Consider the following 55,791-nt stretch of genomic DNA (forward strand, 5'->3'; position numbering starts at 1 on the left):
GGCCAGGGAGATGGGCACCACCGAGGACGGCACCAACAGCATCAACGACATCACCCCGGTGCTGAACAAGGAGACCGGTAAGGACGTCTACCGGTCGGTGGAGATCAAGGATCGTAAGGCCGACGACAAGCAGACCGACAAGCTGCGCGCGGACGTCGTGGAGACCGTCGACGGCGGTCGGGCCGTGGTGGCGAACATCGCCGGCACCGCGGTCGACACCGACGGCAACACCCACTCCTTCGAGGGCGGGCACTACATCTCGGTCGTGGGCTACCGCGACGGTGGCAAGACCGTCACCATCGCCGACAGCGCCGACCCGAACATGGCCTCCTACCGGATGAGCGTGGACAACCTCGCCGACTGGATCGCCACCCGCGGCTACACCGCCAGCTGACCGCCACCGAACCGACAAGGGCCCGACCCTCACGAGGGGTCGGGCCCTTGTCACATGTCCGCAGGCGGTCAGCCCTCGGCCAGCACGCCGAGGATCGCGTCGCCGTACTTGGCCAGCTTGTTCTCGCCGACGCCACCGACCTTCGACAACTCACCCAGGGAGCCGGGCGCGTCGGTGGCGATCTGCCGCAGGGTCGCGTCGTGGAAGATGACGTACGCGGGGACGCCCTGCTCCTTCGCGGTCGCCGCGCGCCAGGCGCGCAGCCGTTCGAACAGCGGCGCGGCCGACGGCGGCAGTTCGACGGCCGCGGTGGCGGAGGTCTTGGCTCGGGCGGCGCGCCCGGCGGACTTCCGTTCCGGCTCCCGGCGCATCATCACCGTGCGGCGGCGGCCCAGCACCTCGGCGCTGGCCTCGGTGAGGGTCAGGGTGCCGTAGTCGCCCTCGACCGCCAGCAGCCCCTCGGCCAGCAGCTGCCGGACCACGCCGCGCCACTCCGCCTCGCTCAGCTCACCGCCGATGCCGAAGACCGTCAGCTGGTCGTGGGTGTGCTGGGTGATCTTCTCGGTCTGTCGGCCGAGCAGGATGTCGACGCAGTGGCCGGCGCCGAACCGCTGGTTGCGCTCCCGGTCCAGCCGGAAGACGGTGGAGAGCAGCTTCTGCGCCGGCACGGTGCCGTCCCACGACTCCGGCGGCTCCAGGCAGGTGTCGCAGTTGCCGCACGGGCCGGCGGCCGGCTCGCCGAAGTATTCGAGCAGCTGAGCACGGCGGCAGCGCACCGTCTCGCAGAGCGCCAGCATCGCGTCGAGGTGCGCGGCGAGCGAGCGGCGCCGGGCCAGGTCGCCGTCCGACGTCTCGATCATCTTGCGTTGCTGCACCACGTCCTGGAGCCCGTACGCCAGCCAGGCCGTGGACGGCAGCCCGTCCCGCCCGGCGCGGCCTGTCTCCTGGTAGTAGCCCTCCACCGACTTGGGCAGGTCGAGGTGGGCGACGAAGCGTACGTCCGGCTTGTCGATGCCCATGCCGAAGGCGATCGTGGCCACCATGACCAGACCGTCCTCGCGCAGGAACCGCTGCTGGTTGGTGGCGCGGGTGACCGCGTCCAGGCCGGCGTGGTAGGGCAGGGCGGGGATGCCGTTGGCGACCAGGAAGTCGGCGGTCTTGTCCACCGAGGCGCGGGAGAGGCAGTAGACGATCCCGGCGTCGCCGGGGTGCTCGTCGCGGAGCAGGGCCAGCAGCTGCTTGCGCGGCTCCCGCTTGGGCACGATGCGGTACTGGATGTTGGGCCGGTCGAAGCTGGCCACGAAGTGCCGCGCCTCGGTGAGCTTCAGCCGGGTGGCGATCTCGGCGCGGGTCGCGGTGGTGGCCGTGGCGGTCAGCGCGATCCGCGGGACCGCCGGCCACCGCTCGTGCAGCATCGACAGGGCCAGGTAGTCGGGGCGGAAGTCGTGCCCCCACTGGGCCACGCAGTGCGCCTCGTCGATGGCGAACAGCGCGATGCTGCCCCGGTCGAGCAGCTGCTGCACCGGGCGGGTGCCGAGCGCCTCCGGGGCGAGATAGAGCAGGTCGAGCTCGCCGTCGACGAACGCCCGCTCGACCTGCCGCCGGGCGTCGAGGTCGAGCGTCGAGTTGAGGAAGCCGGCGCGGACGCCGACGGCGGTGAGCGCGTCCACCTGGTCCTGCATCAGCGCGATCAGCGGCGAGACCACCACCGCGACGCCGGGGCGGACCAGCGCCGGGATCTGGTAACACAGCGACTTGCCCCCGCCGGTGGGCATCAGCACCAGGGCGTCCCCGCCGGCCACGACGTGGTCGATGACCTCGCGCTGGAAACCGCGGAACGCGTCGTAGCCGAAGACCCGGCGCAGCACCCCGGAGGCGTCCTCGGTCCGCTGCTCGGTGGTGGGGGAGACCATCCGGGCAGTCTACGGAGCGCCCCCGACAGCGTCCGGCCCCGGCGGGTCCGCCGCGCCGGGACCGGACGCCGGTCGGCCGGCCCGGCCGTCGAGGGGTGGCTCCTGTCGGGTGCGCGACCCCACGGGTGGATCGGGCGCCGGGCAGGAACACCGGGGCCGGTCGGCACGTTGAGCGCAGCGGACGGACCCGCCACCGCGCCGGGGGCGACGACCGACGGGGCGCAGCGGGATAGAGTCGCTGACTGACCATGCCCGGTCGCAGAACGCACCGGAGCACCACGGCTTGGGGGTAACGGGTTGAGCGAGGCGGGAACTGCCCAGGAGCGGACACCGGGCGACCTGCCGGGCGTGCACGGAGCTGTCGTGGAGAGCCCGGCGCCGGCCGGCGAGCCGGCCGAGGAGGAGACCACCCTGGTGGTGGTCACCGGCCTCTCCGGCGGTGGGCGCAGCACGGTGGCCCGGGCGCTGGAGAACGTCGGCTACTACGTGGTCGACAACCTCCCGCAGGCGCTGATGCTGGACATGGCCGAGCTGGCCGTGAAGGCCGGCGGCGCCGCCCGGCGTACGGCGATGGTGCTGGACGTGCGGTCCCGCGCCTTCTCCACCGACCTGGCCGGCGCGATCCGGGAGCTGAAGGACCGACGCTTCCACCCCCGGGTGGTCTTCGTCGACGCCGACGACGAGGTGCTGATCCGGCGGTTCGAGAGCGTCCGCCGCTCGCACCCGTTGCAGGGTGACGGTCGGCTGGCCGACGGCATCGCCGTGGAGCGGGAGCTGCTGGAGGAGGCCCGCGACCAGGCCGACGTGATCATCGACACCAGTCAGCTCAACGTCAACCAGCTGCGCCGCCGGGTGGAGGAGCTGTTCGCCGGCGAGGACGCCCGCCGGCTGCGGGTCACCGTGCTCTCCTTCGGCTTCAAGTACGGCCTGCCGCCGGACGCCGACTTCGTGCTGGACGCCCGGTTCCTGCCCAACCCGTACTGGGTGCCGGAGCTGCGCGAGCACACCGGCCGGGAGGAGGCGGTCAGCGCGTACGTGCTGGGTCAGGAGGGGGCCGACGAGTTCGTCGCCGCCTACGCCGACCTGGTCAACGCGACCACCGCCGGCTTCGAGCGGGAGGGCAAGCGCTACCTGACCGTGGCGGTGGGCTGCACCGGCGGCAAGCACCGCAGCGTCGCCATCACCGAGGAGCTGGCCGGCCGGCTGCGGCAGTCCGGCATCGCCGCGAACGCGCAGCACCGGGACCTGGGGCGGGAGTGACGGTGAAGGTGGTCGCCTTCGGCGGCGGGCACGGCCTGTCCGCCTGCCTGCGGGCGCTGCGCCACTGCGTACCGGAGATCGACCTGGACATCACCGCGGTGGTCACCGTGGGCGACGACGGCGGGTCCAGCGGTCGGCTTCGCGCCGAGCGCGGCGGCCTGCCCCCGGGTGACCTGCGACAGGCGCTGGTCGCGCTGGCCGGGGAGCACCCGGCGACCCGGCGCAGCGCGGGACTCTTCCAGCACCGGTTCGCCCCGGCCGGCCCGGCCGGTGACGGCCTCGCCGGGCACGCCGTGGGCAACCTGGTGCTCTGCGGCCTGATGGAGCAGCTGGGCGACCCGGTGGCCGCGTTGCGGCACGCCGGCACGATGCTCGGCGCGGTCGGCCGGGTGCTGCCCATGTCGCCGCAGCCGGTGGGGATCGAGGCGCTGGTACGGGGGGTCGACCCGGCCCGTCCCGACGAGATCCGGACGCTGCGCGGCCAGCACCAGGTGGCGGTGACCACCGGCCGGGTCGAGTCGCTGCGGCTCACCCCGCACGCGCCACCGGCCTGTGCGGAGGCGGTGGCGGCCACCACCGAGGCCGACTGGTTGATCTTCGGGCCGGGCAGCTGGTACACCAGCGTGCTGCCGCACCTGCTGGTCCCCGGCCTGGCCGAGGCGATCGTGGCCAGTCCGGCCCGCCGGCTGGTCACCCTGAACCTGGCGGCGGAGAAGGAGACCCTGGGGCTCTCCGTGGCCGACCACCTGGCCGCGCTGCACTGGTATCTTCCCGAGCTCAAGGTGGACCTGGTCCTCGCCGACGGCAAGGCGGTGGGTGACCCGGAACCGGTCGAGCGTGCGGCAGAATCGCTGGGTGCCCGACTGGTCCTCGCCCCGGTCGCCGTCACCGACGGCACGCCCCGACACGATCCGGCCGCGCTCGGCGCCGCGCTGGTGCCTGTCCTGGGCGCCGATCGTTAAGCACGTACGTAATCACCGGCGACACGCCGGTACCGGTCCGTGAGGGGGCGCAGAATGGCGATGACAGCTGCGGTCAAGGACGAGCTGAGTCGGGTCGACGTGCCCAAGCCGTGCTGCCGACGTGCGGAGATGGCCGCGTTGCTGCGCTTCGCGGGCGGCCTGCACATCGTATCCGGGCGGGTGGTCGTCGAGGCGGAACTCGACACCGGCGCGGTGGCCCGGCGGCTGCGCCGGGAGATCGCCGAGGTGTACGGCTACCCGAGCGAGATCCACGTGCTGGCCTCCGGTGGCCTGCGCAAGGGCAGTCACTTCATCGTCCGGGTGGTGAAGGACGGCGAGGCGCTGGCCCGGCAGACCGGCCTGCTGGACGTCCGGGGCCGGCCGGTGCGCGGGCTGCCGCCGCACGTGGTGGCCGCGAACGTCTGCTGCGCCGTGTCGGCGTGGCGGGGCGCGTTCATGGCGCACGGCTCGCTGACCGAGCCGGGCCGATCCAGCGCCCTGGAGATCACCTGCCCGGGCCCGGAGTCCGCGCTGGCCCTGGTCGGCGCGGCCCGCCGGATCGGCATCAGCGCCAAGAACCGCGAGGTCCGCGGCGTGGACCGGGTGGTGGTCAAGGACGGCGACGCGATCGCCGCGCTGCTCACCCGGATCGGCGCGCACTCCAGCGTGCTGGCCTGGGAGGAGCGCCGGGTACGCCGGGAGGTGCGCGCCACCGCCAACCGGCTGGCCAACTTCGACGACGCGAACCTGCGCCGCTCGGCCCGGGCGGCGGTGGCCGCGGCGGCCCGGGTGACCCGCGCGCTGGAGATCCTCGCCGACGACGCCCCCAACCACCTCACCTCGGCCGGCCGGCTGCGGCTGGAGCACCGGCAGGCCTCCCTGGAGGAGTTGGGCGCGCTGGCCGACCCGCCGCTGACCAAGGACGCCATCGCCGGCCGGATAAGGCGACTGCTGGCCCTGGCCGACAAGCGGGCTCGTGACCTGGGCATCCCCGATACGGAAGCGGCAGTCACGCCGGACATGCTCGTGGTCTGATAGGACGGTGGCGGCCGGACGACGAGAGGCGAGCGCGGCGCGGGATCGTCGCCGGGCGTGCCGGCGTGTCCCACGGGGCGTACCGGATCTTGCCCCGGCGCAGCGCGGCCCCGTGCGCTCGGATAAGGTCACGACGTACGGCAAGGGGGCCGGCACAGGTCTCCTCGCCGTGACTCACCGCCTCAGGCGGTCAGGTCTCCGGACCGCGGCGGGGTGGCCGAGATGAACCGTCAACGGCCGGCTCCAACGGTCGGCGCACACATCTCCGCCGGCCGGTGTCCGACGCCGGCGGACCAGAACGCGAGGAGATGGGACCTGTGACCATCCGGGTTGGCATCAACGGCTTCGGCCGGATCGGCCGTAACTTCTTCCGGGCAGTGCTTGCGTCCGGCGCCGACATCGAGGTCGTGGCGGTCAACGACCTGACCGACAACGCGACGCTCGCCCACCTGCTCAAGTACGACAGCATCCTGGGTCGCCTCCCGCACGAGGTCAAGGCCAGCGCCGACGAGATCACCGTGGGTGGCAAGACCATCAAGGTGTTCGAGGAGAAGGACCCCAGCAAGCTGGCGTGGGGCGAGGTCGGCGTCGACGTCGTCATCGAGTCCACCGGCTTCTTCACCGACGGCACCAAGGCGAAGGCGCACATCGACGGCGGGGCCAAGAAGGTCATCATCTCCGCGCCGGCGAAGAACGAGGACGTCACCGTGGTCATGGGCGTCAACCACGACCAGTACGACCCGGCCAAGCACACCATCATCTCGAACGCCTCCTGCACCACCAACTGCCTCGCCCCGATGGCCAAGGTGCTGCACGACACCTTCGGGATCACCAAGGGTCTGATGACCACGATCCACGCGTACACCCAGGACCAGAACCTCCAGGACGCGCCGCACAAGGACCTGCGTCGGGCCCGCGCCGCCGCGCTGAACATCGTCCCCACCTCGACCGGCGCCGCGAAGGCCATCGGCCTGGTGCTGCCCGAGCTGAAGGGCAAGCTGGACGGCTACGCGCTGCGGGTGCCGATCCCGACCGGCTCGGCCACCGACCTGACCGTCGAGGTCGGCCGGGAGACCACCGTGGAGGAGGTCAACGCCGCGCTGAAGGCCGCCGCCGAGGGCCCGCTCAAGGGCTACCTCAGCTACAACGAGGACCCGATCGTGTCGGCGGACATCGTCACCGACCCGTCGTCCTGCATCTTCGACGCGCCGCTGACCAAGGTGATCGGCAACCAGGTCAAGGTCGTCGGCTGGTACGACAACGAGTGGGGCTACTCCAACCGCCTCGTGGACCTGGTGAAGCTGGTGGGTCAGTCGCTGTGACGATCCGCAACCTCGACGACCTGCTCGCCGAGGGGGTGTCGGGTCGGCGCGTGCTGGTACGCGCCGACCTGAACGTCCCGCTCGACAAGCAGACCGGGGACATCACGGACGACGGCCGGATCCGGGCCGTCCTGCCGACGCTGAGCGCGCTGGTGCAGGCCGGCGCGAAGGTTGTCGTCTGCTCGCACCTGGGCCGCCCGAAGGGCGCCCCGGACCCGCAGTTCAGCCTCCGTCCGGTCGCCGGGCGGCTCGGTGAGCTGCTGGGCGCCCCGGTGCACTTCGCCGAGGACACCGTCGGCGACTCCGCCCGCGCATGCGTGGACGGCCTGGCCGACGGTCAGGTCGCGCTGCTGGAGAACCTGCGGTTCAACAAGGGCGAGACCAGCAAGGACGACGCCGAGCGGGGCGCCTTCGCCGACCAGCTCGCCGCGTTCGGCGACGCGTACGTCGACGACGCCTTCGGCGCCGTGCACCGCAAGCACGCCAGCGTCTTCGACGTGCCGGCGCGGCTGCCGCACGTCGCCGGCCGCCTGGTGCTGCGCGAGGTGGAGGTGCTCTCCCGGCTGACCGGCGCGCCGGAGCGGCCGTACGTGGTGGTGCTCGGCGGTTCCAAGGTCTCCGACAAGCTGGCGGTGATCGAGGCGCTGCTGCCGACGGTCGACCGGCTGCTCATCGGCGGCGGGATGTGCTTCACCTTCCTCAAGGCCCAGGGCCACGAGGTGGGCACCTCGCTGCTGGAGGAGGAGATGGTGGAGACCTGCCGCAACCTCCTGGAGCGCTCCGAGGGCAAGATCATGCTCCCGGTCGACGTGGTGGCCGCGGACGCCTTCGCCCCGGACGCCGCGCACGACACGGTGCGCGCCGACGGCATCCCGAGCCACCGGCTCGGGCTGGACATCGGCCCGGAGACGGTGGCCGGCTTCGCCGCCGCCATCTCCCAGGCGAAGACCATCTTCTGGAACGGGCCGATGGGTGTGTTCGAGATGCCGGCCTTCGCCGCCGGCACCCGCGGGGTGGCCGAGGCGATCACCAAGACCGACGCGTTCAGCGTGGTCGGCGGCGGTGACAGCGCGGCTGCGGTACGGGCCCTGGGCCTGGACGAGTCGTCGTTCGGGCACATCTCCACCGGTGGCGGGGCCTCCCTGGAATACCTCGAGGGCAAGACCCTGCCCGGCATCGCGGCGCTGGAGGACTGATGGCGAGCATCACCCGCCGGCCGCTGATGGCCGGCAACTGGAAGATGAACCTGAACCACCTCGAGGCCAACCTGCTGGTGCAGAAGCTGGCCGCGAGCCTGAACGAGAAGCAGCTCACCGACGTCGAGTGCGTGGTGCTGCCGCCCTTCACCGACCTGCGTACCGTGCAGACCGCGGTGGACGGCGACAAGCTGCTGATCGGCTACGGCGCGCAGGACCTGTCGCCGTACCAGTCGGGCGCGTACACCGGCGACATCGCCGGGCCGATGCTGGCCAAGCTGGGCTGCACGTACGTGACCGTCGGGCACTCGGAGCGGCGGCAGTACCACTACGAGGACGACGCGATCGTCAACGCCAAGGTGGCCGCGGCCCTGGCCAACGGGCTCACCCCGATCCTCTGCATCGGTGAGGGGCTGGAGATCCGGGAGCAGCTGCGGCACGTGCCGCACTGCTGCGACCAGCTCGACGGCGCCCTGCGCGGGCTCACCGCCGAGCAGGTCACCAAGGTCGTCGTCGCGTACGAGCCGGTCTGGGCGATCGGCACCGGCAAGACGGCCACCCCGGAGGACGCCCAGGAGGTCTGCGGCGAGGTGCGCAAGCGCCTGGTCGAGACCTTCGACCAGGCGACCGCGGACCAGGTCCGGATCCTCTACGGCGGGTCGGTGAAGTCGTCGAACGTGGCGTCGATCATGGCCCAGCCGGACGTGGACGGGGCCCTGGTAGGCGGCGCCAGCCTGGACGCCGAGGAGTTCGCGAAGATCTGCAGGTTCCCGGAGCACACCGCCCGCTGATCGCTCGCTATCCTTGACTCCGCCCGTCCACCGGTCGAGGCCGCCGTGCCCGATCTGTCCGGGCGAGGATCGTAACGAGAGGACTGACCCCAGCCATGCCGATCTGGTTCGCATACACGTTGATCGTGTTGCTGGTCATCACGAGCGTTCTGCTCACCATGCTGATCCTGCTGCACCGAGGTAAGGGCGGCGGGCTGTCCAGCATGTTCGGCGGTGGGGTCAGCTCCAGCCTGGCCGGCTCGTCGGTGGCCGAGAAGAACCTCGACCGCTACACCGTCCTGGTGGGGCTCGTCTGGTTCGCCTGCATCGTCGGGCTGGGCCTCTGGCTCCGGCTCCAGGTCGGCACCGGCTCCTGAGCGAGGCATTCACGCCGTACAATCTGCGCGCGGTCCGTCACCGACGGACCGCGCGCAGTTCTTTTCTCCGCTGCACCGCGTCGCCCGCCGCCCGCACCGGCGGCGGTCCCCTCCGACGACAGGAGCGAGCAGCCGTGCCGAGTGGCAACGTCATCCGCGGCACCCGGATCGGGTCCGGCCCCGAACGACCCCCCGAGCGGTACGCACCGGCCGCCCGGCAGGCGATCACCTACTGGTGCCGCAACGAGCACCGGTTCGACATCCTGATCGCCGCCGAGGCCGAGCCGCCCGCGCTCTGGGACTGCCCGCGGTGCGGGCTGCCGGGCGGCCGGGACCCGGACGATCCGCCGGGCCGAGCCCGCGTCGAGCCCTTCAAGACCCACCTGGCGTACGTCAAGGAGCGGCGCACCCCGGAGGAGGCGGAGGCGATCCTCGCCGAGGCGCTGGCCGCGCTGCACCGGCGCCGCGGCCGGCCCGCCTCCTAGCTGTCGACAGGGCCCCCTGCCATACCGCAGGCGTTGAGAGGGGACCCCTCCTTACACCCGGAGGCTGCGCAGGCGCGGCGGCACGTCGGCGGCCGCGGCCCGGTCCAGCAGCCAGCAGGTGCGCGCCGTCCCGTGCACCCCGGCAGCGGGCAGTTGCACCGGCCCCGCCCCGGCCAGCGCCATGCCGACCGCCCGCGCCTTGTCGGCGCCCCCGGCGACCAGCCAGACCTCCTCGGCCGTGTTGATCGTGGGCAGGGTGAGGGTGGTCCGCACCGGGGGCGGTTTCGGGCTGCCCCGCACCGCGCTGACCGGCCGGTTGTCGTGGTGCACCGGGTGCTCCGGGAAGACCGAGGCCACGTGACCGTCCTCGCCCACACCGAGCATCAGCACGTCGAAGTGGGGGAGGGTGGCGTGCCCCGGCCGGGCGGCCCGGGCCAGCTCCTGCGCGTACCCGGCGGCGGCGGCCTCCGGGTCGTCGCCGGCCGGCCCGTCCGAGGCGGGCATCGGGTGCACCCGGGCCGGGTCCAGCGGCAGCGCGTCGAGCAGGGCCGCGCGGGCCTGGGTCTCGTTGCGCTCCGGGTCGCCGGCCGGCAGGAACCGCTCGTCGCCCCACCAGACGTCAACCCGCGACCAGTCGACCGCGTCGTGCGCCGGCAACGCCGTCACCGCCCGGTACACCGCCGCGGCGATCCGCCCGCCGGTCAGCACCACCGAGGCCTCCCCCCGGTCGGCCTGCGCGTCGAGCAGCTTCACCACCAGCCGGGCCGCGACCGCCTGCGCCAGCAGGTCGGCGTCGGCGTGTACGGCGACACTCGCCTCACTCATTCGCTGTGCCTTCGTTCTTCCGACCGCATCCGCGGTCACCGTTGCCTGGTCCGGCCGCGGTGCGGCCGGATGTGCCTGTCCTCGTGCGTTGCCGGCCCGAGAGGGGTCGGTACGGGCGGCCTCTGGCAGTGGCCGCCCGTCCGTACCGGCTCAGCCCTGCGCGGTGGCGCCGGCGTGCGCGGTGACGCCCGCCTCGGCCCGCTGGGCGGTCGCCGGGTCCTTCCAGACGTGCACCCGCCCGGCGGGGCGCTGGTCGAGCCCGGAGAGGCCGGCCGCCGCGCCGAGCGCCTCGGCGTACACCTGGTCGGCGTCGAGCCGGCGCAGCTCCTCGGCCAGCTCGTCGCCGAGCGGCCGGCGGACCAGGGGCAGCGTCCGGTCGTCCTGGCCGGTACGCCGGAAGATGGCGATGCTGTCGTCCCGGCTGAGGGTCAGCTCGTCACCGTTGGCGCAGCGCAGCTGCACCTCCCGCATCCGCGGGTACTCGTCGGTGTGCTCCCAGACCGGGTCGATGCCGAGCCGGGCCATCAGCCAGCCGCGCATCAGCGCCGCCGTGGGGTCGGTGCGCGGCGCCACCACGGTCGCCTCGGTGACCCGGGCCTGGGTGGTGTCGAACGCACCCGCCACCAGGGTGCGCCACGGGGTGATCCGGGTCCAGGCCAGGTCGGTGTCGCCGGGGGCGTAGTCGGCGGCCCGCTGCCGCAGCGCGGCCACCGGGTCGGCGGCCTGCGCGGCGTCGGTGATCCGCCGGTCGGCCACCACGCCGAGGAAGTCGGTGGAGATCTCGGCCGGCGGTTCGCCGTGCCACCACGTCACCACCGGCACGTCCGGCACCAGCAGCGGCATCACCACCGACTCGGCGTGCAGGGCGAGCCGCCCGTACATCCGGGTCACCACCGCCTCGCACGGGCCGAGCCGACCACCGACGACGATCTCGGCGTCCAGCCGGTTGCGGTCCCGCTCGACGTCGGAGCGGACCACGACGACGATCCGGCAGGGGTGCGCGGCGGCGGCGATGGTCGCCGCAGCCTCGGCCTCCCGGACCCGCTTCTCGTCAACCACGACGACCAGGGTCAGGGCCATGCCGCTGGCCACCCCGCCGGCGCTGCGCCGCTCGGCGGCGAGCGCCTTGACCACCTCGTTGCCGGTGGTGTCCCACAGCCCGATCACTGGAGCCTCCTGGTTCGTTCGCTCTGCTCGCTCACGCCCGCCGCCACGCCCGGCCCTCGCGGGCCAACATCTCGTCGGCGGCCCGCGGCCCCCACTCACCGGCCCGGTACGGCTCCGGCTTCGTCCCCTCCCAGGCGTGCTCCAGCGGGTCCACGACCTGCCAGCTCTGCTCCACCTCGGCGGCGTCCGGGAAGAGCGTCCGGTCGCCGATCAGCACGTCCAGCACCAGCCTTTCGTACGCCTCGGGGCTGGACTCGGTGAACGCCTCGCCGTACTGGAAGTCCATCGCGATGTCGCGGACCTCCATGGTCGTGCCGGGCACCTTGGAACCGAACTTGAGCACCACGCCCTCGTCCGGCTGGACCCGGATGACCAGCTGGTTGGGGCCGAGCGACTCCATGTCCGCGGCGTTGAACGGCAGGTGCGGCGCCTTCTTGAACATGATGGCCACCTCGGTGACCCGCCGGGGCAGCCGCTTGCCGGCCCGGATGTAGAACGGCACCCCCGCCCACCGGCGGTTCTGGATGCCCAGCTCCACGGCCACGTACGTCTCGGTGGTGGAGGTCTCCGGGACGCCCTCCTCCTCCAGGTAGCCCTTGGCCCGCTCGCCGCCCACCCAGCCGGGCAGGTACTGGCCGCGCACGGTGCCCCGCTCGACGTCCCTGGGCAGGGTGATGGCCTTGAGCACCTTCAGCTTCTCGGCCCGGATCTCGTCGGCGTCGAAGCTGGTCGGCTCCTCCATCGCCACCAGGGCCAGCAGCTGGAGCAGGTGGTTCTGGAGCACGTCACGGGCGGTGCCGACCGAGTCGTAGAACGCGGCCCGGGTGCCGATGCCGACGTCCTCGGCCATGGTGATCTGCACCGAGTCGACGTACTTGGAGTTCCACAGCGGCTCGAACAGGTTGTTGGCGAAGCGCAGGGCCAGGATGTTCTGGACCGTCTCCTTGCCCAGGTAGTGGTCGATCCGGAAGACGTCCTGGCTGGTGAACACGTCGTCGACCAGGTCGTTGAGGGCCTTGGCCGAGGGCAGGTCGTTGCCGAACGGCTTCTCCACCACGACCCGCCGCCAGCCGCCGGACTTGGCGTTGTCGGCCATGCCGGTGCGGGCCAGCTGCTTGAGCACGACCGGGAAGGCCGCCGGGGGGATGGAGAAGTAGAAGGCGGCGTTGCCGTGGATGCCGTGGGTGTCCCGCAGCTCGTCGAGGGTGGCGGCGAGGTGGTCGAAGGCGGCGTCGTCGTCGAACGAGCCGCCGACGAACTTGATGTTGCCGGCCAGCCGGGCCCAGACCTCGTCCCGCCAGGGGGTGCGGGCGTGCTTGCGGGCCGCCTCGCAGGCCAGGGTCTCGAAGTCCCCGTCGCCCCAGTCCCGGCGGGCGAAGCCGAGGACCACGAAACCGGGCGGCAGCAGCCCCCGGTTGGCCAGGTCGTAGACCGCCGGAAGCAGCTTCTTGCGCGCCAGGTCCCCGGTGACCCCGAAGATCACCAGAGCGCAGGGCTCCGGGATCCGGGGCAGCCGCCGGTCCTGCGGGTCGCGTAGCGGGTTCGTCGGGCCACCCTCGGTCGACGTCTGCGCGGCTGGCACGTTCGGCCCACTCCTCGCGCTCACGGTGTCTCCTCGCTCCGCTGGGGGATTATCGTCAATCATCGTCACGTCAGTGTCCGTCCGGCCACATCGAGCAGCTGGGCCAGGCCCGCCGCCCGCTCGGTCAGGTGCAGCCGCAGGACCGGCCGGCCGCGGTCGACCAGGGCCTGCCGGTCGCCCGCGGCCTGGGCCGCCTGGAGTTCTGCGAAGGAGTACGGGCGCCCGGGCACCGGCAGATCATCGGTGACCGCCCCGGTCACCTGGAGATGAACGCCGACGGCCGGACCGCCCTTGTGGTACTGGCCGGTGGAGTGCAGGAACCGCGGCCCCCACCCGAAGGTCACCGGCGCCGCGGTCGCCCCGGCCAACAGCGGACGCAGCCGGGCCGCGTCGGCGTCGGCGAGCCGGTCGAGGTACGCCGTGACGGCGAGGTAACCGTCGCCGGGCACCTGGCCGAACAGCCAGCGCAGCGCGCCGGCCAGGCCGGCGGGGGCGCCCGCCGGGGCGTACACCTCGATGGCACCCTCGGTGGACGACGGCCGCTGCGCCGGCGCCCCCTCGGCCAGGACGCGTTCGGTGTTCCGCTTGGCCCCGGCGACGTCCGGCTGGTCGAACGGGTCGACGCCGAGCGCCACCGCGGCGATCGCGGTCGCGTACTCCCAGGCCAGGAAGTGCGCGCCGAGCGGGCCGTTGACGGCCAGGTCGGGCACGCACCCGCCACCGGGCACGGCGCCGGGCGGCAACGCGCCACCGTAGGTCACGGTCAGCACACCGTCGCCGGACACGCCGGGGGCGCCCGGCGACTCGACCACCACCGGCAGGATGCCCAGGCCGGACTTGCCGGTGGACTCGGCGATCAGCTGCTCGGCCCAGTCGCCCAGCCCGTCGATGCCGGTGCCGTCGGCGACCAGCGCGACCCGGTCCCGGCCGTCGGTCGCGGCGGCGGCCAGCGCGGCCCCCAGCGCGAGCGCCGGGTTGTCCCGGTCGTGGCCCAGCGACCCGGCCAACGCCTCGGCGTCGTCGAGCAGCGCGGTCACCTCGACGCCGGCCAGCGCGGCCGGGACGAGCCCGAACGCGGTCAGCGCGGAGTACCGGCCGCCCACCTCCGGGTCGGCGTGGATCATCACCACGCCCATCTCGGCGGCGGTCTCCTCCAGCGGGGAACCCGGGTCGGTGACCACCACGAAGTGCCGGGCCGCCTCCGCCTCGGTCATCCCGGCGTCCAGGAACGCCTGCCAGTACGCGCGCCGGTGGCTGTCGGTCTCCACCGTCGAGCCGGACTTGCTGGCCACCACCACGACGGTGCGCTCCAGCCGGTCGGCCAGCGCCGCCCGGACCTGGCCCGGGTCGGTGGTGTCCAGCACGGTCAGCGGCCGGCCGGTGGTCCGCGTGATCACCTCGGCGGCGAGCGACGAGCCGCCCATCCCGGCCAGCACCACGTGGTCCAGGTCGGCCAGCTCGGCGGTCAGCTCGGCGAGCTGGGGGAGCAGCTCCCGGCTGCGCAGGTGGGTGTCGAGCCAGCCGAGCCGGCGCTCCGCGCCGGCCCGCGCGGCCGCCCCCCACAGGGTCGGGTCCTTGCCGGCCAGCCGGCCGGGGACACCGGCGGACGCCAGGGCGGCCCGGGTGGAGGTGGCGGCGGCCCGGTCGACCGCGTCCGCCCCGTGCACCGCGAGCCCGGCGGCCGCCTCGACCCCGGCGAGCAGGTCGGTCACGTCGGCCTCCCGACCGGTGGCCGGGCGCGGGGAAGCGCCCCGGGGAACCCCGGGGCGCCACCGTCGCGCATCGTCACGCGTTGCCTCCGGCCTGCTGGGCGGCCTGCGCGTTGCCCTTGGCGGCCTGGTTCGGCGCGCCGGCGCCCTTCGCCGCCTCGGCCAGCGACTTCTTCACGCCCTCGAGCAGCTCCAGCCAGCTGGCCTCGAACTTCTCCACGCCCTCGCGCTCCAGCGTGGCGATCACGTCGGACATGTCGACGCCGACGCCCTCCAGGTCGGTGAAGACCTTGCGGGCGGCGTCGTACGAGCCGGTGATGGTGTCGCCGCGGGTCTCCCCGTGCTCGGCGTAGGCGTGGATCACCGACTCCGGCATGGTGTTGACGGTGCCGGGGGCGATCAGCTCCTCGACGTAGATCACGTCCCGGTAGTCCGGGTTCTTGGTCGAGGTGGACGCCCACAGCGGCCGCTGCGGGTGGGCGCCCGCGTCGGCCAGCTTCTGCCACCGGTCGGAGGAGAAGACCTCGCCGTAGCGCTCGTACGCCAGCTGGGCGTTGGCCACGGCGGCCTTGCCACGCAGCGCCTTCGCCTCGTCGGAGCCGAGCTTCTCCAGCCGCTTGTCGACCTCGGAGTCGACCCGGGAGACGAAGAACGACGCCACCGAGCCGATCTTCGACAGGTCGTGGCCGTTCGCCTTGGCCTGCTCCAGGCCGGCCAGGAACGCCTCCATCACCTGCGAGTAGCGGTCCAGCCCGAAGATCAGGGTCACGTTGACGCTGATCCCCTCGGCCAGCGTCGCGGTGATCGCCGACAGGCCCTCCTCGGTGGCCGGGATCTTGATGAAGAGGTTGGGGCGGTCGACCAGCCACCACAGCGCCTTGGCCTCGGCGACGGTCTTCTCCGTGTCGTGGGCCGACCGCGGGTCCACCTCGATGGAGACCCGGCCGTCGACGCCGTTGCTGCCGTCGTACGACGGGCGCATCACGTCGCACGCCCACCGCACGTCGTACGTGGTGAGCATCCGCACGGCCTCTTCCACCTCGATGCCGCGGGTGGCGAGGTCCTTGAGCTGCCAGTTGTACTCCGTGGCGTCGCTCAGCGCCTTGGCGAAGATGCTCGGGTTGGTGGTCACCCCGGCCACGTGCTTCTCGCGGCGGAGCTGGTCCAGCCCGCCGGAGCTCAGTCGTACCCGGGAAAGATCGTCGAGCCAGACCGCCACTCCCGCGGCGGTGAGCTCACTCAGCCTGTCCGTCATGCCGTCCACGCTCCCCTCAGTTGCCGGTCGTGAAACCGGTGATGTCGCCCACCCGGGTCAGCGCCGCGTGCGCGGCGGCCACGATCCGGTCGGGGGTGAACCCGAACTGCTCGAAGAGCACGGTGTGCGGGGCGCTGGCGCCGTAGTGCTCCAGGCTGACGCTCTCCCCGGAGTCGCCGACGATGCCCCGCCACGACATGGCGATGCCCGCCTCCACGCTCACCCGTGCCTTTACCCCGCGCGGCAGCACCGACTCCCGGTACGCCTCGTCCTGCTCGTAGAACCACTCCTGGCAGGGCATCGAGACGACCCGGGTGGGGGTGCCGTCGGCCTCCAGCCGCTCTCGGGCGGTGAGGCAGAGCTGCACCTCGGAACCGGTGCCGACGATGATCACCTGCGGCTTGCCGTTGGACGCCTCGGCCAGCACGTAGCCGCCCTTGGCGGTGCCCTCGGCGCCGCCGAACTCGTCCCGGTCGATCGTCGGCAGCGGCTGCCGGCTCAGCGCCAGGGCGGTCGGCCGGTCGGTGTGCTCCAGCGCCTGCCGCCACGCCCAGGCGGTCTCGTTGGCGTCGGCCGGGCGGACGACGTCCAGGCCCGGGATGGCCCGCAGCGCGGTCAGGTGCTCCACCGGCTGGTGGGTCGGGCCGTCCTCGCCGAGGCCGATCGAGTCGTGCGTCCAGACGTACGTCACCGGCAGCTTCATCAGCGCGGCGAGCCGCACCGACGGGCGCATGTAGTCGCTGAACACCAGGAACGTGCCGCCGTACACGCGGGTGCCGCCGTGCAGGGCGATGCCGTTCATGATCGCGCCCATGGCGTGCTCGCGGATGCCGAAGTGCAGGGTGCGGCCGTACTCGTTGCCCGGGAAGTCCTTGGTGGCGTGGCCGGCCGGGATGAACGACGGCTCGCCCTTCATGGTGGTGTTGTTGCTCTCGGCCAGGTCGGCCGAGCCGCCCCACAGCTCCGGCAGCACCGGCGCCAGCGCCTCCAGCACCTTGCCGGAGGCGGCCCTGGTGGCCACGCCCTTGGCGTCGGCCGGGAAGGTCGGCAGCGCGTCGGTCCAGCCCTGCGGCAGGGTACGGGTGGCCATCCGGTCGTAGAGCGCCTTGCGCTCGGCGTTCGCGCCGGCCCACGCGTCGAAGGCGGTGGTCCACTCCCGCTGGGCGGCCTCGCCCCGGCCCAACACCTGGCGGGCGTGCTTGAGGACCTCCTCGTCGATCTCGAAGCTCTGCTGCGGGTCGAAGCCGAGGAGCTGCTTGGTGGCGGCCACCTCGTCGGCGCCGAGCGCCGAGCCGTGGATCTTGCCGGTGTTCTTCTTGTTCGGCGCGGGCCAGCCGATGATGGTGCGCAGCGCGATGAAGGAGGGGCGGCCGGTCTCCGCCTTGGCGGCCACCAGCGCCTGGTAGAGCGCCTCGACGTCCTCGTGGTAGTCGCCCTGGTCGGCGTCGCCGGTGCGCCAGTCGACGGTCTGCACGTGCCAGCCGTACGCCTCGTAGCGGGCCGCCACGTCCTCGCTCTTGGCGATCCGGGTGTCGTCCTCGATCGAGATCTCGTTGTCGTCGTAGATCAGGCAGAGGTTGCCCAGCTGCTGGTGCGCGGCCAGCGAGCTGGCCTCGTGGCTGATGCCCTCCTCGATGTCGCCGTCGGAGGCGATGCACCAGATGTCGTGGTCGAAGACCGACGCGCCCGGCTCGGCCTCCGGGTCGAACAGGCCGCGCTCGCGGCGGGCCGCCATCGCCATGCCGACCGCGTTGCCCAGGCCCTGGCCCAGCGGGCCGGTGGTGGTCTCCACGCCCGGGGTGTGCCCGTGCTCGGGGTGACCCGGGGTGAGCGAGCCCCACTGGCGCAGCGACTTCAGGTCGTCCAGGGCCAGCGGGTAGCCGGAGAGGAAGAGCTGGATGTAGAGGGTCAGGCTGGAGTGGCCGGCGGAGAGCACGAACCGGTCCCGGCCGGGCCAGTTCGGGTCGGCCGGGTTGTGCCGCATCACCCGGTTGAACAGCAGGTACGCCGCCGGCGCCAGGCTCATCGCCGTGCCGGGGTGGCCGTTGCCGGATTTCTCCACGGCATCCATGGCCAGCACGCGTACGGTGTCCACGGCTCGGCGGTCGAGGTCGGACCAGTTCAGAGCGGAGTGCTCTCGTCGGTTGGCAGCCACGATGGTTGTGCTCCTCGGCAGATGGGCGGAACCCTCACTGATGACCCTATCGAGCGTCCCTAAACGTGCGCCCGGGGATCGGGCGACGCTCTTCAGCTACGTACCGTGGTGGTCAAGCGTTCAACCGGATTGTGACGGCCCGCACCGTTCTCGGGTCGCCCGGGCAGCCAAAACGACGACGCGTAGTCTGTGTGGCGGTGTGTGGACCCGCGGAGCGGGCCCCGCCGACCCGATCTCCCCTGCCGATGCCGGAAGGTGGCAATCCGTGAGCATGATCACCGAGCGCCCCGTCAGCAGTTCTGCCGGGCAGCCGCCGGTGCGCACGGTGCCCGAGGGGGCCTCGGTCGGCCGGCGGGACGTCCGTTCCGTGCTCGCGGCGTACGTCGCCCTGACCAAGCCCCGGATCGTCGAGCTGCTGCTGGTCACCACGGTGCCGGCGATGATGCTCGCCGACGGGGGACTGCCCTCGCTGTGGCTGATGGCCGTGGTGCTGATCGGCGGCTCGCTCGCCGCCGGCGCCGCCAGCGTCATCAACTGCTACATCGACCGGGACATCGACCAGCTGATGCGGCGTACCAAGCGCCGTCCGCTGCCGGCGCACACCGTGTCGCCGCGCAACGCGCTGGTCTTCGGCCTGGTGCTCGCGGCGGTCTCGGTCGTGCTGATGCTGGTGTTCACCAACCTGCTGGCCACCGCGCTCACCCTCGCCGCGATCGTCTACTACGACGTCGTCTACACGCTCTGGCTCAAGCGGACCACCACGGCGAACACGTTCTGGGGCGGCGCCTGTGGCGCCGCGCCGGTGCTGATCGGCTGGGCCGCGGTGACCGGCTCGCTGGCCCCGCAGGCGTGGGTGCTCTTCGGCGTCGTCTTCTTCTGGCAGATGCCGCACTTCTATCCGCTGGCGATGAAGTACAAGGCCGACTACGCCCGCGCCGGCATCCCGATGCTGCCGGTGGTGGCCTCCGCCCGGCGGGTCAACGCCGAGATCCTGATCTTCGCCTGGCTGACCGTGGCCACCTCGCTGGCGCTCTGGCCGCTCGGGATGAGCGCGATCTACGGCGTGCCGACCCTGGTGGTGGGCGCGATCTTCCTGCTCGAGGCGCACCGGCTCTGCGGCCGGGTCCGGCGGGGCGAGCCGGAGAAGCCGATGCGGCTGTTCCACTGGTCGACGACGTACCTGACCATCCTCTTCGCCGCCGTCGCGCTCGACGCCCTGATCTGACCCGGGCCGGGCACCGCCCCCGCGAGGGCTCGCCCGCCCCGGATCTGCCGCATCCGGGCCCGTCCCGGGCTTTGGTGACGGCCAGTTCCCGTATCCCGTGTTGTCTCGGTCGTTGGTGGCCCCGAGGTGACGCCATCCGGCATCTGTGGCCCCGAGTGCCGCAAGACGGGGCCGACATCTGCCGCATGGCAGGCAACGGCCAGAACTCGCCGCATGGCGGCCCCTTCGCCGGGTGCGGGCGCGCAGGGGTGCGCGGAGCGCCTACAGGCTTGAGAGCGTCAACGACTCATCGGGTTGAGTCGTCCAGGCTCTCAAGTCTGTAACGAACTCAGGCACAGGGCCCCAGGGATGGCCAGGGCGCGCGGCGGCCGCCCGTCCCGGGGATCCGGGGCGGCGAGGCGCGCATGGCGGACCGGGCGCGGGCATCCGGACCGCCGCGCCCGGCGTCAATGTGAATCAGGAATTATTTTTCGCTCACGCTCCGTCGTTATAACCTGGACACAAGGGGGCGAAGCGCGCCGCCGGATTCGTCCGGCTTTATCCGACAAGTCCGGGCCAATCACCTGTGGTCTTCCTTAAACCTGTAGGTAATTGGCATCACAAATAGTTCACGGTTCTCCCACCCGTCACCCCCGCTCTGCTTAGGCTTCCCGTCATGGCAGATGGTTCCGATTCGACGCTGACGGCTGAGCAGACCGCTGAGCAGGCCCCCAACGGTCTGGTCTCGGGCATCAAGTCGTTCGCCGCCGGCCACGGTGGCGCCAAGGCGGTCATCGAGTACGTCGGCAAGCGTGGCGCGCGGATCGTCCTCGTGGGTGAGGACGGCACGTGGGCCGACCAGTTCGCGGACGACACCGTCGTCGCGCGGCAGGCGTGCGCCAAGGCAGGGGTGACCGTCGAGAACGCCTGGGAGCGGGAACTCATGGACCAGATGCGTCCGAGCAACGACCTCTGGCGGTCGATGGCCCGGCGCACGATGGCCCGTTGAACATAAATTGACCGATCACCACCACCAGTCGACCCGGGGGGAACCCCGGGTCGCTCTCGTCACCTGTGCCGACCTGGCCGACCTCGACCCGGACGACCGCCTGGTGCTCGGCCCGCTGGCCGAACGGGGCGTCACCGCGGAGCCGGCCGTCTGGGACGACCCGGGCGTCAACTGGGCCGGCTACGACCTGGTCGTGCTCCGCTCCCCGTGGGACTACGCGCTGCGCCGCGACGAGTTCGTCACCTGGGCGGCCACCGTGCCGGCCCTGGTCAACCCGGCCGACGTGGTCCGCTGGAACACCGACAAGCGCTACCTGGGCGAGCTCTCGGCGGCCGGGGCGCCGGTCGTGCCGACCTCCTGGGTGACGCCGGGGGAGAGCTGGCAGCCCCCCGCCGACCACGGCGAGTACGTGATCAAGCCCGCGGTCAGCGCCGGCAGCCAGGACACCGGCCGGTACGACCTCGCCGATCCGGAGCACCGGGAGCTGGCCAAGGCGCACGTGCGGCGGCTCTCGACCGCCGGCCGGGTCACCATGGTCCAGCCGTACCTCGACGCGGTGGACACCGCCGGGGAGACCGCGCTGCTCTTCCTCGCCGGGCCCGACGGCCTGGCCTTCAGCCACGCCATCCGCAAGGGCCCGATGCTGGACGGCCCGGATCTCGGCGTCCAGGGGCTCTACAAGGCCGAGGAGATCGGCCCCCGGACCGCGACGCCGGAGCAGCTGGCCGTGGCCGAGCGGGTCCTGGCGGCGGTGCCGGGCGGCCGGGAGCGGCTGCTCTACGCCCGGGTGGACCTGATCCCCGGCCCGGGCGGCACGCCCGTCCTGGTGGAGCTGGAGCTGACCGAGCCGAGCCTGTTCATCGGGTACGCCGACGGCGCCCCCGACCGCCTCGCCGGCGCGATCGTCGCCCGACTGCGCTGAGCGTGAGCGGTCCCGCCCCGAGCCGTGCGGTTAAGAAGGGGCCCCTGCCATACCGCAGGCGTTGACAAGGGGGCCCCTCCCTGCACGTCAGGCGGCGGCGGTGACCGGCTCGGCGGCCGGTGCGGGCCGCTCCCCGGCCGGCGCCGGCCGGCGCTCCCGGGTCGCCCACAGCACCGACAGGGTGGCCAGCAGCACCAGGCAGGAGCCCAGCATGTGCGCCCCGACCAGGACCGCGGGCAGGTGGGTGAAGTACTGCACGAAGCCGATCACGCCCTGGCCGAGCTCCACCGCGACCAGCACCAGGGCCGCGCGGGCGGCACCCGCCGCGCCTACCGCGCGGAAGGCGAAGACCAGCGCGACCGAGAGGCCGATCAGCAGGAACACCCCGTCCGCGTGCACCTGGGAGATCGCCTCCGGGTTCAGTCCGTTGCGGGCGGCGCCCTGGTCGCCGGCGTGCGGTCCGCTGCCGGTCACCCAGGTCCCGATCACCAGCACCGCCGCGCTGACCACCGTGGTGAGCACCGCCAGGGCGCGCAGCGGCGCCGGCACCACGACCACCGTCGGCCCGTCCGGCTCGCCGACCCGCTTCCACAGGGCGTACGCGGCGGCGATGACCACCATCGAGGCGAGGAAGTGCAGCCCGACCACCCAGGGGTTGAGGTTGGTCAGCACGGTGATTCCGCCGATCACCGCCTGCGCCGGGATGCCGAGGAAGACCGCCAGCGACAGCCCGAGCAGGCCCCTGCGCCGCTTCGGCTGGGCCAGCACGGCCAGCACGGTGGCCAGGGCGATCAGCCCGACGACGAAGGTGAGCAGCCGGTTGCCGAACTCGATCGCCCCGTTGATCCCCATCTCGGGTGTGGCGACGTACGACGCGTCCGTGCACCGGGGCCAGGTGGGGCAGCCGAGACCGGACCTGGTGAGCCGCACGGCCCCGCCGGTGACCACGATCGCGACGTTGGCGATGATCGAGGCGTAGGCGAGGCGGCGCAGCAGGTCGGTCGACACCGGGAACCGGTCGGGCAGGCGGCGCAGCGCGGCGGGGGCCGGGAACCGGACGGATCGCTTCACGAAGCGAATCCTACGCACCGTAGTTGATCCCGATCGGGTGACTCCGCCGACCCGGTGGTCGGGATCACCGGGACCCCGGTTTGCGGCCCTTCCGCGAATTACGTAACGTTGGCGTTGTGAAAAACGCGGCGGCGCTCTCCGAGCAGCAGCCGGTGGCCGATCCGGTCACCGGTGGCGCCGGCGCGGCTGCCGACCTCTCCACCCGGGACCGGGTGACCCAGCTGCTGCTGGAGCGGGGGGCGACCACCGCCGCCCAGCTCGGCTCGGCGCTGGGGCTCAGCCCGGCGGCGATCCGCCGGCACCTCGACGCGATGCTCGCCGACGGCGACGTGCTGGCCCGGGAGCAGACCGTGCGGGGCAGCCGCGGGCGTGGCCGCCCGGCCAAGGTCTTCCTGCTGACCGACGCCGCCCGGGTCCGTTGCGGCACCCACCACTACGACAACATGGCCACCGCCGCGCTGCGCTGGATCGCCCGCACCGGTGGGCCCGAGGCGGTGGAGAAGTTCGCCGCCGAGCAGGTCGCCGCCCTGGAGACCCGCTGCCGGGTCGCCATGGAGGACGCGGGGGAGTCCCCGATGGCGCGGGCGGAGGCGCTCGCCGGTGCCCTCACCAGTGAGGGCTACGCTGCCAACGCGTCCACGATCGCCTCCGGCGGCCAGCTCTGCCAGCACCACTGCCCGGTGGCGCACGTGGCCGCCGAGTTCCCCCAGCTGTGCGAGGCCGAGACGGCGGTCATCTCCCGTCTGGTCGGCACCCACGTGCAGCGCCTGGCCACCATCGCGCACGGCGACGGGGTGTGCACCACGCACATCCCGGCCCAGCCGCGTGCCCAGTCCGGTAACACCGTCACCACTGTGAGGACAGATAGATGACCGAGCAGATCGTTCAGCCCCTGACCCAGGAGGAGCAGCTCGCCGCCCTCGGTCGCTACGAGTACGGCTGGGCCGACCCCGACGTCGCCGGGGCCGCCGCCCAGCGTGGCATCAACGAGGCGGTGGTGCGGGACATCTCGGCGAAGAAGAACGAGCCGGCCTGGATGCTCGACCTGCGCCTGAAGGGCCTGCGCCTGTTCGGCCGCAAGCCGATGCCGGCCTGGGGCGCCGACCTCACCGGCATCGACTTCGACAACATCAAGTACTTCGTGCGGTCCACGGAGAAGCAGGCCACCAGCTGGGAGGACCTGCCCGAGGACATCAAGAACACCTACGACCGGCTGGGCATCCCGGAGGCGGAGAAGCAGCGGCTGGTCGCCGGTGTCGCGGCGCAGTACGAGTCCGAGGTCGTCTACCACAAGATCCGTGAGGACCTCGAGGAGCAGGGCGTCCTCTTCCTCGACACCGACACGGCGCTGCGTGAGCACGAGGACGTGTTCAAGGAGTACTTCGGCACGGTGATCCCGGTCGGCGACAACAAGTTCGCCGCGCTGAACACCTCCGTGTGGTCCGGCGGCTCGTTCATCTACGTGCCGAAGGGCGTGCACGTGGAGATCCCGCTGCAGGCGTACTTCCGGATCAACACCGAGAACATGGGCCAGTTCGAGCGGACGCTGATCATCGTCGACGAGGGCGCGTACGTGCACTACGTCGAGGGCTGCACCGCGCCGCTCTACTCCTCCGACTCGCTGCACAGCGCGGTGGTGGAGATCGTGGTCAAGAAGAACGCCCGCTGCCGCTACACGACCATCCAGAACTGGTCGAACAACGTCTACAACCTGGTCACCAAGCGCGCCGTCTGCCACGAGGGCGCGACCATGGAGTGGGTCGACGGCAACATCGGTTCCAAGGTCACCATGAAGTACCCGGCGGTCTACATGACCGGCGAGCACGCCAAGGGCGAGGTGCTCTCGGTGGCCATGGCCGGCGAGGGCCAGCACCAGGACGCGGGCGCCAAGATGGTGCACGCCGCGCCGCACACCTCCTCGAGCATCATCTCCAAGTCGATCGCCCGCGGCGGTGGCCGTACCTCGTACCGGGGTCTGGTGCAGGTGCTGGAGGGTTCGCACCACAGCCGCAGCACGGTCAAGTGCGACGCGCTGCTGGTCGACACCATCTCCCGCTCGGACACCTACCCGTACGTCGACATCCGCGAGGACGACGTGTCGATGGGGCACGAGGCGACCGTCTCCAAGATCAGCGATGACCAGCTCTTCTACCTGATGAGCCGGGGCCTGAGCGAGGACGAGGCGATGGCGATGATCGTGCGTGGCTTCATCGAGCCGATCGCCAAGGAGCTCCCGATGGAGTACGCCCTGGAGCTCAACCGCCTGATCGAGCTGCAGATGGAGGGCGCGGTCGGCTGACGCCACCGCTCCCGCGCGGCGGGCCGGGCACTCCGGTCCGCCGCACCAGCCTCAGAACTCGTCCCGGAACAGATAGACCAAGGAAGAGATGACTACCCAGGCTTCCGCGCCGCCCAGCACCAAGTCGCAGGCGCTCCGCTCGTACGACGTCGCCGACTTCCCGGCCCTCACCGGCCTGGAGGAGGAGTGGCGCTTCACCCCGCTCAAGCGCCTGCGCGGCCTGCTGGACGGGGCCGTGACGGACGAGTCGGCGCACTGGCCGGCCCACGAGTACGGGCAGCTCCCCACGGGCGTCACGATCGGCACGCTGGCCAAGGACGACCCCCGCCGGGGCAGCGTGCTGGTCCCGTTCGACCGGATCAGCGCGCGCGCCTACGGCGAGTCCGACCTGGGCCTGCTGGTGGAGGTGGCGCGCGAGGCGGTCGTCGCGGAGCCGGTGACCGTCACCGTGCACGGCGGCCCCTCCGACGTGGTGGCCTTCACGCACACCTTCGTCGACATCGGCGCGCTCTCCGAGTCGGTCCTGGTGCTGCGGCACGTCGGCACCGGCACCCTCGCCGACAACGTCGAGGTGGCGGTGGGCGACGGCGCGAAGCTGACCCTGGTGACCATCGCCGAGTGGGCCGAGGACGCGGTGCAGGCGCAGCACCTCAAGCTCAAGCTGGGCCGCGACGCGAAGGTGGTGCACGTCCAGGTCAGCCTCGGCGGCGACCTGGTCCGGCAGCACACCACGGTGGAGTACACCCAGCGCGGCGGCGAGGCCGAGCTGTACGGCCTCTACTTCGCCGACTCGGGCCAGCACCTGGAGCACCGCCAGCTGGTCGACCACACGGTGCCGGACTGCCGCAGCTACGTCGGCTACCGGGGCGCCCTGCAGGGCGACAGCGCGCACACCGTCTGGGTCGGTGACGTGCTGATCCGGGCCGAGGCGACCGGCACCGACACGTACGAGATCAACCGGAACCTGCTGCTCAGCGACGGCGCCCGGGCGGACTCCGTACCCAATCTGGAGATCGAGACCGGCGAGATCGCCGGCGCCGGCCACGCGAGCGCGACCGGCCGCTTCGACGACGAGCAGCTCTTCTACCTGATGGCCCGGGGCATCCCGGAGGGTGAGGCCCGCCGCCTGGTGGTCCGCGGCTTCTTCGCCGAGCTGATCAACAAGATCCCGGTCGAGGAGCTGCGCGAGCAGCTCGGCGACGCGATCGAGGCGCGGCTGGCGAAGGCCGGCGCCTGATGATCCGGATCTGCTCCACCGAGGACGTGCCGAAGGGCACCGTCATCCGGGCCGAGGTCGACGGCACGCCGCTGGCGCTGGTGCACGGCTCCGACGGCGGGTTCTACGCCGCCTACGACGAGTGCTCGCACGCCGCCGTGGCCCTCTCCGAGGGCGAGGTCGAGGGCTGCACGCTGGAATGCTGGCTGCACGGATCCCGTTTCGACCTGAGGACGGGTGAGCCCACCGGGCTCCCCGCCACCGAACCCGTACCCGTCTATCCCGTCGAAGTCCGCGACGGCGACATCTACGTCAGTCTGACGCCGAGCAATGGAGTGACCCGCTGATGAGCACCCTGGAGATCCGCGACCTGAAGGTGTCGGTCAAGCTGCCCGAGGGTGAGCTCAAGCCGATCCTGGCCGGCGTCGACCTGACCGTCCGGTCGGGGGAGACCCACGCGATCATGGGCCCGAACGGCTCCGGCAAGTCGACCCTGGCGTACTCGATCGCCGGCCACCCGAAGTACGAGATCACCGGCGGCTCGGTGACCCTCGACGGCTCCGACGTGCTGGCCATGTCCGTCGACGAGCGGGCCCGCGCCGGGCTCTTCCTGGCCATGCAGTACCCGGTCGAGGTCCCCGGCGTCTCAGTGGCCAACTTCCTGCGTACCGCGAAGACCGCCATCGACGGGGAGGCGCCGAAGCTGCGCACCTGGGGCGGCGAGCTGCGCGGCGCCATGGAGAAGCTCCAGATGGACCCGGCGTTCGCCCAGCGCAACGTCAACGAGGGCTTCTCCGGCGGCGAGAAGAAGCGGCACGAGATCGTCCAGCTGGAGCTGCTCAAGCCGAAGATCGCGATCCTCGACGAGACCGACTCCGGCCTCGACGTGGACGCGCTGCGCGTGGTCAGCGAGGGCGTGAACCGGGTCCGCGACACCGGTGACACCGGCCTGCTGCTGATCACCCACTACACCCGGATCCTGCGCTACATCAAGCCCGACTTCGTGCACGTCTTCGTGGCCGGCCGGATCGTCGAGCAGGGCGGCCCGGAGCTGGCCGACAAGCTCGAGGCCGAGGGCTACGAGCGGTACGCGGCCGGGGCCGGTTCGGCACGGGCCTGACGCCGATGACCTCCCTGACCATCCCGGCGGGCATGCCGCAGTACGACGACGTGCCCCGCTTCGACGTGGCACGGGTCCGGGCCGACTTCCCGATCCTGGACCGGGAGGTCAACGGGCACCCGCTGGTCTACCTCGACAGCGCGAACACCTCCCACAAGCCGCGGCAGGTGCTCGACGTGCTGCACGAGCACTACGCGCTGCACAACGCCAACGTGTCGCGCTCGGTGCACACGCTTGGCACCGAGGCGACCGAGGCGTTCGAGGGCGCCCGGGCCAAGGTGGCGGCGTTCGTCAACGCGCCGAGCGTGGACGAGGTGGTGTTCACCAAGAACTCCACCGAGGCGATCAACATCGTGGCGTACGCGTTCTCCAACGCCTCGCTGCGCGCGGACGCCCCTGCGCCGGCTGCTCCGTCCCGCGAGACGGACGACCGGTTCCGGCTGGGCCCCGGCGACGAGATCGTGATCTCCGAGATGGAGCACCACTCGAACCTCGTCCCGTGGCAGCTGCTGGCGGAGCGGACCGGCGCGACCCTGCGCTGGTTCCCGCTGACCGAGCAGGGCCGGCTCGACGAGTCGGGGCTGGCGGAGCTGGTCACCGAGCGGACGAAGATCGTCTCGCTGGTGCACGTCTCCAACATCCTCGGCACGGTCAACGCCACCTCGCGGATCACCCAGCGGGTCCGTGAGGTGGGGGCCCTGCTGCTGCTCGACTGCTCGCAGTCGGTGCCGCACATGCCGATCGACGTGGTCGACCTCGACGCCGACTTCATCGTCTTCACCGGGCACAAGATGTGCGGCCCGACCGGCATCGGCGTGCTGTGGGGCCGGGGCGAACTGCTCGCCGCGATGCCCCCGGTGTACGGCGGCGGCTCGATGATCGAGACGGTGACGATGGCGCGGACGACGTTCGCCGCGCCGCCGGCCCGGTTCGAGGCGGGCACCCCGCCGATCGCCGAGGCGGTCGCGCTGGGCGCGGCGGTGGACTACCTCACCGGCGTGGGGATGCGCGCGATCCAGTGGCACGAGAAGGAACTGACGGCGTACGCGCTCGACGCCCTGGCCACCGTGCCGGGGCTGCGGGTCTTCGGCCCGACCGTGCCGGTCGGCCGGGGCGGCACCATCTCGTTCGCGCTCGGCGACATCCACCCGCACGACGTCGGGCAGGTCCTCGACTCGCTCGGCGTGCAGGTGCGGGTCGGTCACCACTGCGCCAAGCCGGTGTGCAGCCGGTTCGGCGTACCGGCCATGACGCGAGCGTCGTTCTACCTGTACACCACCACCGAGGAGATCGACGCCCTGGTGGTGGGTCTGGAGCAGGCGCGGAAGGTGTTCGACTGATGCAGCTCGACCAGCTCTACCAGGAGATCATCCTGGACCACTACAAGCACCCGCACGGCCGTGGCCTGCGTGACGCCGAGGACCCGGCCGACCGGGTCGCCGAGGCGCACCACGTGAACCCGACCTGCGGGGACGAGATCACCGTACGCGTGACCACCGACGGCAAGGTGTTCACCGACATCTCGTACGACGGGATGGGGTGTTCGATCAGCCAGGCCTCGGCGAGCGTGCTGCACGAGCTGCTGCGCGGCCGGGCCGCGGACGACGCGGCGGTGGTGCACGAGGCGTTCGTCGAGTTGATGTCCGGGCGTGGCCAGGTCACGCCGGACGAGGACGTGCTCGGAGACGGGGTGGCGTTCGCGGGTGTCGCGCGCTACCCGGCCCGGGTCAAGTGCGCGCTGCTGTCGTGGATGGCGTTCAAGGACGCCGCGGCACGCGCCGGGGTGGGCGTGAGCCCGGAGGTGAAGGCATGAGCAGCGAAGAGACCGCCACCACGCCGCAGGCCGGCGCCGTGGCGACCGACGGCGCGGCGACGCCGGCCACCGAGGGCACGGCTGCCCCGGGCGGCAGGGCCGCCGTCGCCGACATCGAGGAGGCGATGAAGGACGTCGTCGACCCGGAGCTCGGCATCAACGTGGTCGACCTGGGTCTGGTGTACGGCGTGCACGTCGGCGACGACAACGTCGCCACCCTGGACATGACGCTCACCTCGGCGGCCTGCCCGCTGACCGACGTGATCGAGGACCAGGCCCGGCAGGCGCTGACCACCGGCCCGGGTGGCGGGCTGGTCGACGACATCCGGATCAACTGGGTGTGGCTCCCGCCGTGGGGGCCGGACAAGATCACCGACGAGGGGCGGGACCAGCTCCGTTCCCTCGGCTTCAACGTCTGACCGGACGTACCCGGTCGCCCTCGGGCGCGGCACCCTTTCTCCGGGTGCCGCGCCCGACGCGTCTCCACCCGTCGCCCGGGCCCCCGCCCGGCCCCGCGTGTCCGTGCGCCGCGTCCCGGGTCGTCGGTCTCCAAGACCGCGCTCGATCCAGCAAACAGGGGCCTCGCCACGCGTCGGATGCCACTCCTTCCAGGGTCGAGCGATCTTGCGGCAGCGACAGCGGCAGCGACAGCGGCAGGGCGGCGGCGGGCGGGAAATGGGTCGCGTGGCCCGGGGGAGGGGACGCAGGATGAGCGGGTGATCGAGGCGTACTCCCGGCAGGTCCCTGTCCGCGCGGCCGTTGCCGCGCGCCGACAGCGCACCTCGCCGCGTCGCGCCTCGACCCGCCGACCACCGTGCTGACCGCCTTCGTCGCCGGGCTGGTGGCCGGCTACGGGGTGGCGATCCCGGTGGGGGCGATCGCGGTGCTGATCCTCGGCCTGGCCGCCCGGACCTCCTTGCGGGTCGGCGCCGCCGCCGCCCTGGCCGTGGCCACCGCCGATGGGCTCTACGCCGCCCTCGCGGTGCTCGGTGGCGCGGGGCTGGCCCGCGTGCTGGCGCCGGTGTCCGGGCCGTTGCGCGTGGTGGCGGCGGTGGTGCTGCTCGGCCTCGCCGGCCGGGGCCTGTGGCAGGCGTGGCGGGAGCACCGCCGCCGCGGCGGCGAGCCGACCGGGAGGGCGGCGGGCGTCGGGCTCGGCACGCCCGGTAGGGCCTACCTCGGCCTGCTCGCGTTGACCCTGCTCAACCCGGCCACCGTGGTCTACTTCGCGGCTCTGGTGATCGGTCGCCGGGACGCGGCCGCGCCGGACCCGGCCGCCGGGGCGCTCTTCGTCGTCGGGGCGTTCGTCGCGTCGGCGAGCTGGCAGCTCACGATCGCCGGTGGCGGCACGCTGGTCGGCCGGGTGCTCGCCGGGCCACGTGGCCGGCTGGTCACCGCGGCGGTGTCCAGCGTGCTGATCGCCGCCCTCGCGGTCGTCGTGCTGCTGCCCTGACCGTCGCCGCCGGCCGCCCCCCTGTCGGTGGCCCGAGTGGGGCGGGCCGCCCGCGGTCACACCCGCCGACCGGCGGCGTCCCGGTCGATAGGGTGAGGTCGAACCTGATCGTGGCGACGGTCCGGTCCGTGATGCGGCGTCGAGACGAACGGGGTGGGGCGGTGGGTGCCAGACCGGCGGCCGGCGGGGGCCGGTGGGTGGAGGTCGATCCGGGCCGCGTCGCCCGCTGGGTCGAGGGCTTCGCCGACCGGCACGGCCCGCCCACCACCACCGTCCAGGAGTACGGCCTGCTGCTCGCCGCCCCCGACGGCGCGACCGCCGAGCTGCACACGCCACCCGGTGCCGCGGCCGCCGCCGACGTACCCGGGTTCGTGGCGGCCGCCGGCGCGCCGCGTCGGCTCGGCCTGCTGCTGGCCCGCAAGGGCGCGGTGGCGGTCGGCGTGGCCGAGGGCACCGACCTGGTGGTCTCCAAGGTGGACACCCGGTACGTGCAGGGCCGGACCGCGGCCGGTGGCTGGTCCCAGCAGCGGTTCGCCCGGCGGCGCGACAACCAGGCGAAGGCGGCCCTGGGCGACGCGGCGGAGCTGGCCGTACGCCTGCTGCTGCCGGAGGTCTCCAGCCTGGCCTCCGTGGTCTGTGGCGGTGACCGGCGGGCCGTGGAGACGGTGCTGGCCGACCGGCGGCTGGCCCCGGTCGCCGCGTTGCGTGCCGGTCGCCTCCTCGACGTGCCGGAGCCCCGGCACGCGGTCCTGGTCGCCGCCGTCTCCGCCGCCCGGGCGGTCCACATTCTGGTCCGCTGAACGGCACAGTTCGCCGCAAGCCGGTCAATCCACTCCGTCGATGGTGCATCGAGTCGAGCCGATGCATAAGGTCGATGCCACGAAGTGGTGGGTCTCCGGGCGACCCGCCAGGGCAGCTTCCGTATCCATGTTCCAGGCACCGACATCGTTGGGAGAGACGACCACATGGACGGATATCAGGACGGCCGGCTGCGCGCCCGGTGGCGCCGGGCGACCCGGCTCCTCGCCGCCGCGGCGGGGTTGACCATCGGCAGCGCCGCGCTCACCGCCGCGCTGACGGTCGGCACGGCGGCCGCGAGTGTCGCCCCCGCGCAGGACGCCACCCTGGCCGCCCCGGCGGTCTCCACCGTCACCACGGGAGGAGCGCACACCTGCGCGATCCGTGCCGACGGGGGACTGTGGTGCTGGGGGGCGAACTACAGCGGCCAGCTCGGAGACGGGACCACCACGGGCCGGGGCGCGCCGGCCCGGGTCGGCGCGGCCAGCTGGGCCGCGGTCGACGCGGGCGCCAGCCACACCTGTGCGGTACGGACCGACGGGACGCTGTGGTGCTGGGGCGCCAACAGCCGGGGTCAGCTCGGTGACGGGTCCACCACGCGGCGGCCCGCACCGACGCAGGTCGGCACCGCCACCACCTGGGCCCGGGTCAGCGCCGGCTACGAGCACACCTGCGCGGTACGCACCGACGGCACCCTGTGGTGCTGGGGCTTCAACCGGACCTCCCAGCTGGGTGTCGGTGCCTCGCCCTACGTCGCGACCACCCCGTTGCAGGTCGGCACGGCGACCAACTGGGCGAGCGTCACGACCGGCTTCGCGCACACCTGCGGTCTGCGCAGCGACGGGACGCTCTGGTGCTGGGGTTACAGCTCGGACGGGCAGCTCGGCCTCGGCACCCTGGGCTCCCAGACGACGCCGGCGCAGGTCGGCACCGCCACCACCTGGACCGGCGTGACGGCCGGGTACGTGCACACCTGCGGAGTCCGCTCCGGCACGCTCTGGTGCTGGGGTGAGAACGGATACGGGCAGCTGGGGGTGAGCGGCAGCTACCAGACCGCGCCGGTGCAGGTCGATGCGGCCACCACCTGGAGCGGGGTCGGTGGCAGCGGCGACACGTCGTGCGCGCTCCGCACCGACGGCAGCCTCTGGTGCTGGGGCAAGAACAGCGCGGGGCAGGTGGGCGACGGCACCACCTCCCACCGGAACGCGCCCACCCGGGTCGGCACCGCCACCGACTGGACCGGTGGCCCGGCCGCCGCCGAGCACAGCTGCGCCATCCGTGCCGGCGGCGGCCTGTGGTGCTGGGGTGACAACAGCGGTGGGCAGTTGAGCGACGGCAGCACGGCCCCGCGGTCCACCCCGGCCCAGGTGACCCTGCCGGTCTGACCACCCGTTCACGACGTCGGGCCGTCGGCCTGACCGCTGGCGCACCAGCTGCGGTTCAGGTCGACGGCCCGGTCGTGGGACCGTTCAGGCGGGTCAGCCGTTGCCGAAGGTGTCGCAGGACTTCGGGTCACCGGTGGAGTAGCCCTTGGTGAACCACTGCTTGCGCTGCTCCGAGGTGCCGTGGGTGAACTCGTCGGGGTTCACCGGCCGGCCGGACCGCTTCTGGATCGCGTCGTCGCCGATCTTCTCGGCCGTGTCGATCGCCTGCTGGATGTCCTGCTCGGTGATGCTCTTGAAGATCTTCTGACCGTCGGCGTCGGCGGTGCCGGTGGCGTTCTTGGCCCAGGCGCCGGCGTAGCAGTCGGCCTGGAGCTCAAGCTTGACCGAGAGCGCGTTGGCGTTGTTCGGGTCGCGCTGCTGCTGGCGGCGCATCTGCGCCTCGGTGCCGAGCAGGTCCTGCACGTGGTGGCCGTACTCGTGGGCCAGCACGTACGGCTGGGCGAACTCGCCCTCGGCGCCGAGCTGGTCGGCGAGGAGCTTGTAGAAGCTGAGGTCGATGTAGACCAGGTCGTCGGCGGGGCAGTAGAAGGGCCCGACTCCGGAGTCGGCGTTGCCGCAGCCGGTGTTGACGGCCTGGCTGAAGAAGACCGTCTTGGACGGGGTGTACTGGTCACCGAACGACTCCGGCAGCGCCTTGCGCCAGTACGCCTGGATCGAGTTCACGTAGAGGGTGTTGCGGCAGTCCAGCTCCTGGAGGGCCTGATCGCCGGAGCACTTCTGGTCCAGCGAGGTGTTGTCGCCCTGCTCGGAGCCGCCGCCGCCGGTCGCCGCGTTCAGCCCGAAGCCGCCGCCGACGAGGGCGACCAGCACGGCGATGATGATGCCGACGATGCCTCCCCGGCCGCCGCCGCCCGGGAGGGGGATGCCCATCCCTCCGCCGCCTCCTCCGGACCCCCGCCGGTCGTCCACCTGACTGGTGTCGATCCGTGCGTTCTCGTTCAGCTCCATGTTGACCCCGATCACCGTTTTGTCACTGTCTGGTGGTTGCGGTACCGGACCGGGTCCGGACGGACGTTCCGGTACCCGATGATCTTGATCGGTAATCCGGGCGGGGCACTCGGCATCGCCCGGTACACTTGGCGGGTGCTGCTCTGCGAAGGCTGAACCGCCCCGCGCCGACGGGCTCCGATCCCGCCGGCGCTTTCGCGTGCCCTGAGTCAGCCCTTCCGGACCCCGAGAGCGAGTTCTCCGAGATGATCACTGCCACCGGCCTGGAGCTGCGCGCCGGTTCCCGGATCCTGCTGTCCGACACCACCCTGCGGGTGCAGCCGGGCGACCGGATCGGTCTGGTCGGCCGCAACGGCGCCGGCAAGACCACCACCCTCAAGGTGCTGGCCGGCGAGGGCCAGCCGTACGCCGGGCAGATCGACCGGCGCAGCGCGATCGGCTATCTGCCGCAGGACCCGCGTACCGGCGACCTGGAGGTCACCGGCCGCGACCGGGTGCTCTCGGCCCGGGGCCTGGACGTGCTGATGTCCCAGATGAACGAGCTGGAGCAGAAGCTCGCCGAGGACGCCGACGAGAGGCTGGTCCGCCGCTACGGCGCGCTGGAGGATCAGTTCGCCGCGCTCGGCGGGTACGCGGCCGAGGCCGAGGCCGCCCGAATCTGCTCCAACCTCGGCCTGCCCGACCGGGCCCTCGCACAGACCATCGGCACCCTCTCCGGCGGCCAGCGTCGTCGCATCGAGCTGGCCCGGATCCTGTTCCGCGACGCCGGCGAGAACGGCGGCGGCATCCTGCTGCTCGACGAGCCCACCAACCACCTCGACGCCGACTCGATCACCTGGCTGCGCGGCTTCCTCGCCAACCACAAGGGCGGCCTGATCGTGATCTCCCACGACGGGTCGCTGCTGGAGTCGGTGGTCAACAAGGTCTGGTTCCTGGACGCCACCCGCTCCGTGGTCGACGTCTACAACCTGGGCTGGAAGGCGTACCTGGAGGCGCGGGAGACCGACGAGCGCCGCCGTCGCCGGGAGCGGGCCAACGCCGAGAAGAAGGCCGGCGCGCTGATGGCCCAGGCCGACAAGATGCGGGCCAAGGCCACCAAGACCGTCGCCGCGCAGAACATGGCCCGCCGCGCCGAGAAGCTGATCTCCGGGCTGGAGGAGGTCCGCCACGCCGACAAGGTGGCGAAGGTCCGCTTCCCCACCCCCGCCCCGTGCGGCAAGACCCCGCTGACCGCGAGCGGCCTGTCCAAGTCGTACGGCTCGCTGGAGATCTTCACCGACGTGAACGTGGCGGTGGACCGCGGCTCGCGGGTGGCCATCCTCGGCCTCAACGGCGCCGGCAAGACCACCCTGCTGCGGATGCTCGGCGGCCTGCTCCAGCCGGACACCGGCGAGGTGCACCCGGGCCACGGGCTGCGGCTGGGCTACTACGCCCAGGAGCACGAGACCCTCGACGTGGACCGGACGATCCTGGACCACATGCGCAGCGCCGCGAGCGAGCAGACCGACACCGAGCTGCGCCGGATCCTCGGCGCGTTCCTCTTCTCCGGCGAGGACGTGGACAAGCCGGCCGGGGTGCTCTCCGGCGGCGAGAAGACCCGGCTGGCCCTGGCCACCCTGGTCTGCTCCGGCGCCAACGTGCTGCTGCTCGACGAGCCGACGAACAACCTCGACCCGGTCAGCCGGGAGCAGGTGCTCGACGCCATCGCCCGCTACCCGGGTGCGATCGTGCTGGTCACCCACGACCCGGGCGCCGTGCTGGCGCTCAAGCCGGACCGGGCGATCCTGCTCCCCGACGGCGACGAGGACGCCTGGAGCGACGACCTGCTCGAACTGGTCGAGCTGGCCTGACGCGGCCGAGCTCGCCTGAGGTGGCCGAGCCGGCCCGGCTGGGCTGGATCGACTCAGCCGAGCAGGGCGGCCAGCCGGGGCAGCACGCCGGAGCCGACCACGATGGTCACGCCGATCGCGACGAAGATCGCCGGGACCAGCCAGTGGCCGGCCCGGCCGACCAGGCGTACCACCCGGGGGTGGCCGCCGAGCAACGCGGCGACGGCGCACCAGACGGCGACCAGGGCGACGAAGACCAGCAGGAACACCAGCCCGGTGGCCGGCCGCAGGGAGCGGAACACCGGCACGTAGACGGCGATGTTGTCGGCGCCGTTGGCGATGGTCACCCCGGCCACCCCGAGCAGGCTGCCGACCACCGCCGGCGGGCCGTCGTCGTCGCGGCGGGCGAGCAGCGCGCGTACGCCGAGGGCGATCGGCAGCAGGCCGAGCAGGCCGGTCCACGGGTCCGGGACCACCAGCAGCCCGGCGGCGACCACCACGCCGGTGGCGACCAGCGCGCCGATGCCCAGGTATTGGCCCGCGACGATGTCCCGGGGCCGGGGGCGGCCGGTGCCGCGGGCCGCCACGAAGAGCACGGTCAGCACCACGATGTCGTCCAGGTTCGTCGCGGCGAAGACCAGCGCCGCGCCGCCGGCGCTGCCCAGCAGGTCCGTCACGCCAGGCAGGGTACGGCTGCGGCGGGTGTCCCGCCCGGCGAGGACCGGCCGGTGCGTGAGGCGGTGGCCGGGGGTCGCCGGCATCACTCTATCGGGAACGCGACATCGCGTAGCGTGTCGGTTGGCGAAGAGTTGATATCTGGCGCATGATCGTTCGAGGCGGTCTAATAGGTGGGACCGTATCCGAACCGCACAGTCTGCGACGTGAGGAATCAGCATGGCCTCCACTGGCACAGCCACCAGCACTGAGAAGGGTCGCCGGATCGTCGGAGCCGAGCGTCAGACGCTCGCCAAGGACCTGGTAAAGCGGTACACCGCGGGGGAGAGCATCCGTTCGCTGGCGGCCTCGACCGGCCGTTCCTACGGGTTCATCCACCGGGTGCTCACCGAGTCCGGGGTGCAGCTGCGGCAGCGCGGCGGCGCCCGGCGCCGCAAGAAGGCGTGACCCGCCCGCACGCGTCGTCCATCAGCGCCGCGCCCCCGGCGGTCCGGTGACCGCCGAGACGACCGGGGTGCGCCTCGACTGCGACGGGCCGGTCGCGACGGTCACGTTGTGCCGGCCCGACGTGCTCAATGCCCAGACCCCGGCGATGTGGCGCGCGCTGAGCGACTTCTCCCGGGGCCTGCCGGGCGACGTCCGCGTCGTCGTCGTACGCGGCGAGGGGCGGGCGTTCTCCGCCGGCCTCGACCTGTCCGTGGCCGGCGCCTCCGGCCCCGGCTCCTTCGCCGAGCTCGCCACCCTGCCCGAGCAGGAGTGCGCGGACCGGATCGCCGAGTTCCAGGCCGGCTTCACCTGGCTGCACCGCCCCGACGTGATCTCGGTGGCCGCCGTGCAGGGGCACGCCATCGGCGCCGGCCTCCAGCTGGCCCTCGCCTGCGACCTGCGGGTCCTGGCCGAGGACGCCCGGCTCTCCATGGCGGAGGTGACCCTCGGCCTGGTTCCCGACCTGGCCGGCACGAAGCGCCTGGTGGAGCTGGTCGGCTACGCCCGGGCGCTGGAGATCTGCGCCACCGGCCGGCGGATGGACGCCGCCGAGGCCGACCGGATCGGCCTGGCCAACCTGGTGGTGCCGAACGCCGAGCTGGACGCGGCGGTCCGCGACCTGACCGCGGGCCTGCTGGCCGGCAACCGGGACGCGGTGGTCGAGATCAAGGCCCTGCTCGCCGGCGCCGGTGGGCGCTCGCACGCCGAGCAGCAGCGGGCCGAACGGGAGGCACAGACCCGCCGGCTGCGCGACCTCGCCGGGCGCGGAGAATAGTCGTAAGGACCGTTCGGGAAGATCCGGGTTACTCGCGAGGTTGTCGTAGGGGGTCGGGAGAATCGACCCGGCGGCCCCGCCCGCCCACGACCCGGAGGTGACCAGTGTCCAGCCCGATGCACGGTGGCGGCATGGCCGGCTGGAGCATGCTCCGGTCCATGCGCAGCCAGGACGAGGTGACCGCCCACCAGCTCAAGCGGGGCACCGCCAAGCGGATCGTCGCCTTCGCCCGGCCCTACCGCCGCGACATCGTGGTCTTCCTGGTCACCGTGGTCTTCGCCGCCATCATCGGGGTCGCCACCCCGGTCCTCGCCGGTGACGTGATCAACGCGATCAACCGGGGCGGCAGCGAGGCGGGCGCCGTGGTGGTCCGGCTCGCGCTGATCATCGGCGGGCTGGCGGTGGTCGACGCCCTCTTCTCGCTGGCCCAGCGGTGGTATTCGGCCCGGATCGGCGAGGGGATCATCCTCGACCTGCGCACCCGGGTCTACGACCACGTGCAGCGCATGCCGCTCCAGTTCTTCACCCGGACCCAGACCGGCGCCCTGGTCAGCCGGCTCAACAACGACGTGATGGGCGCCCAGCGGGCCTTCACCTCCACCCTGTCCGGGGTGGTCAGCAACGTCATCCAGCTGGTCCTCACCGCCGGGGTGATGTTCACCCTCTCCTGGCAGATCACCACGCTGTCGCTGGTCATGCTGCCGATCTTCATCATCCCGGCCCGGCGGGTCGGCAAGCGGCTCGCCGAGATCACCCGCGAGTCGTACAACCTCGACGCGAAGATGAACGCCACGATGACCGAGCGGTTCGGCGTGGCCGGGGCGCTGCTGGTCAAGCTCTTCGGCTCGCCCGAGGTCGAGGCGCGGCGCTTCGCCGGCCGGGCCGAGCGGGTGCGCGACATCGGCATCCAGTCCGCGATGTACTCGCGCACGTTCTTCGTGGCCATGCTGCTGGTCGCCTCGCTGGCCCAGGCGCTGACCTACGGCCTCGGCGGCTGGCTCGCCGTCACCGGCGCGGTCAGTGCCGGCACCGTGGTCACCCTGGCGCTGCTGCTCACCCGCCTCTACGGTCCGCTGACCGCGCTCTCCAACGTCCGGGTCGACGTGATGAGCGCGCTGGTCTCCTTCGACCGGGTCTTCGAGGTGCTCGACCTGCGCCCCGGCATCGAGGAGAAGCCGGGCGCGGTCGCCGTCCCGCGCGGCAACGGCCGGGTCGAGTTCCACGACGTCCGGTTCCGCTACCCGAGCGCCGCCGAGGTGTCGCTGGCCTCCCTGGAGGAGGTCGCCACCCTCGACCGCACGGTCAACGAGCCGGTGCTCAAGGGCGTCTCCTTCGGCGTCGAGCCCGGGCAGATGGTCGCCCTGGTCGGCCCCTCCGGCGCCGGCAAGTCCACCCTGTCGATGTTGATCTCCCGGATCTACGACGTCAGCGACGGTCAGGTCCTGGTCGGCGGGGTCGACGTCCGGGACGCCACCCTCGCCTCGCTGCGCGACGAGATCGGCGTGGTCACCCAGGACTCCCACCTGTTCCACGAGACCATCCGGGAGAACCTGCGCTACGCGAAGCCCGACGCCACCGACGACGAGATCTGGGCGGCCCTCGCCGGTGCCCAGGTGGCCGACCTGGTCCGCTCCCTGCCCGACGGGCTGGACACCACCGTCGGCGAGCGGGGCTACCGTTTCTCCGGCGGCGAGAAGCAGCGCATCGCCATCGCCCGGCTGCTGCTCAAGGCCCCGTCGATCGTGATCCTGGACGAGGCCACCGCCCACCTCGACTCGGAGAGCGAGGCGGCCGTCCAGCGGGCCCTGTCGGTGGCGCTGACCGGGCGTACCGCCCTGGTGATCGCGCACCGGCTCTCCACGGTCCGGGACGCCGACCAGATCCTGGTCCTCGACGACGGGCGGATCGTCGAGCGGGGCCGGCACGAGGAACTGGTCGCGGTCGGCGGGCTCTACGCCGAGCTCTACCGCACCCAGTTCGCCGTCGCCGACTCGCCCGCCCCGTACGCCGACGCCCCGGCGCCGGAGTCGGTGATCACCATGCCGCTCGGAACGTACGTCCCGGAGGACGCGATGCCCCCGGCCACCGCCAACTGACGCAGGTCCCCGCCGGTCAGCCGCCGTCCGACCGGATCCGGTCCAGCAGGGCCGGCACCCAGTGCGTGCCGTAGCGCTCGCGCAACGCGGGCAGCCGCCAGTCGTCCCCGGTGACCGTCCCGCGGCACAGCGCCGACCCGCACGCGCAGCTCATCCGGAACTCCGATTCGCCCGTGCTGGTGGCGTAGTCGTTGGTCAGCTCCTCCCCGGCGGCGATGTCCCGCCGGGCGGCCAGCTCGTACGGGCCGACCCACCAGAGGTTCGGGTCGCAGCCGTGGTTGCCGTAGCCGTTGGGCCGGCGCGGCGGCAGCACCAGGTGCAGATCCGGCCAGACGACGATCGTGTCGACGTACGGCCCTCGCGGGTCCGCCGCCGCCGCGAGGATCGCGCGCAGCTCGCCGGTGCCGACCAGCCGTCCACCCAGCCGGGACACCACCGTGCCGGCCGGGACCGGAACGCGGGCGAACAGGCCCCACCCGGCGATCGGTGACGGACCCACGGTCACGTCGGGGGGTGCAGCCAGCAGTCCGGCTCCGACGGCGGCTCGACGGTCGGCACGGCTCAGCGGCCGGTCGCGGCGTGCAGCTCGGCGAACGCCGCCCCCAACGTTGCCGGGGTGAAGTGGGCGTTCAGGCCGCTCGGATTGGGCAGCACCCAGAGCAGGGCCCCGCGCAGCGGCTCCGGTTGCGGACCGAAGCCCGCCTTCGGCCGGGCGAACCCGATTCGGTACGCCGTCACCCCCACCACGGCCACCCAGCGGGGCCGGTACCGACGCACCTTGTCGGTGAGGATCTCGGCCCCCGCGAGCAGCTCCGCCGCGGTCAGCTCGTCGTCCCGGGCGCTGGCCCGGGCGACCATGTTGGTGATGCCGAGCCCGTGGCCGGGCAGCTCGTCCTGCTCGCTGGGGTGCAGCTGGCGGGGTGTGAAACCGCCTCGGTGCAGGGCCGGCCAGAAGCGGTTGCCGGGCCGGGCGAAGTGCCAGCCGGTCGCCGCCGACCAGAGCCCCGGATTGATCCCCACGAAGAGCACGTCCAGCCCGGGCGCGATGATGTCAGGCAGGGTCCGGTCGGCCGCGGCGGCCAGCTCCTCCCGGGTGGGCCGGGGATGACGCCCGAGGACGCTCTCCCCAGCCGGCTCCGGCCCGGGCCCCGCCGGGTCCGGTTCGCGTCCCGGCTGCTCCGGACGGGTGCCCGCGAAGTCCCGGCCACGCCCCGGCGTCCGGCGGGCCGGCCCGCGCCCGGCACGCCCCGACCCGGGACGCTCGCGGCCGCTCACGGGACCATCTTCGTTCGCGGCTGCGGGGCTCGCAGGCCCGGCTCGCTCCTCGCGCTCACGGGACCATCTTCGTTCGCGGCTGCGGGGCTCGCAGGCCCGGCTCGCTCCTCGCGCTCACAGGCTGCGGAGGGCGCCACCGTCGACCGGCAGGGTCAGCCCGGTCAGGTAGCTGGCGGCGGGGGAGAGGACGAAGGCGGCCACCTTGCCGAACTCGGCCGGCTCGCCCACCCGGCCCAGCGGGATCTCGGCCTCCGCCGCGGCGCGGGCCCGTTCCGGGTCCCCGGAGGCGGCGAGGAGTTCCCGGTTGCGGTCGGTCATGATCCGGCCCGGGAGCAGCCCGACCACCCGTACGCCGCGCGGGCCGTACTCGTCGGCGATGTCCTTGGCCACCCCGGCCAGCCCGGGACGCAGGCCGTTGGAGATGCCCAGGCCGGCCATCGGGCTGCGGGCCGAGGTGGAGAGCACCAGCCCGATCGCGCCCCCGTCGGTGAGCGCGGTGGCGACGGTGCGCGCGGCGCGTACGGTGCCGAGGAAGACGGTCTCGAAGGACTCCCGCCACTGCTCGTCGGTGACCTGCGCGGCGGTGCCGCGGGGCGGCCCGCCCACCGAGATCAGCGCGCCGTCGAGGCGGCCGAAGTGCTCCCGGGCCGCGGCGACCAGCCGCTGCGGGGTCTGCGGGTCGGTCAGGTCGCCGGTGAGGCCGATGGCGTGCTCCGGGCCGCCGAGCGCCTCGACCGCCGCGGCGACCCGTTCCGGGGCGCGGGCGGAGAGCACCACCCGGGCGCCGTCGGCCACCAGTTGCTCGGCGGTGGCGAAGCCGAGGCCGCGGGATGCGCCGGTCAGCACGTACACCCGGTCGGCCAGTCCGAGATCCATGGACCGATCCTGCCGTACCCGGCAGGGGGTCGTCACCCTCGGGGTCAGCGCCGGGCCGGGCGGAGCAGGCGTACCCGACCGGCGAGCTGGACCGCGACGGCGCCGCCGGCCCGCCGCACGGCCGGCAGCCGGCGCGGCCTGGGGTGCCGCCGCCCGTCGTAGTGGACCGTCGCCTCGCGCAGCGCCAACTCCTCGGCGGCCACCGGCGGCAGGACGCCCCGGTCGCGCAACGCCCGGGCCAGGTCCCAGCCGTCGCGCAGCCCGCCGCTGCCCGGGCGGCCCGCCGCCCAGTCGGCGAAGACGGCCGGCCAGTCCGGGCCGAGGCCGGCCGCGAGCAGCGGCCAGTGCCGGGCGACCTCGCCGCCGCGCTTGCGCAGCAGCGCCCGGCGGGCCGCGTCCACCGGCCCGGCGGTGAAGCCGGGCGGCAGCGGACCGGCGGCCACCAGCGCCGCGACCAGCGCCGCCTGCCGGGCGGCCAGGTCGGAGCCGGTCACGTGATCACCGGGTGGCCCGAGGCGGCGGCGAGGGCGTCGAGCTCGGCGCGCAGCTCCGCCGCGGGCGGATAGTGGCCGTCCCGCTCCAGCAGCAGCGCCGGTGGCCGGCGCCGCGAACACAGCTCCCGGACCAGGTCGAGCACCTCGGCGGGGACCGGATCGGTGTGCGTGTCGTGGTAGTAGCCGCCCTGCTCGGCGCCGCCGGCCACGTGAACGTACGCGACCCGCTCCAGCGGCAGCCGGTCGAGCAGGGCGAGGGGATCACCGCCCCGGTTGCGGGCGTTGGCGTGGACGTTGGCCACGTCGAGCAGGAGCGACGCGTCGGTGGCGGCCAGGATCTCGGTGAGGAAGTCGGCCTCGTCCAGCTCGTCGTCCGGCCAGTCGAAGAGTGCGGCGATCGGCTCCAGCGCGATCGGCACGGGCAGCTCGGCCCGGGCCCGGCGGACGTTCGCCACCACCGCTGCCACGGCCTCCCGGCTGCGAGGCAGCGGCAGCAGGTGACCGGCCTCCAGCCCCCCGGCCCGGACGAAGGCGATGTGCTCGCTGACCAGCGGCGCGTCGACCAGCGCCGCGACCCGGGCCAGGTGGGCGACGCGGGCCGGGTCGACCGGCTCCGCGCCGCCCAGGGAGAGCCGCACCCCGTGCGGTACGACGGTGACGCCCCGCCCGCGCAGGTCGGCGAGGCCGTCCGGCAGCGGGCCCGTCGCGGCCAGCGCCTCGGCCACCACCTCGACGAAGCGCAGCCCGGGCAGCTCGGCGACGAAACCGGCGATCTCCGGCCGCCAGCCGATGCCCACCCCGACCGGTCCGGTCATCCGCCGCACCCGCCCCCGCCGCAGCCGCCCCCACCGCCGCAGGAGCTGCCGCCGCCGCACGACGAGCCGCCCCCGCAGGAGGAGCCGCCGCCGCAGGAGCTGCCGGACGATCCGGAGGAGTAGCCGTTGCCGGACGCGGCGATCGCCTGACGCTGGATCTCGGCCTGCTCGGCGAAACCGGGGTCCATCGCCCAGAGCGAGGCGGTGCCGAACAACGCCACGCCCATCGCCGCGCCGGCCGCGCCGTAGGTGGCGTACGCCGGGGCGGAGGTGGGGGCGAGGTAGGTGTGCCGGCGGCGCAGCTCGCTCAGCTCCCGCTCGGCCGCCCGGGTACGCCACGGCACCCGGGCGAGCACGACGCAGCACCCGATCAGCGCCAGCACGGCGAGCGTCAGCCAGCCGACCGGACGGTCGTTGGAGAGCCCGGCGAAGATCCGGAACACGCCCACCGCGATCAGCAGCACGATCAGCAGCGGGCCACGCCGTACCGCCTCGCGGGCCTGCGGCGTGAGGGTCAGGCCGCGCTGTTCCAGGCCGGTGCGCAGCTGCTCCAGGGCCCGTCGGACCCACTCGTCGGCGCGTAGTTCCCGGGTGTGCAGGTGGCGGTTCGCGGCGTGGTGCACCGCCTGGTCGAGCGGGGTCAGTCCGGCCGGCGGGTGACCGCCCGCGGTGAGCCGCCGGTCCGGCCGGACGCCCACGGTGCCACCCTGCCGCAGCCCGCTGAGCGCGGTCCAGACCGCCAGTTGCTCGCCGCCGTTGAGGTAGGCCACCTGCTGCGGGTCGAGTCCGACGGTGCCGGGGGCCGCCGCCGGGGTGCCGCGCAGGATCCGGCGCCGGTGCACCAGTACGCCGACGACCAGCGCCACGGCGGCCAGCAGGTAGAGCCGGAGGAAGACGGGGCCGGGGACGCCCCAGGTGTCGCCCGGTGCGGCGAGGATCGGCATGACGGTAGCTCCTGTCGCGCGAGGGGAACGCGACCCCATTGTGGAGTGCCGCCGCCACGCCAGGACCGGCGCGGTGGGCCAGTTACCGAGCCGATACCTGGCCCGGTCAGCGCCGGCGGACGGCCTCCTCGACCAGGTCGAGCACCGGGCCGAGGTCGCCGGCCGGGCGCCCCATGGCCAGGTGCAGCACCAGGCCGTCGTAGGCCAGCTCCAGGAACTGGGCCAGCACGTCGATGGGTACGTCCTCGCGCAGCACCCCGGCCTCCCGCTGGCGGACCAGGCGGTCCCGGGTCGCCTCGGCGATGGCGGCGGAGCGCTCGGCCCAGCGCCTGGCGAAGGCCGGGTCGGTGCGCAGCCGGCGGGACACCTCGAGCTGGCTGCCCAGCCAGCCCGTCGTGTCGGGGGAGACGGCGCGGGCCAGCAGGTCCCGCATGACCTGCACCAGACCGTTGCGGGCCACGGTCTCCACCATGGCCGCCGCGTCGTCCTCGGCGACGGCCAGGAAGAGCGAGTCCTTGTCCCGGAAGTGGTGGAAGATCGCGCCGCGGGAGAGGCCGGTGGCCTCCTCCAGGCGGCGTACGGTGGCCCCCTCGTAGCCGTGCCGGGCGAAACAGGCCCGGGCCGCGCCGAGGATCTCCTGTCGGCGCGCGTCGAGCTGGTCCTGACTTACTCTGGGCACGGGTCGATCGTCGCAGGTGAGCGGACGTCGTGCAAACCGTACGTACGGCTTGGGATGGCCCCGATCGCTCAAGATCATTGTCGGCCGGGTCGGCCGCCTATGATCGCCCGGTGACCTCACCCCGGACCGCGGCCTCCGCCCTGCCGGCCGGCGCACCGCTGCCGACCGTGCCGCTCACCGTCGCCGCCGTGCAGGCCGAACCGGTCCCGGGCGACGTCGCCGGCAACGCCCGCGCCGCCGGCGCGCTCTCGGGCCGGGCCGCCGACGCCGGCGCCCGGGTGGTCGTGCTGCCCGAGCTGTTCCTGCCCGCGTACCACCCACCCACGCTGGCGGCCGATCCGACCGGGACCGACGTGGTGGCCGACGCGGCCGGGCTGGTCGACGATCCGCGGCTCGACCCGCTGCGCGCCGCCGCCCGGGCCGGTGGGCTGACCGTGGTGGTCGGCGCGGCCGTCCGGCTGCCCGACCGGCTTCGGACCATCGCCGCGCTGGTCGTCGACCCGGCCGGCACGGTCCGCGCCGGCTACCACAAGCAGCAGCTCTGGGGCGACGAGCGGGACCTGTTCGAGCCGGGCGACCGGGGCGCCACCCTGGTCGTCGACGGCTGGCACCTCGGCCTGGGCATCTGCTACGACGGCTGCTTCCCCGAGCACGGCCGGGCCGCCGCGGCCGACGGCGCGCACGGCTATCTCTGCCCGTCCGGCTACCTGGCCGGCTCCGCGCACCGCCGCGACCTGTACTACGCCGCCCGCGCCCTGGACAACACCATGTACGTCGTCTTCGCCAACGCCGTGGACGGCGCGGACCCGTGGCGGTTCAACGGCGGAGCCGCCGTCTACGACCCGCAGGGTCGTCCGCTGGCCCGCGGCGCCGACACCGGCACCGACGTGCTCGTCGCCACCTGCGAGCCGGCCGTGCTCGCCGACACCCGGGCCGCGCACACCATGCTCGGCGACCGCCCCGCCGGACCGGGTGCCGGCCGGACCCGACTGGTCGGCTGACCGCGCCGGAGTGGGACGGTCGGCCCTGTCGGCGGTCAACGCGGTCCCGTAGGGTTTCGCGGGTGCCGCTGCTCCTGCTGGACCTGGACAACACCCTGCTCGACCGGGACGGGCCGTTCCGCGTCTGGGCGGACCGTTTCCTGGCCGGGATCGGCGCGCCCCCGGCCGACCTGGACTGGCTGGTCTCGATCGACGCGGACGGCCTGACCGACCGCTGGGACGTGGCCGACGCCATCCGCGACCGGTACGCGCTGCGCATCCCCTCCATCGACCTGGTGGAGGAGCTGCACGACGGCGTGGACGCGCACTGCCGGCTCGACCCGCTGGTCGCCTGCGCGCTGCGGATCGCCCGGGACGCCGGCTGGGTGCCCGTGGTGGTCAGCAACGGGGTGGTACGCCAACAGGACGCGAAGATCAGACGGACCGGCCTGGACCGGTACGTCGCCGACTGGGTGATCTCCGAGGAGGCGGGGGTGAGCAAGCCCAACCCGCGGATCTTCGCGTTGGCCGCCCAGCGGGCCGGGATCCCGCTGCGCGGCGCCTGGGTGGTGGGCGACGGCCCGGAGGCCGACATCGGGGGAGCCACCGCGGTCGGCCTGCCCAGCGTGTGGCTGCACCGGGGCCGGGCCTGGTCCGACGACCGGTTCGCCCCGACCCGTACGGCGGACGGGCTGATCGCCGCCGTCGCGACGGTGCTGGCCGGCTGACGGCCCCGCTGGTCCGGTAATTCGGTTGCCGGCCGTGGTGTGTCGGTCCAGCATGGGTGCCGGCGCGCGACGCGTCGCCGGGCGGCGCCCGGTCGAGGAGTGAGGGAGGTCGGTCATGGCCGTCTTTGCAGGGTCGTTCCACCTGCCTCCACCAGCCTCGATCAAGGGATCAGCGACACCGTGCGCGAACACGACTTCGCGGCGCCCGAGCGCCGTACCCGCGGCAAGAGCCGCTTCGACGACGACGAACCACACTTCCTGAGGCACGGCCGGCCGGAGCCGGTCCGGCCCGCCGCCGAGCTCGAACTCGACGGCGACCACCTCGAACCGGACCCGGAACTGGGCGACCCCTGGTCGTCCTGGGACGCGGCCGTGCACGGCCCGCAGCCGCACCCGGCCTGGCTGGTGACCGAGCTGGCCGCCCGGGACACCGAGCTGGGCATCCTCAAGACCGGCAAGGAGGCGGACGTCCACCTGCTCCGCCGGGCGGTGCCGGAGACCGACCGGTCCTGCCTGCTGGCGGTGAAGCGCTACCGGGACCCCCGGCACCGGCTCTTCCACCGGGACGCGGGCTATCTGGAGGGGCGGCGGGTCCGCCGGTCCCGGGAGAACCGGGCGATGGCCGGACGGACCGACTTCGGCCGGCAGATGATCGCCGGTCAGTGGGCCGCGGCGGAGTTCGCCGCGCTCGGCCGGCTCTGGGAGATCGGCGCCGAGTACGGCAGCATCGCCGTGCCCTACCCGGTGCAGCTGCTCGGCACCGAGTTGATGCTGGAGTTCGTCGGCGATCCCGACCGGGGTGAGGCGGCGCCCCGGCTGGCCCAGCTCCGCCCCGGGCCCGCCGAGCTGCGGGCGCTCTGGGAGCAGCTGGTGGACGCCCTCGTGGTGCTCGCCCGGGCCGGCTACGCCCACGGCGACCTGTCGCCGTACAACCTCCTGGTGCACCGGGAGCGGCTGGTCCTGATCGACCTGCCGCAGGTGGTGGACGTGGTGGCCAATCCGCAGGGGCCGGAGTTCCTGGCCCGGGACGTCCGGGTGGTGGCCGACTGGTTCACCGCGCGGGGCCTGGCCGCGGAGCGGACGGACCACGGTGCCCTCACCGAACTGCTGCTCCGCGAGGCGGGTCTGCGCTGACGCGGATTCCGGTGGTGGCCGGCCGGGCCGTCACCGGGGGGCACCGGTCCCCGGGCGGCTCGTCGCCGCCCGGGGACCGGACGGTCACTGCAGGTAACGCTCGACCTCCGGGATCGGGCGCTCGCCCTGGGCCTCCGGGTCGCCGTGCGCCTGGCGGGCCGCCCGCCGCCGGCGCAGCAGGTCCCAGCACTGGTCCAGTGACTCCTCCAGCTCGCGCAGCCGGTTCTTCGCCTCGTCGTCGGTGCCGGCCTCGTGCTCCTGCGCCGACGAGCGCAGCTTGTGCTCCTCGTCGACCAGCTCGGAGATCCGGTTCAGGATGGTCTTGTCGTCCATGCCCTGAGCCTGGCACAGGCCGTCCCCGCGCGCCCGGATTGGGCCCGTGTCGTGCCGGGTCGTGCGGCGTGGCGGGGACGCGCGGGTGGCGCCGTCCGGTATCTCTCCACGCCTGAGTATTCCGCTGAGCAGAATTTCCTTCGCATCGTCTTCCCCTGTGTCCACTCTGGATGGCATGCTACTGGCCAGTTTGTGACCATGGCGGTTGGCGTGACTACTGTCCGTCACCGCTCACGGAGCGGGCCCGGGCGAGCCCAGCGGGCCGGACAAGGAGTCGACGTGCGGAAGTGCCATGGCTGACCGGGCCGTTCTGGACCCTCCGGCCCCGGCACGGAAGGTGCCGTCGCTGCCCCGGATGCTGCCCGGCCTGCTCCGGGATCCGCTGGCCGAGCTGGTCGCGCTGGGCGACGCCGCGCAGGGCCGGCTGGTCCGGCTCAACCTGGGGCCCGTCCGGCCCTACCTGGTGACCGACCCGGCGCACGCCCAGCACGTGCTGCGCGACAACGCGGCCAACTACAGCCGGGGCGGGCAGGGCATGCTCTGGCGGCCGGTGCGGCGGTTCACCGGCGACGGCATCCTCTCCGACGGGCCCGAGTGGCAGGCCAGCCGCTCCCGGATGCAGCCGTACTTCACCGCCAAGCGGATCGACTCCCTGGTCGAGACGATGAGCCTCGCCGTCAGCGCCGCGATCGACGAGTTCGCCGAGCCCGCCCAGGCCGGCCGCTGGCTGGACGCCGGCGCCGAACTGGGCCGGGTGATCTGCCGGGCGATCAGCAGCGTCTTCTTCGCCGACCGGGTGACCATCGCCGACCAGCTGCGGATCGTGGCCGCCCAGGACGCCATCGTGCACGCGCTGCGGTTCCGGATGCTGCTGCCGTTCCTGCCCGACGCCGTGCCGGTGCCCGGCGACCGCGAGTTCCGCCGGGCCGTCGGCGCCATCGACGACATCATGATGCCGCTGGTCCGGGCCGAACGCGAGCGGCCCCGCGACGACGACGACCTGCTGGCCGCGCTGACCCGGGCCCGCGACGACGCCGGCCGCCCGCTGCCCGACCAGCGGGTACGCGACGACGTGGTGTCGATGTTCGCCACCGCCACCGAGACCACCTACGCGCTGCTCACCTGGCTGCTGCCCGTCCTGGACGCGCACCCGGAGGTCGCCGACCGGCTCTACGCGGAGCTCGACGAGGTGGTCGCCCCGGGCGACGTGGTCAGTCGGGAGCAGCTCGGCCGCCTCACCTACACCCGGGCCGTGCTCGACGAGCTGCTCCGGATGTATCCGCCCGGTTGGCTGCTGCCCCGCACCACGGTCGCCGACGACGAGATCGGCGGCACCCGGGTCCGGGCCGGCAGCACGGTCGTGGTCAGCGCGTACGTCACCCAGCGGCTGGCCCGGCTCTGGCCGCGGCCGAACGAGTTCGACCCGCAACGGTTCCTCGGCGACCAGCCCCGCCGCCACCGCTACGCGTACTACCCCTTCGGTGGCGGGCCGCACCAGTGCATCGGGATGTACCTGTTCAACCTGGAGGCACCGCTGGTGGTGGCCACCCTGCTCAGTCGGTACCGGTTCCGGCTCCGCCAACCCGGCGTCCCACCGGCGCAGTTGACGGTGAACCTGCGCCCCGGTCGACGGGTCGAGATGCTGCTGCGCCCGGTCGCGGCAGCGGGACGCGGGTGACGTCCGGGCTCGTCACGGGGGACGACGCACGGGATCAGCTTTCCGACGCCCAGGAGCAGGGCCGGGTCTGCGGCCTGGCGATGCGCGGGCAGCGGGACCTCCAGGCCTGCGCCGCGGCGTACCCGGGACTCTTCCCGGCGGAGCCGTTCGACCCGATGCTCTTCGCCAACATCTCCCTGGCGATCGCCTTCGGCGCGCCCTGGTGCACGGCCGAGCAGTTGCGGGCCGCCAACCGGACGGTGCTGTGGGGGTTCGCCCTGGACTGGTTGATCGACCACCGGGCCCGGACGCACGCAGAGGTGGACGACCTCGTCAAGCGCTGCCTGCGGGTCGCCGACGGCGTACCGCCGGCCGACGGCGACGAGCTGGGCGGCTACCTCGCCGCCCTCCAGGCGCAGCTCGCCGCCACGCCCGCCTTCGCCGCCCACCGCGCGCTGTGGCGGGACACCCTCGCCGCCACGGTACGGGCGATGGCCCGGGAGTGGGACTGGAAGGACGCCTCCCGCGCGGGCCGGTCGACGCTGCCCGACCTCGAGGAATACCTGGCGAACGCCGACAACCACGCCTGCACCATCGTCAACGTCGCGCACTGGCTGTGGACCGGGGACGAGGTGACGCTGGCGCGGCTGCCCGAGCTGGTCGCGGTGAGCGACGAGGTGCAACGGGCGCTGCGCCTGGTCAACGACCTGGGCACGTACGAGCGGGACCTGCGGTGGGGGGACCTGAACGCGGTGCTGCTGGTCGAGGATCCCGCCGTCGTCCGGCAGCGGCTGGCGGAGCTGGTGGAGGAGGTCCACCGCCGGCTCGTCCCGCTGCGCGCCGACTGCCCCCGGGAGGCCGACTACCTGGCCCGGCAGGTCGGGTTCAGCAGCGGGTTCTACCAGCTGGCCGACTTCTGGGGCATGCCGTGACGGCAGCTCCGCAGGTCGTCCCGGGGGTCGTGCCCGGCGACCCGGGGAGCGCCGTGGCGGCCCGGCACGCCGAGGCCCGGGAGCTGGTCCGGGCCCTGGCGCGGCACCCCGCCGGGTCGGTCCGGCCGTCGGTGTACGAGACGGCCCGGGTGGTCAGCGACGCGCCCTGGCTGCCCGGGCACGCGGAGCGGCTGGGCTACCTGCTGACCACCCAGAGCCCCGACGGCGCGTGGGGCGCCCCCGGCACGTACGCCCTGGTGCCGACCGTGAGCGCGGTGGAGGCGCTGCTGCGCACGGCGGCCGACCGGCCGCGCCACGCGGCGCAGGTGACCCCGGCCGCCGCCCGCGGGCTCGCGGCGCTGCGCGACCGGCTGCTGGTCGCCGACGAACCGGTGCCGGACCTGCCCGGCGCGGACCTGATCGTGCCCGCGTTGCTGGACCGGATCGACGCGCTGCGGGCCGGCGACGCCGCGCCGGCGGGCCCCCTGCCGTTGCCGCGCGGGATGACCCGGCGGCGGACGGTGGCGGTCGACGCCCTGCTGGCCAGCGGCCGGCCCCTGCCGCAGAAGCTGTGGCACGCCTTCGAGGTGCTCGGCGCGCGGGCCGGGCGGGGGCCGGGCGTACGCCTGCTCTCCGGGGCGGTGGGCGCGTCACCCGCCGCCACCGCCGCCTGGCTGGGCGCCCGGGGCGGCCCCGACGCCGAGCCGGCCGCGTTGCGGTATCTGACCCGGGCCGTGGGGGAGCAGGGTGGGCCGGTGCCCTGCACCACGCCGATCGCGGTCTTCGAACGGGCCTGGGTGCTCGCCGGGCTGGCCCGGGTGGGCGCCGTCCGGGCCGTCCCCGCCGACCTGCTCACCGAGCTGGCCGGGGCGCTGGGTCCCACCGGCGCGGCCACCTCACCCGGCCTGCCCACGGACGCCGACACCACCGCCGTCGTCCTGTACGCGCTGGCCCGCCTCGGTCGTCCGGTGGCGCCGGACAGCCTGCTGGCCTACGACACCGGGGCGCACTTCTGCACCTGGCAGGGGGAGGACGGCATCTCGGTCAGCACCAACGCCCACGTGCTGGAGGCGCTGGGCCGGCACGGCCCCACCGGCCGGTACGGCGCGGTGGCCCGGCGGGTGGCCGACTGGCTGGTCGGGGCGCAACGGCCGGACGGCTCGTGGACGGACCGCTGGCACGCCTCGGCCTACTACGCCACCGCCGGCGTCGCGGTGAGCCTGGCCGGTTACGCGCCGGCCACCGCCGCCGGCGCGCTCGACCGGGCGGTGCGCTGGGTGCTCGCCACCCAGCGACCCGACGGATCGTGGGGCCGGTGGGGTGGCACCGCCGAGGAGACCGCGTACGCCCTGCACGTCCTGCTCGCCACCGGTCGCGCCACGCGGCCCGGCGTCGCGGCCGCCGTGCGCCGGGCGGTCACCTTCCTCGACGCCGACCGCGCCGACCTGACGGCGGCCACCGGACTGTGGCACGACAAGGACCTCTACCACCCGGTGCTGATCGTGCGGGCGGCCGTGGTCGCGGCCCGTTGGTTGGCCGCGGCGGCCGGACCGGTCCGGCCTCGCCGCTCGGCGCCGGCGGCCGGCGCCCGGGTGGTGGGACGACCGCCAGGGGCATGATCAGTGCTTCTTGAGTGGACAGTCGTGACACTGCTACCGTGCGCCGGTCGGTCGATGTGCGTGCGGATGCCGCTCACCGGAAAATCAGTGGCTACCCGCCAGGGATGGTTGTGATGGGTTCCCGCAGCTCGAATCTGCGCCGCAAAGTCGTGGCGCTGCTGGCCTCCCTCGTCGCGCTCTGGGCGTTCGCCGCGTGGGTGACCCTGCGGGAGGGCGCGAACCTCCTCTGGGTGCAGATGCTCGACAGTCAGGTGGCGCAGCCCGGCGAGCCGCTGATCGTGGAGTTGCAGGCCGAGCGCCGGGCGTCGACGGCCTTCCTCGGCGGTTCCGAGGCCGACGGCCGTCCACAACTGAGCGAGCAGTGGCAGCGGACCCAGCGGGTCGCCGACGCCTTCCGCGACTCGGTGGACGACTGGCGGGTCGACCTGGCGGCCAGCGCGAACAGCCAGCGCCGGATCGACGAGGTGGTCACCGGACTGGACGGGCTCGCCGCCGTCCGCGAGGCGGTCGACGACCGGCGGATCGACCGCAGCGCCGCCGCGGCCAGCTACACCGACCTGATCGACTCGGTGCTGCGGATGTACGGCGCACTGGGCAACCTGGACGACGAGCGGCTCGCCCGGGAGACCTCGGCGCTGATCCAGCTGGTCCGGGTACGCGAGCTGATGTCGCAGGAGGATGCCCTGCTCACCGGCGTACTGGCCGCCGGGCGGATGACCCCGCAGGAGAACGCCGCCTTCACCCGGGCCGTCGGCGCCCAGCGCTACCTGGACGGTCGGGCCCGGGCGGACCTGCCCGCCGGTGACCTCGCCGACTACGAACGACTGCTCGCCGGCGAGCCGTACACCGCCTTCCGGGCGTTGGAGGACCGGGTGGTGCTCGCCACCCGCTCCACGACCGCGCCGCCGGTGACGGCGCAGCAGTGGCGCACGGCGGTCGACCGGGTCTCCGCCGACCAGCAGCGCTACATCCTCACCGCCGGTGACGGGATCGTCGAGCGTGCCAAGCCGATCGCCGTCGGTGTCATCATTCGGCTGGTGCTCGCCGCCGGCCTGGGTCTGCTCGCCGTCATCGCCTCGATCGTCGTCTCGATCACCACGGCCCGTGCCCTGGTCCGCCAGTTGGAGCGGCTGCGGGAGGCGGCCTCCCAGCTGGCCAACGAGCGGTTGCCCGGGGTGGTGGCCCGGCTGGGCCACGGCGAGGAGGTCGACGTCGCCACCGAGGCCCCGCCGCTGGAGTTCGGCGACGACGAGATCGGCCAGGTCGGCAAGGCGTTCAACCTGGTCCAGGAGACGGCCGTCCGTACCGCCGTCGAGCAGGCCGAGCTGCGCCGCAGCGTGCGGGAGGTCTTCCTGAGCCTGGCCCGGCGCACCCAGGCGCTGGTCCACCGGCAGCTCACCCTGCTGGACACGATGGAACGCCGGGAGCACGACGCGGAGGAGCTGGAGGACCTGTTCCGGGTCGACCACCTCGCCACCCGGATGCGGCGCAACGCCGAGAACCTGATCGTGCTCTCCGGTTCGACGCCGGGCCGGGCCTGGCGGCGCAACGTGCCGATGGTCGACGTGATCCGGGGCGCGGTCGCCGAGGTGGAGGACTACACCCGGGTCAACGTGCTCCCGCTCGGCGCGGTGTCGCTGGCCGGCCGCGCGGTGGGTGACGTCATCCACCTGCTCGCCGAGCTGATCGAGAACGGCCTGTCCTTCTCCCCGCCGCACACCACCGTGGAGGTGCGCGGTCAGCTGGTCGGCAACGGCTTCGCCATCGAGATCGAGGACCGTGGCCTCGGCATGACCGAGGAGGACCTGGCCGCCGCCAACCACCGCATCACCGACCGCTCCGAGCTGAACCTCGCCAACGCGGCCCGGCTGGGCCTGTACGTGGTGAGCCGGCTGACCGAACGGCACGGCGTCCGGGTGCGGCTCAAGGAGTCCCCGTACGGCGGCACCACCGCCGTCGTACTCATTCCGTTGGAGCTGGTCACCGCGGACGGCGAGGACCCGAGCAGCTCCGGTGGCTTCCCGGCCGGCGCGGGCGTGGCGGCGGAGGGCCGACCGGCCGTGCCGGCGCCGGCCGCCGACGGGGCGTCGCCGGCGGCCGGCGCGCCGGCGGTCGTCACGGCGGCGCCGGAGGGCGAGCGTCCGCCGCCCGTCGCTCCCCGGCCGCGCCCCGCCCCCGCCGAGGCGGCGGAGCCGGACGGCCTGCCCACCCGGTCCCGGGGCGCCACCGCACCGACGCCCGACGGCCTGCCGACCCGCGCCCGCCGCCCGCAGCGGCCCGGGCCGGACGACCCGGCCGTCGTCCCCGGCCTGCCCGCCAGGGCCGCGCGGGCGGGTACGATGTCCACGATGGATGCCGACGCCGGGGCCGCCGGTGACGCCGGGCCCGCCCAGCCGCCGCGCACCGACACCGGCCTGCCGGTGCGGGTGCGCCAGGCGAGCATCGTCCCCGAGCTGCGGGCCGATCCGGCCGCCGAGGAGGACACCGACGACGACGCGGTCCGACCGCCGGAGCAGGTACGCCGGATGATGAGCTCCTACCAGACGGGCACCCGGCGTGGGCGGACGGACGCGGCGCGGCTGCTCGGTGGCGGCTCCGGCACCTCGGGCGGGACGGCACCGGACACCGGCGACGAGCAGGCGACCTGAGCGGCGTCCGGCGCGTGACCGCGCCGGAGGCGACCGCAGGCACCCCAGACGGACACGGCGACACCAGCCGGGGAGAAGAGGACGACGAGTGGCGCAGAAGACGGCTTCGAGTGCCGACCTGACGTGGTTGCTGGATGATCTGGTCGGCCGGGTGAAGCAGGCCGAACACGCTGTCGCGCTCTCCACGGACGGCCTGCTGATGGCCTCGTCCCGAGGACTGAGCCGGGACGACGGCGAGCACCTGGCGGCGATGGCGGCGGGCATCCAGAGCCTGGCCCGGGGAGCGGGCAAGCGGTTCGGCGGTGGTCAGGTGCAGCAGACCATCATCGAGATGCAGTCGTCGTTCCTGTTCGTCACCGCGGCCGGCCGCAACGCCTGCCTGGCCGTGCTGGCCGCCGAGGACGCCGACGTCGGCCTGATCGCGTACGAGATGGCGATGCTGGTGACCCGGGTGGGCAAGTTCGTGGCCTCCCCGAGCCGCGTGCCCGAACAGTCGGCCGGCGAGAACGCGGCGCGATGACGGTCGACGGGGGGCCCGAGGAGAACCAGTGGGTCGATGACCAGGCGGGGCCGGTGGTGCGGCCGTACGCGGTCACCCGCGGCCGGGCCCGCCCGGTGACCGGCACGTTCGACCTGATCTCCCTGGTGACTGCCACCCGTGCCGACGCGACGCCGGAGGCCGGGCTGGGCCCGGAGCATCTGGCCATCGTCGGCCTCTGCCAGCGGATGCAGTCCGTGGCGGAGGTCGCCGCCCACCTGGACCTGCCGGTGGGCACCATCCGGGTCCTCCTCGGTGACCTGGTGGCCCGCGAGTTGGTGCAGGTCCGAGAGCCGCGGGCGACCGGCGGCGTTCCCGACGACAGTGTTTTCGAGGCGGTAATCAATGGACTACGGGCACTCTGAGCGGCCGGCGGGAGCGGTGCCGCTGCCCACCGCGATCAAGATCCTGATCGCCGGTGGCTTCGGCGTCGGCAAGACCACCATGGTCGGCGCGGTGAGCGAGACCCGGCCGCTGCGCACCGAGGAGGTGCTGACCGAGACCGGGGTGGGCATCGACGACCTCTCCGGCGTCGAGGGCAAGGTCACCACCACGGTGGCGATGGACTTCGGCCGG

At 73.4% G+C, this 55,791-nt stretch carries 55 protein-coding genes (1 of these 55 only partly in view); 37 read left to right on the plus strand and 18 right to left on the minus strand.

What is annotated here, in order from left to right; all coding sequences use genetic code 11:
* A partial coding sequence (locus GA0070564_RS27760; protein WP_176730878.1) for a C39 family peptidase occupies positions 1–394 on the plus strand: 394 nt, incomplete at its 5' end.
* Between the two features lie 68 nt (positions 395–462).
* Here GA0070564_RS27760 and recQ read toward each other — a convergent pair.
* Positions 463–2,307, minus strand: a complete 1,845-nt coding sequence (recQ, locus tag GA0070564_RS27765; protein WP_091615838.1) for a DNA helicase RecQ — start codon at positions 2,305–2,307, stop codon at positions 463–465.
* Positions 2,308–2,670: 363 nt separating this feature from the next.
* Between recQ and rapZ the strand changes: the two genes are divergently transcribed.
* From rapZ to GA0070564_RS27805, 8 genes are all read left to right on the plus strand, one after another.
* Entirely contained in the window at positions 2,671–3,567 is an 897-nt protein-coding gene (gene rapZ / locus GA0070564_RS27770) for an RNase adapter RapZ (protein ID WP_091615842.1), read from the plus strand.
* Positions 3,564–4,529 carry a gluconeogenesis factor YvcK family protein gene (locus GA0070564_RS27775; RefSeq protein WP_091615847.1) on the plus strand — a complete coding sequence of 322 codons (966 nt, stop codon included), beginning with the start codon at positions 3,564–3,566 and terminating at the stop codon, positions 4,527–4,529. Before rapZ ends, GA0070564_RS27775 begins: the two co-directional genes overlap by 4 nt.
* Before the next feature lie 54 nt (positions 4,530–4,583).
* Positions 4,584–5,564, plus strand: coding sequence for a DNA-binding protein WhiA (gene whiA, locus GA0070564_RS27780; RefSeq protein WP_091615851.1), 981 nt, complete (start codon positions 4,584–4,586; stop codon positions 5,562–5,564).
* A gap of 317 nt (positions 5,565–5,881) precedes the next feature.
* Positions 5,882–6,886 (plus strand): type I glyceraldehyde-3-phosphate dehydrogenase, encoded by a 1,005-nt coding sequence (gene gap, locus GA0070564_RS27785; protein WP_091615855.1) that lies wholly within the window; start codon positions 5,882–5,884, stop codon positions 6,884–6,886.
* Positions 6,883–8,082, plus strand: coding sequence for a phosphoglycerate kinase (locus GA0070564_RS27790; RefSeq protein ID WP_091615858.1), 1,200 nt, complete (start codon positions 6,883–6,885; stop codon positions 8,080–8,082). The genes gap and GA0070564_RS27790 overlap by 4 nt, the downstream gene beginning before the upstream one ends.
* On the plus strand, positions 8,082–8,873 hold the full coding sequence (tpiA, locus tag GA0070564_RS27795; protein ID WP_091615862.1) for a triose-phosphate isomerase: 792 nt from the start codon (positions 8,082–8,084) through the stop codon (positions 8,871–8,873). Before GA0070564_RS27790 ends, tpiA begins: the two co-directional genes overlap by 1 nt.
* A 95-nt stretch (positions 8,874–8,968) precedes the next feature.
* Positions 8,969–9,229: a preprotein translocase subunit SecG gene (secG, locus tag GA0070564_RS27800; RefSeq protein WP_091615866.1), complete on the plus strand. Its 261-nt coding sequence runs from the start codon at positions 8,969–8,971 to the stop codon at positions 9,227–9,229.
* A 134-nt stretch (positions 9,230–9,363) separates the two neighbouring features.
* The gene (locus GA0070564_RS27805) at positions 9,364–9,714 is read left to right on the plus strand and encodes an RNA polymerase-binding protein RbpA (RefSeq protein ID WP_091615869.1); all 351 of its coding nucleotides are present in this window, start codon (positions 9,364–9,366) and stop codon (positions 9,712–9,714) included.
* 51 nt (positions 9,715–9,765) lie between these two features.
* Here the strand turns inward: GA0070564_RS27805 and pgl are convergent, their stop codons facing one another.
* The 6 genes from pgl to tkt all read right to left on the minus strand — a co-directional run bounded on the left by pgl (position 9,766) and on the right by tkt (position 18,407).
* Positions 9,766–10,539, minus strand: coding sequence for a 6-phosphogluconolactonase (gene pgl / locus GA0070564_RS27810; protein ID WP_091615873.1), 774 nt, complete (start codon positions 10,537–10,539; stop codon positions 9,766–9,768).
* A gap of 150 nt (positions 10,540–10,689) precedes the next feature.
* Complete coding sequence (locus GA0070564_RS27815) at positions 10,690–11,706, minus strand: glucose-6-phosphate dehydrogenase assembly protein OpcA (RefSeq protein WP_091615877.1); 1,017 nt, start codon at positions 11,704–11,706, stop codon at positions 10,690–10,692.
* 31 nt (positions 11,707–11,737) lie between these two features.
* Entirely contained in the window at positions 11,738–13,288 is a 1,551-nt protein-coding gene (gene zwf / locus GA0070564_RS27820) for a glucose-6-phosphate dehydrogenase (protein WP_091615882.1), read from the minus strand.
* A gap of 65 nt (positions 13,289–13,353) precedes the next feature.
* Positions 13,354–15,000, minus strand: a complete 1,647-nt coding sequence (locus GA0070564_RS27825) for a glucose-6-phosphate isomerase (protein ID WP_091615887.1) — start codon at positions 14,998–15,000, stop codon at positions 13,354–13,356.
* A 73-nt stretch (positions 15,001–15,073) separates the two neighbouring features.
* Positions 15,074–16,252, minus strand: a complete 1,179-nt coding sequence (gene tal, locus GA0070564_RS27830) for a transaldolase (RefSeq protein ID WP_091616028.1) — start codon at positions 16,250–16,252, stop codon at positions 15,074–15,076.
* A 16-nt stretch (positions 16,253–16,268) separates the two neighbouring features.
* Positions 16,269–18,407 (minus strand): transketolase, encoded by a 2,139-nt coding sequence (gene tkt, locus GA0070564_RS27835; protein WP_091615890.1) that lies wholly within the window; start codon positions 18,405–18,407, stop codon positions 16,269–16,271.
* Positions 18,408–18,672: 265 nt separating this feature from the next.
* Between tkt and GA0070564_RS27840 the strand changes: the two genes are divergently transcribed.
* The 3 genes from GA0070564_RS27840 to GA0070564_RS27850 all read left to right on the plus strand — a co-directional run bounded on the left by GA0070564_RS27840 (position 18,673) and on the right by GA0070564_RS27850 (position 21,542).
* A complete protein-coding gene (locus GA0070564_RS27840; RefSeq protein WP_091615893.1) occupies positions 18,673–19,632 on the plus strand; it encodes a heme o synthase in 960 nt (319 codons plus the stop codon).
* A 655-nt stretch (positions 19,633–20,287) separates the two neighbouring features.
* A complete protein-coding gene (locus GA0070564_RS27845; RefSeq protein ID WP_088972234.1) occupies positions 20,288–20,620 on the plus strand; it encodes a hypothetical protein in 333 nt (110 codons plus the stop codon).
* Positions 20,621–20,627: 7 nt separating this feature from the next.
* Positions 20,628–21,542: an ATP-grasp domain-containing protein gene (locus GA0070564_RS27850; RefSeq protein WP_091615896.1), complete on the plus strand. Its 915-nt coding sequence runs from the start codon at positions 20,628–20,630 to the stop codon at positions 21,540–21,542.
* A gap of 87 nt (positions 21,543–21,629) precedes the next feature.
* On the opposite strand, the gene GA0070564_RS27855 is transcribed toward GA0070564_RS27850, so the two are convergent.
* Positions 21,630–22,577: a COX15/CtaA family protein gene (locus GA0070564_RS27855; protein WP_425412557.1), complete on the minus strand. Its 948-nt coding sequence runs from the start codon at positions 22,575–22,577 to the stop codon at positions 21,630–21,632.
* A 152-nt stretch (positions 22,578–22,729) separates the two neighbouring features.
* On the opposite strand from GA0070564_RS27855, the gene GA0070564_RS27860 reads away from it, so the two are divergent.
* From GA0070564_RS27860 to GA0070564_RS27910, 11 genes are all read left to right on the plus strand, one after another.
* Positions 22,730–23,485, plus strand: coding sequence for a helix-turn-helix transcriptional regulator (locus GA0070564_RS27860; protein ID WP_091615901.1), 756 nt, complete (start codon positions 22,730–22,732; stop codon positions 23,483–23,485).
* Positions 23,482–24,912, plus strand: a complete 1,431-nt coding sequence (sufB, locus tag GA0070564_RS27865) for a Fe-S cluster assembly protein SufB (RefSeq protein WP_091615905.1) — start codon at positions 23,482–23,484, stop codon at positions 24,910–24,912. The genes GA0070564_RS27860 and sufB overlap by 4 nt, the downstream gene beginning before the upstream one ends.
* An 88-nt stretch (positions 24,913–25,000) precedes the next feature.
* A complete protein-coding gene (gene sufD / locus GA0070564_RS27870; protein WP_091615909.1) occupies positions 25,001–26,149 on the plus strand; it encodes a Fe-S cluster assembly protein SufD in 1,149 nt (382 codons plus the stop codon).
* On the plus strand, positions 26,149–26,475 hold the full coding sequence (locus GA0070564_RS27875; protein WP_091615913.1) for a non-heme iron oxygenase ferredoxin subunit: 327 nt from the start codon (positions 26,149–26,151) through the stop codon (positions 26,473–26,475). The genes sufD and GA0070564_RS27875 overlap by 1 nt, the downstream gene beginning before the upstream one ends.
* Positions 26,475–27,248, plus strand: a complete 774-nt coding sequence (gene sufC / locus GA0070564_RS27880) for a Fe-S cluster assembly ATPase SufC (protein ID WP_091615918.1) — start codon at positions 26,475–26,477, stop codon at positions 27,246–27,248. The genes GA0070564_RS27875 and sufC overlap by 1 nt, the downstream gene beginning before the upstream one ends.
* Positions 27,249–27,253: 5 nt before the next feature.
* On the plus strand, positions 27,254–28,588 hold the full coding sequence (locus tag GA0070564_RS27885; RefSeq protein WP_091615921.1) for a cysteine desulfurase: 1,335 nt from the start codon (positions 27,254–27,256) through the stop codon (positions 28,586–28,588).
* Entirely contained in the window at positions 28,588–29,061 is a 474-nt protein-coding gene (gene sufU, locus GA0070564_RS27890; protein WP_091615925.1) for a Fe-S cluster assembly sulfur transfer protein SufU, read from the plus strand. The genes GA0070564_RS27885 and sufU overlap by 1 nt, the downstream gene beginning before the upstream one ends.
* Entirely contained in the window at positions 29,058–29,480 is a 423-nt protein-coding gene (locus tag GA0070564_RS27895; protein ID WP_091615928.1) for a metal-sulfur cluster assembly factor, read from the plus strand. The genes sufU and GA0070564_RS27895 overlap by 4 nt, the downstream gene beginning before the upstream one ends.
* Positions 29,481–29,875: 395 nt before the next feature.
* Entirely contained in the window at positions 29,876–30,511 is a 636-nt protein-coding gene (locus GA0070564_RS27900; protein ID WP_091615932.1) for a LysE family transporter, read from the plus strand.
* Between the two features lie 161 nt (positions 30,512–30,672).
* Positions 30,673–31,311: an acVLRF1 family peptidyl-tRNA hydrolase gene (locus GA0070564_RS27905; protein WP_245670327.1), complete on the plus strand. Its 639-nt coding sequence runs from the start codon at positions 30,673–30,675 to the stop codon at positions 31,309–31,311.
* A 165-nt stretch (positions 31,312–31,476) separates the two neighbouring features.
* Positions 31,477–32,694 (plus strand): RCC1 domain-containing protein, encoded by a 1,218-nt coding sequence (locus GA0070564_RS27910; protein WP_091615935.1) that lies wholly within the window; start codon positions 31,477–31,479, stop codon positions 32,692–32,694.
* A 93-nt stretch (positions 32,695–32,787) separates the two neighbouring features.
* Here GA0070564_RS27910 and ypfJ read toward each other — a convergent pair whose 3' ends face one another.
* Positions 32,788–33,702, minus strand: coding sequence for a KPN_02809 family neutral zinc metallopeptidase (ypfJ, locus tag GA0070564_RS27915; protein ID WP_091616042.1), 915 nt, complete (start codon positions 33,700–33,702; stop codon positions 32,788–32,790).
* Between the two features lie 245 nt (positions 33,703–33,947).
* On the opposite strand from ypfJ, the gene GA0070564_RS27920 reads away from it, so the two are divergent.
* Positions 33,948–35,552, plus strand: coding sequence for an ABC-F family ATP-binding cassette domain-containing protein (locus GA0070564_RS27920; protein WP_091615939.1), 1,605 nt, complete (start codon positions 33,948–33,950; stop codon positions 35,550–35,552).
* Positions 35,553–35,605: 53 nt separating this feature from the next.
* Here GA0070564_RS27920 and GA0070564_RS27925 read toward each other — a convergent pair whose 3' ends face one another.
* Complete coding sequence (locus GA0070564_RS27925; RefSeq protein ID WP_245670329.1) at positions 35,606–36,208, minus strand: cadmium resistance transporter; 603 nt, start codon at positions 36,206–36,208, stop codon at positions 35,606–35,608.
* Positions 36,209–36,425: 217 nt separating this feature from the next.
* Between GA0070564_RS27925 and GA0070564_RS27930 the strand changes: the two genes are divergently transcribed.
* The 3 genes from GA0070564_RS27930 (at position 36,426) to GA0070564_RS27940 (ending at position 39,563) form a co-directional block, all read left to right on the plus strand.
* Positions 36,426–36,653 carry a helix-turn-helix domain-containing protein gene (locus tag GA0070564_RS27930; protein ID WP_088972217.1) on the plus strand — a complete coding sequence of 76 codons (228 nt, stop codon included), beginning with the start codon at positions 36,426–36,428 and terminating at the stop codon, positions 36,651–36,653.
* A 46-nt stretch (positions 36,654–36,699) separates the two neighbouring features.
* Positions 36,700–37,467 (plus strand): enoyl-CoA hydratase/isomerase family protein, encoded by a 768-nt coding sequence (locus tag GA0070564_RS27935; protein ID WP_091615944.1) that lies wholly within the window; start codon positions 36,700–36,702, stop codon positions 37,465–37,467.
* A 116-nt stretch (positions 37,468–37,583) separates the two neighbouring features.
* The gene (locus GA0070564_RS27940; RefSeq protein WP_091615948.1) at positions 37,584–39,563 is read left to right on the plus strand and encodes an ABC transporter ATP-binding protein; all 1,980 of its coding nucleotides are present in this window, start codon (positions 37,584–37,586) and stop codon (positions 39,561–39,563) included.
* Positions 39,564–39,579: 16 nt separating this feature from the next.
* On the opposite strand, the gene GA0070564_RS27945 is transcribed toward GA0070564_RS27940, so the two are convergent.
* From GA0070564_RS27945 to GA0070564_RS27975, 7 genes are all read right to left on the minus strand, one after another.
* On the minus strand, positions 39,580–40,068 hold the full coding sequence (locus GA0070564_RS27945) for an SET domain-containing protein (protein ID WP_218105014.1): 489 nt from the start codon (positions 40,066–40,068) through the stop codon (positions 39,580–39,582).
* A gap of 56 nt (positions 40,069–40,124) precedes the next feature.
* Entirely contained in the window at positions 40,125–40,646 is a 522-nt protein-coding gene (mug, locus tag GA0070564_RS27950) for a G/U mismatch-specific DNA glycosylase (protein WP_342672587.1), read from the minus strand.
* A gap of 306 nt (positions 40,647–40,952) precedes the next feature.
* Positions 40,953–41,714, minus strand: a complete 762-nt coding sequence (locus GA0070564_RS27955) for an SDR family oxidoreductase (protein ID WP_091615957.1) — start codon at positions 41,712–41,714, stop codon at positions 40,953–40,955.
* A 44-nt stretch (positions 41,715–41,758) separates the two neighbouring features.
* Positions 41,759–42,208, minus strand: a complete 450-nt coding sequence (locus GA0070564_RS27960) for an SCO6045 C-terminal-like domain-containing protein (protein WP_091615961.1) — start codon at positions 42,206–42,208, stop codon at positions 41,759–41,761.
* Complete coding sequence (locus GA0070564_RS27965; RefSeq protein WP_091616051.1) at positions 42,205–43,023, minus strand: MbnB/TglH/ChrH family RiPP precursor modification enzyme; 819 nt, start codon at positions 43,021–43,023, stop codon at positions 42,205–42,207. The genes GA0070564_RS27960 and GA0070564_RS27965 overlap by 4 nt, the downstream gene beginning before the upstream one ends.
* A complete protein-coding gene (locus tag GA0070564_RS27970; RefSeq protein ID WP_091615964.1) occupies positions 43,020–43,967 on the minus strand; it encodes a TIGR04222 domain-containing membrane protein in 948 nt (315 codons plus the stop codon). Before GA0070564_RS27970 ends, GA0070564_RS27965 begins: the two co-directional genes overlap by 4 nt.
* 106 nt (positions 43,968–44,073) lie before the next feature.
* Positions 44,074–44,646 (minus strand): TetR/AcrR family transcriptional regulator, encoded by a 573-nt coding sequence (locus tag GA0070564_RS27975; protein ID WP_088972210.1) that lies wholly within the window; start codon positions 44,644–44,646, stop codon positions 44,074–44,076.
* Between the two features lie 110 nt (positions 44,647–44,756).
* Between GA0070564_RS27975 and GA0070564_RS27980 the strand changes: the two genes are divergently transcribed.
* From GA0070564_RS27980 to GA0070564_RS27990, 3 genes are all read left to right on the plus strand, one after another.
* Positions 44,757–45,647, plus strand: a complete 891-nt coding sequence (locus GA0070564_RS27980; protein WP_245670332.1) for a carbon-nitrogen hydrolase family protein — start codon at positions 44,757–44,759, stop codon at positions 45,645–45,647.
* Between the two features lie 62 nt (positions 45,648–45,709).
* The gene (locus GA0070564_RS27985; protein ID WP_091615970.1) at positions 45,710–46,354 is read left to right on the plus strand and encodes an HAD family hydrolase; all 645 of its coding nucleotides are present in this window, start codon (positions 45,710–45,712) and stop codon (positions 46,352–46,354) included.
* 180 nt (positions 46,355–46,534) lie between these two features.
* Positions 46,535–47,488 carry a serine protein kinase RIO gene (locus GA0070564_RS27990; RefSeq protein WP_091615973.1) on the plus strand — a complete coding sequence of 318 codons (954 nt, stop codon included), beginning with the start codon at positions 46,535–46,537 and terminating at the stop codon, positions 47,486–47,488.
* An 84-nt stretch (positions 47,489–47,572) separates the two neighbouring features.
* On the opposite strand, the gene GA0070564_RS27995 is transcribed toward GA0070564_RS27990, so the two are convergent.
* Positions 47,573–47,821, minus strand: a complete 249-nt coding sequence (locus tag GA0070564_RS27995; RefSeq protein ID WP_088972207.1) for a DUF2630 family protein — start codon at positions 47,819–47,821, stop codon at positions 47,573–47,575.
* A gap of 346 nt (positions 47,822–48,167) precedes the next feature.
* Here GA0070564_RS27995 and GA0070564_RS28000 point away from each other — a divergent pair, with 346 nt between their 5' ends.
* From GA0070564_RS28000 to GA0070564_RS28030, 7 genes are all read left to right on the plus strand, one after another.
* On the plus strand, positions 48,168–49,499 hold the full coding sequence (locus GA0070564_RS28000; protein WP_425412558.1) for a cytochrome P450: 1,332 nt from the start codon (positions 48,168–48,170) through the stop codon (positions 49,497–49,499).
* Positions 49,496–50,410, plus strand: coding sequence for a terpene synthase family protein (locus GA0070564_RS28005; RefSeq protein WP_091615982.1), 915 nt, complete (start codon positions 49,496–49,498; stop codon positions 50,408–50,410). Before GA0070564_RS28000 ends, GA0070564_RS28005 begins: the two co-directional genes overlap by 4 nt.
* Positions 50,407–52,029, plus strand: coding sequence for a prenyltransferase/squalene oxidase repeat-containing protein (locus GA0070564_RS28010; RefSeq protein ID WP_218105015.1), 1,623 nt, complete (start codon positions 50,407–50,409; stop codon positions 52,027–52,029). Before GA0070564_RS28005 ends, GA0070564_RS28010 begins: the two co-directional genes overlap by 4 nt.
* 113 nt (positions 52,030–52,142) lie before the next feature.
* Positions 52,143–54,677: a sensor histidine kinase gene (locus GA0070564_RS28015; RefSeq protein ID WP_091615988.1), complete on the plus strand. Its 2,535-nt coding sequence runs from the start codon at positions 52,143–52,145 to the stop codon at positions 54,675–54,677.
* An 88-nt stretch (positions 54,678–54,765) separates the two neighbouring features.
* On the plus strand, positions 54,766–55,197 hold the full coding sequence (locus tag GA0070564_RS28020; RefSeq protein ID WP_088972203.1) for a roadblock/LC7 domain-containing protein: 432 nt from the start codon (positions 54,766–54,768) through the stop codon (positions 55,195–55,197).
* Positions 55,194–55,580 carry a DUF742 domain-containing protein gene (locus GA0070564_RS28025; RefSeq protein WP_091615992.1) on the plus strand — a complete coding sequence of 129 codons (387 nt, stop codon included), beginning with the start codon at positions 55,194–55,196 and terminating at the stop codon, positions 55,578–55,580. Before GA0070564_RS28020 ends, GA0070564_RS28025 begins: the two co-directional genes overlap by 4 nt.
* On the plus strand, positions 55,561–55,791 hold the start of the coding sequence (locus tag GA0070564_RS28030; protein ID WP_091615996.1) for a GTP-binding protein. It continues 378 nt past the right edge of the window; only the first 231 of its 609 coding nucleotides appear in the window; its start codon is at positions 55,561–55,563; the stop codon falls past the right edge of the window. Before GA0070564_RS28025 ends, GA0070564_RS28030 begins: the two co-directional genes overlap by 20 nt.

This window comes from Micromonospora mirobrigensis (assembly GCF_900091555.1).
Lineage (GTDB): Bacteria > Actinomycetota > Actinomycetes > Mycobacteriales > Micromonosporaceae > Micromonospora > Micromonospora mirobrigensis.

What these genes read in the sequence shown, in the direction of transcription:
- GA0070564_RS27940 (WP_091615948.1), top strand. Translation starts at nt 37,584, where the DNA reads ATGCACGGTGGCGGCATGGCCGGCTGGAGCATGCTCCGGTCCATGCGC.
- tal (WP_091616028.1), bottom strand. Translation starts at nt 16,252, where the DNA reads ATGACGGACAGGCTGAGTGAGCTCACCGCCGCGGGAGTGGCGGTCTGG.
- sufC (WP_091615918.1), top strand. Translation starts at nt 26,475, where the DNA reads ATGAGCACCCTGGAGATCCGCGACCTGAAGGTGTCGGTCAAGCTGCCC.
- tpiA (WP_091615862.1), top strand. Translation starts at nt 8,082, where the DNA reads ATGGCGAGCATCACCCGCCGGCCGCTGATGGCCGGCAACTGGAAGATG.
- GA0070564_RS27930 (WP_088972217.1), top strand. Translation starts at nt 36,426, where the DNA reads ATGGCCTCCACTGGCACAGCCACCAGCACTGAGAAGGGTCGCCGGATC.
- pgl (WP_091615873.1), bottom strand. Translation starts at nt 10,539, where the DNA reads ATGAGTGAGGCGAGTGTCGCCGTACACGCCGACGCCGACCTGCTGGCG.
- GA0070564_RS27995 (WP_088972207.1), bottom strand. Translation starts at nt 47,821, where the DNA reads ATGGACGACAAGACCATCCTGAACCGGATCTCCGAGCTGGTCGACGAG.
- GA0070564_RS27955 (WP_091615957.1), bottom strand. Translation starts at nt 41,714, where the DNA reads ATGGATCTCGGACTGGCCGACCGGGTGTACGTGCTGACCGGCGCATCC.
- GA0070564_RS27970 (WP_091615964.1), bottom strand. Translation starts at nt 43,967, where the DNA reads ATGCCGATCCTCGCCGCACCGGGCGACACCTGGGGCGTCCCCGGCCCC.
- recQ (WP_091615838.1), bottom strand. Translation starts at nt 2,307, where the DNA reads ATGGTCTCCCCCACCACCGAGCAGCGGACCGAGGACGCCTCCGGGGTG.
- ypfJ (WP_091616042.1), bottom strand. Translation starts at nt 33,702, where the DNA reads ATGGAGCTGAACGAGAACGCACGGATCGACACCAGTCAGGTGGACGAC.
- sufU (WP_091615925.1), top strand. Translation starts at nt 28,588, where the DNA reads ATGCAGCTCGACCAGCTCTACCAGGAGATCATCCTGGACCACTACAAG.
- sufB (WP_091615905.1), top strand. Translation starts at nt 23,482, where the DNA reads ATGACCGAGCAGATCGTTCAGCCCCTGACCCAGGAGGAGCAGCTCGCC.
- GA0070564_RS27895 (WP_091615928.1), top strand. Translation starts at nt 29,058, where the DNA reads ATGAGCAGCGAAGAGACCGCCACCACGCCGCAGGCCGGCGCCGTGGCG.
- sufD (WP_091615909.1), top strand. Translation starts at nt 25,001, where the DNA reads ATGACTACCCAGGCTTCCGCGCCGCCCAGCACCAAGTCGCAGGCGCTC.
- GA0070564_RS28015 (WP_091615988.1), top strand. Translation starts at nt 52,143, where the DNA reads ATGGGTTCCCGCAGCTCGAATCTGCGCCGCAAAGTCGTGGCGCTGCTG.
- GA0070564_RS27885 (WP_091615921.1), top strand. Translation starts at nt 27,254, where the DNA reads ATGACCTCCCTGACCATCCCGGCGGGCATGCCGCAGTACGACGACGTG.
- whiA (WP_091615851.1), top strand. Translation starts at nt 4,584, where the DNA reads ATGGCGATGACAGCTGCGGTCAAGGACGAGCTGAGTCGGGTCGACGTG.
- GA0070564_RS28025 (WP_091615992.1), top strand. Translation starts at nt 55,194, where the DNA reads ATGACGGTCGACGGGGGGCCCGAGGAGAACCAGTGGGTCGATGACCAG.
- GA0070564_RS27845 (WP_088972234.1), top strand. Translation starts at nt 20,288, where the DNA reads ATGGCAGATGGTTCCGATTCGACGCTGACGGCTGAGCAGACCGCTGAG.
- secG (WP_091615866.1), top strand. Translation starts at nt 8,969, where the DNA reads ATGCCGATCTGGTTCGCATACACGTTGATCGTGTTGCTGGTCATCACG.
- GA0070564_RS27920 (WP_091615939.1), top strand. Translation starts at nt 33,948, where the DNA reads ATGATCACTGCCACCGGCCTGGAGCTGCGCGCCGGTTCCCGGATCCTG.
- GA0070564_RS27910 (WP_091615935.1), top strand. Translation starts at nt 31,477, where the DNA reads ATGGACGGATATCAGGACGGCCGGCTGCGCGCCCGGTGGCGCCGGGCG.
- GA0070564_RS27875 (WP_091615913.1), top strand. Translation starts at nt 26,149, where the DNA reads ATGATCCGGATCTGCTCCACCGAGGACGTGCCGAAGGGCACCGTCATC.
- GA0070564_RS27965 (WP_091616051.1), bottom strand. Translation starts at nt 43,023, where the DNA reads ATGACCGGACCGGTCGGGGTGGGCATCGGCTGGCGGCCGGAGATCGCC.